This is a genomic window from Streptomyces sp. NPDC031554, assembly GCF_055580685.1.
This window is the reverse complement of sequence record NZ_JBVIKX010000011.1, coordinates 54855-112525: the sequence shown is the minus strand read 5'-3', so window position 1 is coordinate 112525 and position 57671 is coordinate 54855. Positions and strand designations below refer to the sequence as shown.

Genomic DNA, 57671 nt, shown 5'->3' with positions numbered 1-57671 from the left:
GTGAGCGCTGCGGCGTGACTGCGAGCGAGCACGTGTCGGAACTCTCGGGCATCGCGGACCGCGCGGAGAAGGCATGTCCGCGGTTCCGGCGGGACTACAAGTTCGGCATCCCGCCCACCCCTCAGCTGCACGGCTTCAACCGGCCCAGCTACCCGTTCGTCGGTATGGACGTGCCGGAACTCTGCGACCACATCGAGGTCGCCGTCGCGAAGGCGTACCCGATCACCGACGTCCAGCGGCAGGCACTGGAGGCCGCCCGCCACCCGAAGCTCGGTGACGGCGTCGACTACAAGATGCTCGACGACCAGATCCGCGTACTCGCGCGGGACTGCGAGGAACATCTGCGCACGATCGGCGGCATGACCGCCGAGAGCAAGACGGCCAGCTAGCCGCAGTTCGCTGTCCCCCGTGGAGGGTGCCCGCCCGGCGCTCCCCGCGGGGGGCACCGGCATGTCCGCACCCCCGTCGCGCCGTCGCGGCCTCCCGGCGAGGGTGGGCTTTACTGGCCCGGAGAGCGGCAACGCGCGGCATCGTACGGGGTAGCCCTGCGGTACTCGCTTCGCTCCGTTCCTCGGGTTGCCACCCGAGCTTGGCACTGCTCTCTCAGCCGGCCGTGGCTTGGGCCGGACAAGCAGTAGATAGGCGTGGCTGAGGCCGGTGGTCGCTTCCCGAAACACACGCGCGCCTGCCCGTTCGGCTCTCCCGCCGCGGTGGCTGACTTTCTGTGGTTCCGGTAGTCAAGGGGAAGGTGATTCCGCAGCTTCGCGAAGGACGCTCCCGGACCCTGATCGGGTCGACATGCCCCGCCCTCCCGTGCGTTCTCGTGTGCTGCGGCACCGTGAGCAATCGGGTCCGGGTGGGGCATTTCTGCGTTCTCGAAACGGGACCGCCGCCGGTAGCGTCCCGCGTCCACAAGCACGTTGTGCCGGATGACGGGAGGGCCAGCCGTGCAGCATCTCGGCGGTGAAATCGCAGTCGAACAACTCACGCCCGCGTACATCGGAAGCGCCTACGAGGTGGAGCGCCCGGACGGCACCCGCATCGGGTTCAGGCTCGCGGAGTACGAGGTGCTAGCCACCAAGGACGGCGCCCCTGAGTGGTCTCTGATAACCGAGCGCGGCGTGCGCATCCGGGTGGACGATCCGGCGGCCACGAAGCTGCGCTGGCCCGTGCCCGCCCCCGCCGTGCCGCGAGAGGCACCGGCGGCGGCCGCAGCCACCGCCGGGCAGGGCGGCACGGGCTGGTACCGCCCTGCGCCAGGCGCCCAGGGGTGACACTGCCCCGCACCGGCGGTGCCCCGTCCGGCGCCCTGCCGGCTCGCTGCTCGCGTGCCGGGCGGCCAGGGCGCAGTCCGGCCTACGTGCCCGCCACCACTCCCGAAGGGCGCTCCCCCAGCGGGGGCTGGCCGCCCGGGCGCGCCGGGTCCAGAGGAGGCTGGGGCGGCGCCTCCGCGTCGTTCTTGGCGCGGCTGGCCTTCGTTCCGCCCGAGGGAGTGAGCGCCTTCAGGCGGCGTATCTCGCGCGTCGGTTCGCCGACACGCTCGCCGATCTCTGGGATGCCGCAGCCGAGCGCCTCCATCTTGCCGGTGATGTCTGCCAGCTGGCGGTCGAGTTCCTCCCGGGTCTCCAGAAACCTGGTCGCGAGGTCTTGTAGCTGGGTCTCGCGTTCCGCGTACCGCGCCGACAGGTGGCGAGCCCGCGCGCGGGCATCGAGTCCGGACGCCGAGGTGCGCCTTGATGTCCCCATGGTGATCCCCTTGATGCCGGTGGCTTTCTGCCCTCGGCATGTTGCTCCCTCAGCTTCGTTTCACCAGCCGTCACTTGCTCCCCGTTCGTCTGCCTTCTTCTCCATCTGCTCCTTCCTTCCTCCCAGTTGGCCGCCGTCTCGTCGATCTCGTCGCTTCACACCTCTTGCATTCACAAGGTCACAAAGTATGGTGATCTCATGATGACCATCCACAAGCTCACGGCTGGGGATGGCTACCTGTACTACCTGCGTGAAATCGCAACCGGTGATGAACGCCGCCAGCCTGGCGTGCCGCTGGAGGAATACCAGGCGGCGCGGGGTGTGCCTGAAGGCGTATGGATGGGAGCCGGCGCGGCTGCGCTCGGGCTTGAGGGAACCGTGAGCGAGTCCCAGATGAAGTCCTTGTTCGGGGAGGGGCTCCACCCCAACGCGGACTCCCTCATCGCCGACGCGATCGCTGCCGGGTCGAGCGCCCGTGAGGCGCTGGAGCTGGCCAAGCTGGGCCGCCGCTTCTACCGGTACGACCAGGACTGCGGTCCGATGACTGCCCGCATACGAGAGGCCGTCGCGCAGCAGGAGGCAACCCTCGGACGGCCGTTGAGCGATGAAGAGCGCGCTGCGGTCCGGCTCCAGGTCGGCGCCGAAGTGTTCTTGGAGGATTTCGCCAGGGCTCCCGCCGATGACAAGGAGCTGGAGCGGTTCATCCGTGCCCGCACGGGCGGTGGACAGCAAGCCGTGGCCGGCCTGGACCTCGACTTCGAGGCACCCGAGTGGATCAGCAAGCTGCTGTTCGGTCTGGGCGACGACGAGGTCTGCGAGATTGTGATCGGTGCGCACGACCAGGCGGTGCGGGAGACACTCGCCTGGATCGAAGAGCACGCGCTGGCCACCCGTACGGGCACGAACGGGATTGCGCAGGAGGATGTGATCGGTGGGCTGATCGCAACCCGCTGGCGGCACTTCGACAACCGGCTCGGCGAGCCCGCACTTCATGATCACGTCGTGGTGTCTACGAAGGTTCAGGGCCCCGACGGGCGTTGGCTGAGTGTGGACGCGCGGTTGTTGTACGCCATGGGCGTCGCAGCCAGCGAGTTCTACAACCAGCGCGCGGTCGAACTGGTTTGCGGCGGCCTGGGAGTTCGCGCGGAGGAGCGTGAAGTCTCGCCCGGCCGCCGCCCGGTGACGACGCTGGCTGGCGTGCCGGACGTAGAGACGCTTCTGGAGTCGCGCCGCTCGCGCGAGATCCGCGACCGCACCCTCGAACTGGTCGAGGCCTACCGCGCGGAGCACCACCGGGAACCCGACATGCCTACCTTGATCCGGCTCGCGCAGCAGGCCACCCTGCGGACCCGGCCCCCGAAGAAGAAGGCGCGGTCACTGGCAGAACTGCGGGCGAGGTGGCGGGCCGAAGCCGTGGAGCTGCGTGGTGCGCAGGCGGTCGACGAACTGCTGGAAACGGCCCGGGCGGCGGCCGCCGAATCTGCCGCGGACGCCGCGGCGGCCCTGCGGTCGGCGGATGTCGCCGAACTGGCGGAGCAGGTCCTCGAGACCGTCTCCGAACACCGAGCTGTGTGGGGTTACCGCCACGTGATCGCCGAGGCGCGCCGGCTGGCAATCCGGCTCACGGGAGGCCAGGTGCCGGTGGGTGACCTGCCCGACCGGGTTGCTGCCGCCGTGCTGTCGCCCGGCCAGTCCGTGTCCATCAACCCGCCAGAGCTTCACGCTCCGTTCGCGCGCCTGCAGCGGGGCGACGGAACGAACGTCTTCCGCCGCCGCGAGCACGAGCTGTACACGTCCGAGCCGATCCTCGCGGCCGAGCAGCGCATCGTGAACGCCGCCGAGACCGCGGTCATCCCGGCCGTGACCCGGCATGCCTTCGCCCGGGTCGCCCGGGCCTTCCAGGGGCCGCCGCTGGACTCCGGCCAGCGGCGCCTGGCCGCCGAGTTCGCCTGCTCCGAACGGCTCGTGGTGGGAGCTGTCGGCCCGGCCGGAGCGGGCAAGACGACGGCGCTGATGCTCGCCGCGGACGCGGTGGTGGAAGGCGGCGGACGGCTGATCGCGCTGGCCCCGTCGTCGCGCGCCGCGAAGGTGCTCGCGGACGATGTCGGCTGCACGGCGCACACCATCCACGGGTGGCTGGACGTGCGGGCGCGGGCCGCCGCAGAGGGCGAAGAGCCTCCGGAGGCGTACACGCTCAGGCCCGGGGACGTGGTCGTCGTGGATGAGGCGGGCATGGCAGGAACCCTCCGCCTCGCACGGGTCGTCGCCGAGGCGGAAGCGGCCGGCGCGGTCGTCCGCCTGATCGGGGACCCTGCTCAGCTGGCGGCCGTGGAATCAGGGGGCGTGCTGCGCTGGCTGCACTCGACGGTCGGGGTCATCGAACTCGAACGGCTCCACCGCTTCCGTACCGACGGTGAGGCACGCGCCTCTCTGAAACTGCGCGAAGGAGATCCGGCCGAGGCCTTCGAGTGGTACCTGCAATCCGGGCGCGTGCGCGGCGGTGACTACGAGGCGATGGTCGACGAAGTCTTCGCCGCGTGGCAGCGCGACAGCGAGGCCGGGGCCAGCACGCTGATGGTCGCCGACAACGCCCGCGCCGTCGCCGATCTCAACGCCCGCGCGCAGGCCTTCCAGCTGGCGGCTGGGCGGCTCGACCACCAGCAGGAGGTCGTCGTACGAGGAGGTGTGCGCGCCTACGTGGGCGACGTGCTGGTGACCCGGCGCAACGAGCGGCGCCTGTCGGTCCTGGGTGCTCACGACTGGGTGAAGAACGGCGACCTGTGGCGGGTGGAACACCGCTTCGCCAACGGGGACATCGCCGCACGGCACACCGGGCACGGAGGGCGGGTCGTTCTGCCCGCCGACTACCTCGCCCGCGAGGCGGAACTCGGATACGCGACTACCGTGCACCGTGCGCAGGGCGTCACTGTCGAGCGGTGCCACGGCCTGCTCACCGAGCGCACCAGCCGCGGCTCCGCGTACGTCGCCGCGACCCGCGGCCGCTTCTCCAATGAGCTGTACGTGGTGTGCCCGCACGATGCCGACGTCACCGGCGTGCTGCAGTCCATCGCTTCCAGCGAGCGCCCGTCCGTCTCGGCCCACGAGGAGATCCGCAGCGCTCAGGAGCGCACCACCTCGCTGGGGCAGTTGGCCGCCGAGTACGCCGAGGCCTACCGGCGCGCGAGCGGGCAGCGACTGCAGTTCCTCGTCCGGGGCGTCCTTGGCGGCCGGGCCGAGGCAGTGCTCGGTGCCGCGGGATGGCCGCGTCTGGAAAGGGCGCTGACGGATGCCGAGGAGGCCGGGTGGCGCATCCCGGATCTGGTGCGCGCCGCGTGGCCTCGGCGTCGCACGCACGAGGAAGTACGCGATCCGGCGCGGGCGCTGCTGGAGGCGGTCTCCGGCATCGTCGAGACGGGGTCCAGGGCTCACCGTGCGGCGGGTTCGCTCGCCCGTCTGAGCGGGGTCCAGCTGGAGCAGCTGCTGGCGCTGGCCGAGCGGTCCCGCGCGGCGGCCCTGGAGGCGGTCTGCCGGGCGGACGCTGCCGCTGCCTCGCTGCCCCGGCCGGTCACGGTCGCCGGGCGGGAGGTACCGGCCTGGCCAGCCCGCCCGCATGGTTCACTGTCGCGCTCCCGCCTTGCCGCGGCCGTCACAGCCGCCCGCGTTCACTACCGTCGTTGCGCTCCCCAGGAGCGGTTCACGGCCGCCGAGGCGCTCAAGGAGATTCTCGGCGAGCAGCAGTTGAGGGCTGCCATGCGGTGGGTTGACCGCGCCCGGGAGGACTACCAGCGCGAGCCTCGGCCCGGTGTGTCACGGGCCCCTGGCTTCTTCCGTATGAGGGCCGCACAGGGACCCGCACGGCGGAGTGCGGCTCGTACCCGGCTGCGCCGGGCCGAGGCGGCGGCGGCCCGGATCCGGGCGGAGCAGCACCGCCGCACACTGCTGCCGCACGGTCCGGCCCGGGCGTGGAACGACCTCGCGCCACTGCCGGACTGGCTTGCGCCCGCGCCGCTCGTGTCGGCAAGTGACACCCCGCGCGGGTGGAGGGAGCACCTCGCGGAACGACGCCGGGTTCTCGAGGACCAACTGCGCGTGCACGGGCTCGCGCTGGCGGCCTCGCCTCCGCACTGGAGCACGCCGCTCGGCTCTCCCCCGCCGGCCGGGACCCGGCTCCGGCCGGTGTGGGAGCTCACCGCGGCTCTGGTGGCGGCGTGGCGCCTGCGGCATGCGGTTCCCGCGTCCGTGCCGGGCATCGGTACGTGCCCGCGGCCGCGGCGGGAGGCGGACGCGTGGCGCTCGCTTCGGCACCGGATCGATCTGCTGCGGCGGAGCGCGGCGATGGCTGCGCGCGCAGGGGACGACCGTCCGGGTGTCCCGCCGTCGGCCACGGGGAGCCTGTCTTCCTCGGAGTCCGCCAACCCGGGTGCGCGGCGCCTGCGGATCGCGCTTCAGCAGGCGCACCTCGCCGTCGTCGCGCTGTCCAGCGCGCTGCCGGCACTCGATGGCGAGACGTTCGCCCAGGCCGAGGTGTTCGCCGACGAGGCGCTCCGCCGCGTGCTGGAGGGCGAAGCGTCGGCGGCCCCGTGGGTCGATCATCTGCCGCCGCCCGACCCTGAGGACGGCGGCCTGCAGGAGCAGTGGAAGGCGGTCATCGCCGCGGTCGCGGTGTACCGGTGGACGCAGCACATCGAGACCGCCGAGCCGCTGGGTGGTGCCCCCGATGCCGCCGAAGCGCGGGCCCAGTGGACGGCGGCGCACAGCGCGCTGGAGGAGTTGCAGGGTGCTCACGTCGAGCGGCGACTTGCCCGCCTGCGCGAGCAGCGGTCCGCTCCCCCGGCCGACGGCACGAGCGGGCCCGCCACGACGGCAGGCAGCCGCTCCGCCGGCCGGGCACACCCGGCGGCGAACGATCCGCAGCACCGGCACCGCCCACCGCGCCCCGGCGGCCCAGGCCGCCCACGACGATAGAGGAGGACCCATGGAGAACAACCACGAGTTCGCGCTGAACGACGACCAGCTTGCCCGTCTGGAGCGGCTGCGCGCCAAGCGCGAAAGCGACCCGCTGTCACAGCAACTGGCTGCGATGGACGCCGAGTTTGAAGCGTCCTCGAACAAGGACGACACCCGCGCTCAGGAGAACCACGAGCTGCGCAGGCTCGTGACGATCTACGAGACGATCATCGCTGGAGTGATCAGCGGTGACATCACCGTGGACGTACTCAGGGGAGTGAGGACCGACGTCTGAAGCCAGCGACGGCCATCACGACACTGCCGTGGACGATGGCCGTCGCCTCAGCGCGACTTGACGTCGCAAGTCGTCCCTGCTGTCTCGTGCGTGCGGCCACCGCCAGCACAATGTTCCGCCAGTGTCAGAGGGTGATGGGAACCCTTGGAAACGACCAGCGCTACTGCTCACCCCGCTTGATCCGGCTCTCCACGGAACGGAAGCCTGCCGCAGGATCCCGCGGTTGACGCACGGCTTGCTCTTGGCCGTGGGCGAGTGTTTCAGTGAGCGTTCCGAGGAGGGGTGCGTGCGCTTCATCGTGCTGGACGCGGAGGAACGGCCACGGAGCCGGAGCAGGAAACGGGCCTGTCTTCTGGAGCCGGTTCCCCTGTCCGACGACGACTATCTGACGCTGTACCGACTGTGGTTCACCGACGGCAACGGACCAGTCGAGGAACTGGGAACAGTCAAGATCGGGTACGCGGACCTGGTGCGAGATGAGAGGCCACTCGAGAAGGGGGAGCTCCGTCAGCTGACTGGACTGGACAGGCGGCTGTACTGGTTTTCGCTGGGACAGGACGCGGCCTACTACGAGAACATCAGCAGGCTCGGTCCCTCGGTTCGGGTGGAGGTCCTTGAGGGCCTGTGCGACATCGCGTTCAGCCCGGAGATTGCCGAGGATGCCGGGCATTGGGACGTGACGCAGACGTCGCTACTGCGCAGCGTTGAACCGCAGACAGTCGAGAACCAGTTCCGGCGTATCGCCCGGGGCGGCTCCCGGCTGACGGCCTATCACTTCGAATATGTGACGCCCGTTGACGACCAGGCGGAGAAGCCGCGAGAGGCGTGGCGTCTGGCCTTCTCCGTCACCCCGCACTCCCGGCCCCCGTCCAACATCCATGTGCTGATCGGGCGCAACGGCGTGGGCAAGACAACGCTGCTGGGCAGCGTCGGCGAGGCAGTGGTGAACCCGCAAGCGGAGCCCGGTGACGTTGGCGAGGTCGTCTGGGCAGATGACGGGACAGGATCGTTCACCAACGTCGTCGCCGTCACGTTCAGCGCCTTCGACCCGGCTCAGGAAGGCAGTGAGGCAGAAGCCGGCGAAGCTGAATTCCGTGACGACGAGCGCCATCCGCAGGTGAAGGGATGGGACCAAGCCAAGGATGTGCCGGGCGATCAGACGCCACCGGTCGAGCCAGCCGAGCCGGCGGTCAAGTACACGTATGTGGGCTTGGCCAAGGTCGATGTCCACGGTCGGCCGACGCGCGAACGCAAGTCGTACGACGACCTCAGCTCAGAATTCTGCAAGAGCGTCGAGGAGATCCACGCAGCTGAGCGGGTCGGTCGCTGGATAGCCGCGCTGGACGTGCTGAGCAGCGATCCGCACTTCTACGAGTCCCCCATTCACGCCTTCGCCCGGGAGCTGTTGAACCTCTCGTACTCCAGAGACGCCAGAGAGTATGTGCAGGAGATCTTCTCCGAGCTGAGCTCAGGGCACGCCATCGTGCTGCTGACGATCACACGGCTGGTGGAAACCGTCGCCGAGGGGTCCCTGGTGCTCTTGGACGAACCTGAGGCCCATCTGCATCCGCCGCTGCTCGCGTCCTTTATCAGAGCGCTGTCCGAGCTCCTCACCGACCGCAACGGCGTGGCCCTGATCGGCACCCACTCGCCCGTAGTTCTGCAGGAGGTTCCCCGTTCCTGCGTGTGGAAGGTCAGCCGCTGGGACCGTCATCCACCGCAGCGGCCCGGTCTCGAGACCTACGGGGAGAACGTCGGAGTTCTCACCCACGAGGTCTTCGGCCTGGAGGTCAGGCAATCCGGCTTCCATGCCGAGATCGCCCAGGCTGTCGATGAGCTTGGGTCCTACGACCAGGTCATGGACCGATTCCGGGGACAGCTTGGCGGAGAGGCAAAGGGGCTGGTCCGCATTCTCCTGGCGCACCGGGATGCGGGCGGACTCCGCTGATGTGGCCTCTCGACCCGCCCCCTCTGTCCGCCAGGGACAGCTATGACGCATGTGTGCGCGGCACCAGGGATGTACAGCGGCGCAGGCAACTGCTGACGGCTGGCGACAGCGTGGAGGCTGCAGGCGAGCGACTGCGGCGGGCGGCGCGGCAAGGGGCTCTGCACGAGTTGAACAGCCGAGAGTTCACCGTGCCGGACATCACTCCGGGCGACCTGGTGCGCTGGGCCTACGACAACGGCATGGTCAATTCCAGGGACGGCCGGGCCGTCTACGAGCAGATCCTGAGCGCTGCGCCGGACGAAAGGTGTCCTCTGTGCGGGCATGGGGTGGTCCGTACCTTGGACCACTTCCTGCCCAAAAGGATGTTCCCTGCGCTGTGCGTAGACCCACTGAATCTGGTGCCGGCCTGCGCCGATTGCAACCACGCCAAGGGCGAACGCCTCCCCGCAGATGCGGAGACGACCCCACTCCATCCGTATCTGGACCGCATTGATCAAGACCCCTGGCTGGATGCCCGGGTCACCCACAGCAGTCCCGTGTGGCTGAACTTCTTCGTCAGCCCTCCATCTAGCTGGGCACGAATCCTCGTCGAGCGGACTCGCTACCACTTCACGGTGTTCGGACTGGCCACACTCTTCGCCGTCCAGGCCAACCGCACGGTGCACAGTATCCGCCGCCAGTTGACCGCGATGCTCGATGCCGGTGGCAAGGACACGGTGCGCGCCTACCTGATGGACGAAGCCGAGACGCGCCTGGCGGATCGGCTCAATGGCTGGGAAGGAGTCACCTACCGGGCCTTGGCACGCGACGACGCCTTCTGCAGTGGCGCATTCGAACTCTGACCTGGCCTGGGGAATCGAGCCGAGCCGCTCTGAGGCGGAGCCGATCACGGGGTTCCACCAGATCATGCAGCCACAGCGTCATCCCCGGCGTCTTGGCCCAGCGGCTTCAGCATCAGGGCTCTGAAGCCTCTATGGGGCATCAGGTGCCGGCGCATTGATCCATGAGGCTGACAGGGATTTCCAGGTCGGCAAGGCATCCCCTAACACTTCAAAACGACTGCTAGAACTCCAGCCATGGTCGATCCGAGGGCGCCGAGGCTCCGCCCACCCGCCGGCGGTGAATGGGTCAAGGTCATCTGGAGGGCCCGCGTCGGGGCCCCGTTGCGCCCTGTCGATCTTGCGCGCTACCTACAGGACGTCGAGATCGCGATTGGACTCGGCGAACAGTGGGGCACCACGTTCGCCCGCGCAGCAGCCCAGCAAGATCTCATGGACCACATCAGCCAAGAGGGTTTTCGCAGCTTGGAGGGTGAAGCCCTCGAACGCGGATACTCCCCCCGGGACTTCAGGGACCTCGACGAATGGATACACTTCGCGCCGATCAGGAGACCCTGGCGGGGCATGCCCTTCGGCGGTCCCGGCAGCTTGATTGAGACTCTCGCAGACGCCCGTGTGCCCAAAGTACTCGGAGCCCCAACACGCATCACCCGCGTCGAATACGGCAGTCCGCTTCTCCTGGACCTGGCGAACTCCGGATTCCTCTCCTACGGAGTCATCAAGATCGCCACGCTTGTCCGTGACTGGAGTAACAAGCGACGAGCTGACGAAGCGAGCGCCCGCCGTATCGAAGCGGAGGCGGACAGAGGAGAGGCCGAAGCCCGCCAGGAGAACGCCCGAGCGCGCCAGATGGAGGCGCAGGCTCGGCAGATGGAAGCCCACGCAGACCTTGTGCAGTGGGCCGTCGACCAGACTCGCGGCGGGCCCGTTTCTCCCGGTGAACTCTTCGCTGCCATCACCCCGGATCAGCTCCAAGCGCTCAGCCGTCTCGCCGAAACACCCACCGAGCTACAGCTGCCGCCGAACGTTTCCCAAGACGAATAGCAGAGGGATCGCCCCTCGAAGGCGCCCACTGGCCTGGTTAGGTCATCGGGTCCAGGTCACTCCGGCGGACGCTGGGAAGTCCGGGTAGCCAGAGCCTGACCATGCGGCGCCGGTCACGGTGGACCCGGGTTCGGCAAGGACCGGTTTGCATGTCTCGTACGAGGCGCCGGGCCCGAACTTCGTGGTCTTCGGGTAACTGTCGCACCTGTCGAAGGTGCCGATCACCAGAAGCTCCCGGGCTGCTGTGCCGTCCTTGAGCAGTCCAGTCGGCGGTTCGAGGAAGGAATGGGACAGGTCCGTCGTGCCGGCGTTCTTGATGGTGGCGTGTACGTAGTACGGCGTGGCCTCCAGGGCATCACCGCTCAGGCCTGACAGCTTCTCCAGATCGGCTCGGCTTCCTTTCTCGATGCGGGTGACCGTCACCTGCAAGATGCCCTTGCGGTCGCCGCTGTCGTACGTGAGCAAAGTCGGTCGACCGAGTTTCGCCTTGGTTCCGGGCGCTGCTGTGCCGTCCGCATTAGTGGTGGAAGACGGTGACGGCTTGGTGGTCGCCGGCGCGGCGGCGCGCGAGGTGAACGTCTTCGTCGCCGAGCTGGAGTCGTCGTCGGAGCCGCACGCCGCGAGCGTGAGCGCCAAGACGATGGGGAGGCTGATGGCCGCTGTTCGGGTCGCGTGAGGCATCGGTGCCACTTCCTTGGTCTAGTCGTATCAAGCGGCAGGAGGGCGTGTCGCCGCTCAGGCGCGGCGAGGTGCGCCCGCTGACGTGCGGTCGGGATTGGGTGCGGTCTTGGGACGGCTGACGGCCGGGATCGGGGCGAGGTTGGCAGCGGTTGCCCGGGTCTTGAGATGGAACCGGCGCAGAACGTCGTTCAGTAGCTGTTGCGCCCGCTCGGCCTGGCCGCGTACTTCGGCGGCAGCCTTCTTGTGCTGCTCACACTGAGCGCAGTACAGGCTCGGCGGCGAGGGGCGGCGGGTGCCGCACGAGCGGCATCGTCGTGTCGTGGGATCTTCCGTCGGCTGGGGCCAGGCCAGCGGCAGCGTGTCCTGCGGAATGTTGCGGTGTCGGGCCCGGACGCGGTTACTCATCACCGTTACTCCTGGGTGTGAGGTCGGCGACGGGGGGCGCCCGGCCGATGGTGGACGAGTTCGATCTGTGCTTGCGCGTGGCGGCCATTCAGTGGGGCGGGGCGGCGTCGAGGGGGCGCGACGGGACGGGGCCGCGTCTGGCGGCGGGCGCGGAGGACGAGCTCGATGAGCATCTGGTGGAGGCGTTCGAGCTGGTCTCGTCGGCGCTGTTCGGCGTCGTCTTCGTCGGTCCGCGGGGTACCTCTTGCGGGCGGCTCGGGTGCCGGACGGCGCCCAAAGCCGGGCCGGTTTCCGTGCAGCCACCAGCCTGGAGTAGGCAGCGGATCCGATTGTTCAGGGCTGGGCATGGTCAAGTGCCGTTCGGTGTCGGCGTCTTGTGGCATGGACGCGTCTGATTGGATGGGGGCGCCTCGCCGCCGTCGACAGGAGGATGCCGATGCCTGCACCGTCGCCCGCCGAGCTCTCGCTGGCGCGTTCCCGCTGGCGCCCACGCACGTGGGCCGCGTTCGGCCTCACAGCCGTTCTCACGGCGGGATGTAGCGGGGGCGGAGGGGATGACGCAGGCTCCGCCCCGTCCCCTTCCGGGTCGGGGCCGGTCCGGCTGGCTGCTCCGGATGGCTTTGACACCACATCTGGGTGGAGCACGACGACGGACGTCACCACCGCCGATCGCACCACTGGCCCGGCCGGACTTCCGCTGGTCGCGGTGGCCGATCACAGTGGCCTCGTCGTCACGGCTCGGGCGGACGGTTCCCAGGTCACGGCCCGACGGCTCAGCGACGGGAAGACCGAGTGGTCGTACGCGCCCACCGCTGCGGTGGCCAAGGCACGTACGGCCGTCTTCGTGCAGCACGCCGGCGAGCGCGAGCGAATCGTACTGGTACGCGCCGGGGCGCAGGCCGGTACTGAGAAGGCGGTGGTCGACGTGCTTCCGGCGGACGCGCACGGCACCGCCAAGCCCGTCTACCAGCGGGCTGTGCCCACCCCTGGCGACACCGGCGTTGCGTTCGCCGCGACGCCGGGCGGCGTCGTCATCGGCCACGGCACGAGCGGTCTGGGAGCGGGAACCTTCGCCAGCGCCACCGAAGTGACCAGCAGCAAGGTGAACACCGTCCGCCCCCAGAGCGGGCAGATATCCGATTGCTCCGACAGTTGCGAGGCCCAGTCCGCTCCGGCATTCACCACCTCCGCGGGCATGGTCACGGTGTATCGGCAGGTGACCGGTTGCGATCGGTTCGCTCAGGGATCTGGGGCGGCCTGCACGCTCGGGTTCTCGGTCGGTTCCCGGTGGCAGTCGCCGACCAAGGCGCCCGCGGGCTACGCAGCGGCCGTACCGCTGGCGGTCACCGACTCCCACCTCGTTGCCGCCTGGCAGCCCCGTACGTCGGAGGCGGAGGAACCGGCCGTCGCCAAGAACACTCCGACGCTCTTCACCGTGCATGACCTGGCCACGGGGCGGATTCTCGCCCAGGTCGAGTGCACGAGCACGAGCAGCCAGCGGCTGGTGCCGGGAGGCGCGCAGCCGACCACACACCTCTCCCCCAACGGCCGATTCCTGGCCGCGGGCCAGGTGGTGTTCAACCTCGCTTCCAAGACCGGGCAGTGCTTGACCGGGAAGGGGGCGCAGCAGGGCGTCACCGTAGGGGCCGTCGCCGACAGTGGCGTTGTCTACGGTGTACATCCCGGCAGCCCTGAGCCGGGCTCCGCCGCCGACGCGTACGGCGCGTTGCCCGACCAGGGATCCGCTCCCGTCCGGGTGCAGGTGGGGCAGGACTCCGTCCGCACGCTGTCGGAGGGCGCGGTGCTGCCGCTGTACGTGGCGCGCAGCGGCAGCGGCGTCTTCGAGGACCGGGACGTCGTCGCCGTGTACCCGGCCGGCTGAACGACCGGCGGGGCCATCGAGTCCGGTGGGAAGCCCTCGCCTCACGGTCGTGCCGCCCGTGGCCGCGTTGGGCGGGGCGCCTGCCCGGGCTGTGTCTGCTGCTGGGCGTTCGCCGCAGGCCGGGAATCACCGCCCTCAGCGGACCGGTTTGCCGCCTGAACCGACTGCACCGCAGCGGCCGCGAGGCGCTTGATGTCTGCGTGGGTGAAGCTGGCTCCGTTCTGCATCGCGCTCGCGTTCAACTCGGTCACGAAGGCCTCGCCGAGCCGCCGGGTGAACTCGCTCGTCCCGTTCGCCCCGGACGGCACGCTAACCAGACTGTCGGCTGCGGTACGCGCCCGACCAGCAACCTCTTCCATCCGTGCGCCCTGTTCGCGGGCCGACGCGCTGTCGCTGTGGCGCAGCAGCGCCGCCCGGTCGCTCAGCCGAGACGCCTGAGTGGTCAACGCACCCACGGCGGCGCCCGCCGCGGCCTGCCCGGTGGCCACCGGCCGCTCCGGGCGGCGCCCGCCGATCTGCCCGTGGGTGGATTCACGGCGCTTCGGCAGCGGAGGAGCCGCCGCCGTCGAGGGTGTCGCCGTGGGCGGCGCGGGAGTTGCCGGGGTTGCGGACGGCGAGGCTGTCTGCGGAGGTGCAGCAGCGGTGGGAGGCGTCGGCGGAACGGTCGCCGTGGGCTGCGCCGGCGGTGTGGCCGCCAGGGCCCTTTCCACTCCTGCACGGTCCAACAGCAGGGCGCATACCCCATCGGGGCCGGGTGCACCAAGGACACCGCGGTCGACGAGGTCGACGATGACCGCGTTGGCTTGCCCGGGACCTGTGCGCAGTGTGCTCTCTATCAGGGTGGCGGTGACATCGGCCCGGGTCTCGGTGGCCAGGAACGCCGCCGTCCGTACAAGGTCGGGGGCGACTTCGGGCACACGGCGGCGCTCCATGAGGATCTGACGTACCGGGACGTCGTTGTCGACCATCACATGGCCCGCGTGGCTCTCCGAGAGGCGCAGGTAGCCGACGTTCCACAGCTCGTACAGAGCGGCGGCGTTCTGCTCCTCACTCAGCAGACCCTGGTTCGCCAGGTAGGAGGGATCGAAGCTGGTGATGGTGGTCGAGAGGGCCTCCAGGGCGGTCCACAACACAGTCGGCTCAGCGGCCGGAGCGGGCGGCAGCAGTTGGCTGGCCGCCGGTCGCATGTACTGCTCTTGGGCCAGGTAGTACGCGGCCTGGCCGCCTTGTCGGAGCAGGCACTGCTCCACCGCCCACGTCAGTCGGACTCCTGCTTCCTCCAACGTCACGCGGTTGTCGAGGACGCGCCCTTCCTCAGCCTCGATCAGCGCATAGACGCGTGCGACGACTTCTCTCGGCGCATGCTGCAGGACGAGGTAGAGGTCGTCATCCCAGGCGTCGCTGAACGGCTCCAGCGGGCCCGGCTCCCACAGGCGCTGCCCGGTGACCGGCTGGTCCCACGGCGCCACGGGGCCGGGTTCGGGGCTGGCGGTCTGGGTGGGGTGGTTGTCGTAGAAGCCGAGCGGCGGTTCCTCGCCGTCATCGAGGACCCCGCGTGTGCGTTCTACCTGGACCTGGGCGGCGTGGTGCAGCAGCCGCAGAAGGTTCCAGCGGAAACCGTGCTCCTCTCCGTTCTCCGCGCGCTGCTCGAGGAGGTCTCGTGTCCGGGAGGACACCAGTTCCATGGTCCGCGTCCAGAGGGTGGCGAAGAATCCCAGTTCCCTGAAGTCCTGCGCCCAGCCCTGAACGTTTTCCTTGATGTTGTTGTAGGTCTCCACGGCCGAGCTGATCAGGGAGCTGATCTGCTGCCAGGCCGTCGTCTCCCGCAGATCCCCCAGCCGGTCCTCGGCCGTCTGCCGGATCCGGGTCAGCAGGCCGACGGACCGCTCCGCTCCCTGCATCGCGGCGGCTTCGGTGCGACCGTCGGAGGTTGGGGTGCCGTCGCGCCGAATCCAGTTGCGGACCCGCTCCAGGAGGCGGTGCCACGCGGTCTGGATGCCGGAGAAGCGGTTCAGGTCGGTGTCGGGCTCCAGTCGTCCCAGGATGCGGTCGGCGCGGGTGGCGGCGGCCCGCTGCAGGCGCCACATGACGCGGTAACCGGCGGAGGTGTGCTGGCCGTTGCCGTCCAGCCGTCGTGCGATGCGGTACGCGGCGTGAGAGATCGCCCGGGCTACCCAGGCATCCACCGTCCGCATCACACCGTGCTCGCGGATGTCGTCGAGGAATCCATCTCGTACGGCCCGTGCGGTCGTGCGCAGTTGCGCCGTGAGGTGGTCGTACGCCTGGTGCAGGGACCTGACCTGCTCCCATCCCGGATCGCCCCAGAACCAGGCGGACTGCTGCTGGGCCTCGGAGAGCGCCTCACGCAGGTCAGCCTCGTCGCGCGACTCGACCTCCGCTTCTCCCACCGGCGGAGCCGCCGCCAGCCGATCCAGGGTGCCGACCACCTGTCCCAGCTGGCCCTGCATCTGCTGGATCGCTCCCTCGAGCGGCCGCAGGTCGACCGTCGGAGCGGGGTTCTGGCCCACGCCACGCCGAGCCAGTTCGTCGGCGATGAGCGTCACCAGCTGTCCGAGGTCCACCGACAGTTCAGGGGAGGCTGGGCCACCGGCGGGTGCCGCCGTGGGAGTGGACATGGGGGTCTCCTCATCGGATTCCGTCGCGGGAGCCGGGGACTGTGTCTCGTCGACGGACGCGGGCTCGGGGGCGGCCTCGGGCACGGCGGTCTGGGCCGCTTGCCGGGTCATGACGGCGAGTTGGCGGGATACGGCGGCCCGCAGGTCGGCCAAGAGGCCTGCATCTTCGTCGCTGAGCCGAAGTGTTCCCTGCTGCATGGCGACCGCGATGTCCCGGCACCGGTCGTCGAGGAGTTGCCACGCCGCGGCGGTCTCCTCGCGAAGGGCCAACGGCCACTGGTCGTCCAGCCGTGCCACCGCGTTGGTCCCGCCCACGCCCGTCTCTTGCCGCAGCTCTTCGTCCTCGGCGAGCAGGGCTTGGACGGTGGGCGATGCGTTCCACCCGTGCCACGCTTGGAAGACGGCCTGGAGCGCCTCCCGCGGGGTGCGTGCGCTCGGCTCGGGTACGGGGGTTTCCTGTGCCGGCTCCTGGGTGGGCTGTTCATCGGCAGACGGTTCGGCCTCGCCGGAGCGGACACCTTCCGTACGGTCTGCCGTTTCCTCGGTACCTGCGCGGGTTTCGTCCGTGGCGGGTACCTGAACCGTCTCGGTCGGCTGATCGGCTGCCGTTTCCTCGCTCGGCGCGTCGGCTTCTGTGGGCGCGGTGTCGTCTTCCGGCTGGGCCGTTTCCGTCGCAGCGGTCTCTGCGATCGGCGCCGTCGGGACCGCCCCGGGCTCCAGGCCCACCATCCCGCTGAGGCTGCGCGGCGCGCTGAGGACCGTGAGTTCCGGGTGTCCGTCGCTGCCGGTGAATTCCCAGCGGAAGGCTTCGGCCCGTCCGTCGGGGTGCACCAGCGTGCCGGTGACTTCCCATCGCTCACCGCTCTCGGGATCGGAGCCGCCCACCGGGGCTGCTCCCACGAGGAAGGCGGAGAAGGGATGGTCGGCAAGCGGCAGCACCGTGCGCTGTCCGGCTGCGAGGTCACGCAGGGCGGTTTGCTGACCGGCGGACTCGGCTGTCGTGGGCAGGACGTCCTCGTACTGGGTGAGCCGCCCGCGCAGGTTGGCGGTGGCCGCCTCGAAGGCCGTCATGCCACGCGGCGCGGCGCTGGGCTGTACGTCGTCCAGCGAGAACAGTTCGCCGAGCTCGCTCGGCTCCACCTCTGGCTCGCTGGCCGGCTCCTGTTCCTCGTCCGTGATGAGGGCCGTGATGGCCTGACGGAGGATGTCGTTGAGTTCACTCAGGGCCAGCTGGTAGTGCTGCTGTTCGCCCGCGGCGAGGTAGGCGGCGTACGACCGCTGTAGCCGGTCACGTGTGTCCCAGGCCCGGTTCACGAGCCTGCGCTGCCCCATCGTTCGACGGCGGTCGATCCATGCGGACAGGTGCCTCCATGTCACCCGGCCCTCGCGCACGGTCTCGCCGTCAGGGCCGGCCACCTGGACGAGCAGGCAGTCGGCGAGGGAGTACGCGTTGCCCTGCATGCCATCGCCGTCGGTGGGGGTGAAGCGCACCTGCATGCGGCCCGGTGTGATGAGCCGTTGGCCGCTCATCGAGCGGACGAACTGGGCGAGTTGATCGACGGGCCACTGTTCCAGGATGGCGACGAGGTCCTCGTCGGTGGGGCTGGCGGGTTCGGCAGCGGGTTGCCCTTCCTCGGGGACCGCTTGCCGGCCGCTGTCGGAGGCTGTCGCCGCGTCGGGGGTCGGGGGGCTGTCGGGTGTGCCGGTCTCGGTCGCCGGTGTCGCCGGTTGCGTCTCGGCGGCCGATTCCTCCGGGCTGCTGTTCGTGGAGGGAGCCAGTTCGGCGACGGGTGCCTCTGTCTCGGGGGTCTGCTCCGCCGGTGCACCGGCCAGGCCCAGGCGCTGCTGCGCGTCCTCGAGGACGCGCAGGACCGGGTAGAGGACGGCGTGCATCTGCGGCACTGCCTCCCCGTCGACGGTGAGGGAGCCGTTGAGTCCTACGACCTGGTCCAAGGCGTCACGAACCGTGTTGACCTTGAGGCCGCGACGACGTGCTTCGGCTTCTGCCTCGTCGAGGGCGTTGCAGACCAGGTGCAGCGCCTCGTGGGTGTAGGCGTCGTTGAGCTCGGGGAAGGTGGTCGCCGCCGCCAGGCGATCGCGGAGGGCATCGGGTGACTCCGTCTCGCTCTCGCTCGCCTGCCTCCAGTGCTCGGCGGCAACGGCTGCGATCTCGTTGACGCGCTCTTGGAGGCGCAGTGCCGTGGCATTGATGAAGCGCCGGGTGCTGTCGCGCGGGAGGGTCTGCAGGACTCGTTCGAGGTTGGCGGCGTACTGGGCCAGCGGGTCCTCACGCAGCTCCGCAGCGTCGACAGGCTGCTGGCTGCCCGGAATGCTGCGGGCGCGCTGGAGTGCCGCGGCCACGCGTCGGGCTACGGTGTCGGCGTCCCAGGGCAGCGGCCGCCGGATTCCGAGCAGCGCCATCGGGTCGCTGGTCGTACCGGCGTCGGCCGGTGGCGCAACGGGTTCGGCCGGTGCCGGGACGGCGGGCCGAGCGTCCGGTGTGGGCTGGTCGGCCCCTGGCTGAGGCTCGCGATCGGTGGTGGGCGGCTGCAGTGCATCGGTCGTCGTCGGCGCCTGGGCCTCGGCGGGGGCAGTGTCCGGCTGCGGTTGCTGCTCGGGCGCAGGGATCACCGACCGTGGGTCGGCCATCAGGCCGGGAAGATCCTCGATCCACTGGAGTGAACCCAGGTCGAGGCGGTTCTTCGCTCGGGTCACTGCCACGTACATGAGCCGGAGGTTTTCCGGCGAGGGCAGCTTGGGCTGCCCCGTCTCGGGATCGATCTTCGGGCCGGGGAAGTCGCCGGCGATGAGGACGTTGTCGAACTCCAGGCCCTTGGACCGGTGGGCGGTGCTGACGACGACCTCGGCCCGCAGTTCCTCTTCCTGGATCTTGATGTCGACGAGTTGTGCGGCGATGTCCTTGAGCCCCCGGGGGCTGTGGGCGTCGACGAGGCGGACGAAGGTCTCCAGGTGCTTGGCGTCGTTGTCCTCCCGTTCAACCAGTTCGCGTACTTCGTCCCAGTCTTTGAAGCTGGCCAGTTCCGGGTGCTTGGTGCCGCGGCCCGCCATCAGGTCGGCGGCGGCGTCGGCGATGTCGACGATGTCTTTCTTCCCGCCGGCGAGGGCGACACGGCGTCCCTGTTCGAGAGCTGCAACGACGGCAGCGAGGGCGCCCGCGTTGGTTTTGGCGAGGACGGCGTCCGGTTCGGTGACGGTGCCGAGGGTGCTGCCGAGGTTGGGGTTGCCTTCGAGCATGAACGGCGAGCCGAGCAGGGTGAGGAACTCGTTGCCGATGCGGGCCACCTCGGTGCCGAACCGCCACGACTGGGTGAGGGGCAGTTCGATGTCGGCGGGCCAGTCGGTGAGGGCGTCCTCCGCTCCCCGGAACGCGTAGATGCTCTGGTTGGAGTCGCCGACCACGATGGTCTGGTGCGTCTGCTCCTGGATGACTCGCGAGAGAACGGGATTGATGTCCTGCGCCTCATCAAAGATGATCACTTCGCCGGGCAGGGTCGGCTTCGTCAGGGCCCACAGCTTCAGGTAGTCGTCGAAGTCGAAGTGGACCTTGTTGCTGACGGGGTCCTCGATGTCCTTCCACGCGGCGCGGGCGTACCGCAGGACGGTGTCCCGGATCGACCGGGGCGCCTCGGCCAGACTGCTGGGCAGGTGCGCTGCGCTGATCTTGTCGTCGGCGCTGTTGCGGTAGGCCACGTAGGTGGCTTTCACCAGACGGGCGACGTCCTCGGGTTCATACGTGCGGTCCTTGGTGCGTACCGGCACGTTGATGCCCAGGGCCTCGGTGAGTTGCCACGGCCAGCGTGCGCCCGGGTGGTTCTTGCCCGCGTTGTTGACCTTCTGCTTGAGGCCCGTCTGGCGCAGCGCCCGCGCGGCGAAGGCGTGGGAGGTGGCGGCGTCGGTGTTGGACGGGAATTTGCCGCGTGCCTCGTCGGCGATGTCACGGTTGAAGGCGACGTAGGTGACCCGCTTGGGGCTGAGTTCCCGCGCGACCATGGCCATGGTCGTCGTCTTGCCGGTGCCGGCCAGTGCCTGCACCACGACGTTCTGCCCGGCGACGCAGGCGTCGATGATGGCCTGCTGCTGGGGTGTGGGCGGGAACTGGGGCGTCTTCTCCTTCTGACCGGCGGTGCGTGCGGCCTCGTCCCGGGCGGCGAGGTAGGCCTGCACGTTGCCGATCGCCGTGGCGCGTTTGTTGAACGCGCCTTGGTAGCGCCAGCGACTCGAGTCGCGGTGGAATTTGAACCCGTTGTCGCGAAACAGCTTCCGCAGTTCGCCTTCCTGGGTGTACCAGTCGCCCTGACCGGTGCCGGTGAAGAAGACGCCGCCGTCTTCCTCGACGAGTTGGATGCGGTCGCTCCACGGTCCCCCGATGGGCGCCTCCGGGGCGGTGGTCATTGAGGTCTCCTCCTCCGGCGTCGCCTCCGCTGGTGTTTGCTCTGCCGGGGGGCTGGCGGCCGGGGCCGCGGCGGCGGGGGCCTCCTCGGCTGCGGGGCGTTCCTCCGCACCGGCGGTGGCCTCCGTGACAGACGGGGCAGGGCTGGGCGCGGCCGCGGGTAGCCGCTCGATGGTCTGCTGAAGCCCGGCCTGGACCCCTTCGGTGTCGTAGAGAAGGGCCACCAGCCGGAAGGCCAGGTGCTGCTCCCGGTCGGAGCACCGCAGCGGGGTTCCTTCCGGCGCCCCCTCGTTGAGCTGCCGGGTCTCCTCGGCGAGCCGGGCCCGCAGGGCGATCGCGGGAGTGCGCAGGCCGTCCAGCACAGTGATCAGCTCGCGGAGACCGACGGCGGTGTCCAGGTCCGCGTCGAGGTGCGTCCACTGGGCCAGCTGGTCGAAGGCCGCCTCGATCTGCTGGATCTCCGGTTGGGTCGCGTAGTCCGTGGTCCACGCGCGTGACGCGGCCTGCAGCAGGCTCTGCCGGGAGTCGCCCAGCGTGGCCAGGGTGACGCGGACGTTGGCCGGGGAGGTGTAGGAGGCCGGCTCCCGCAGGGTGATGCCGGCGTCGTAGGCCCACATCACGGTGGCGTGCTTGGCGGCGATCAGTGGATCGCTGACGAGGGTGGTTGGAACGTTTCCGACCATCCCGGCCCACTGGCTAGCGAAGCTGGACCAGAAGACGGTCGCGATCACGTCGCCGTCGGGGTTGAGGACTTCCCGGCCTGCGTGCTCGCTGGCGTCGACCGCCCGCACGGTGTAGCCCCGGAGGCCGAGGACGGGTTGTGGCGTCATGGCCAGGCTGGCGGGCGTGGTGCTGGCAGCGTGCGTGGCCGCCTCGTCGACGGTGGCGAACGTGTCGGGCAGGTAGTCGGCGGTGGTCAGTCCCCGGATGCGCCAGGTCTTGTGGAAGGGGCTGTAGCTCAGCTGCCAGTGCCCGGTGCCGGTGGCGGTTTCGTACACCTCCCAGGCCGTCGGGTCGCTCTGGCTGACAGGCGCCATGCGCCAGCCGGGGACTCCCGGCACGTCGCGGCCCCATCCGAGGTACCGGTCGGCTGCCTGCGCGAGGGACATCTCGGTCCCGTCGACGCGGTAGCGGAGCAGGCCGTTCTCCGTCGTCGTGCTGTCCACGGTGTGGCCTGCGTCGCGCAGGGCCGTGGGCACGCTCTGCCGGGTGGTGGTCGCGGACGCCTCGGATGCCGCGGGGGCGGTCTCGGGCGCCGGCGTCCGTGGGGAGAACAGCCGTGTCCACAGCTCGGTGTCGGCTGCGGTCACGGTCAGTCGGCTCATCAGGTGCTCGGCGCTGTCGGCGAGGGCCGCCAGGTTGCGCACCGTGGTGGGGTCGGCTGCGGTGTTGGCGAGGTGTTCGATGAGTGCGCGAGTCGTGCCGGTGATGGCTGCCAGACGGTCCAGTTCTACCTGGGGTTCGCCCGCGAGGTCGTCATCGTGCGGCATCAGGAATGCCCGGCGCAGTGCGACGGCCTCGGGCGGTGCGTCGTCGGAGGCGAGCAGCAGGCGCTTGCCGAGGTTGGTGACCTGGAGTGCCGCGTGGGCGTCTTGCAGGCGCCGCAGGTCGGTCAGCGCCTCGGCCGCGCTCGCGTACGGCCGAGGCAGTACGTCTCCTTCCTCGGCCGTGTCGGTGCTGGGGTCCTCCTGGGCCTGTCCGAGTTGGGTGGACAGCACCGCCCGGATTCGGTCGACGCCGCCGGAGGTCCGGGTGTTGGTCACCGCGGCAGCGTGGGAGTACGACGCGTCCAGGAAGGCGTGGAGTGCCGCCTGGTCGCCCGGGTCTGAGAAGTCGCTGGTGCGGAGGGTGAGCGCCAGTCCGTGTACGGCGTTGGCGTAGGCGGTGAGTTGGCTCCTGAAGGCATCCAGTTGCTCGTCGGGGGCTTCCCACCGCAGCAGGTCGGCGGCTGTGGTGATCCGCTGTTGGGCGACGGCGGCCGCCGGCAGCGTGCTCCCGGCGGCGACCTCGCGTTCGAGGCCCTGGAGGTCGCGGTAGGTGGCCGTTTGTTCCCAGGCATGGCGGGCGGTGCCGGCCTGCTCCTGGAACCGCTCGTAGTCAGCCGAGTCCGTGATCACGGAGCGGGGATCGGACGTGGCGGTGTGCCGCCTTGCGGACAGCCGGGCGGTGTGCCGACGGATGCTGCGGGCGAGGCGGTGCAGTTGCTGCCGCTCAACCGGGTCCTCACGCTGGCCGGCCGCCAGTACGACCTCGAGCATGGCGTTGTGCCAGTCGCTGAGGGCCGAGGTGATGCGCTGGTCGTCGGGGTTCTCGGACAGGCGTCGCATGCGGCTGCGCAACTCGCGGGCAGCGCTGTCCGCCAGGTCGCGGTTGGTGCGCCGCGAGCCGGGCCAGGCACGGAACGCCTCGAAGATCTCGGCCCGTCCGGCGGCGAGTTCCCCAGCGTCGGCGTACGGCGCGGGTTCGGTCCCGAGCGGGTCTGGGTGCTCAGCAGGGTCGACCTGACCGGAGGGCGTGGGCACCTGTGTGACCAGAGCCGACAGGTCGGGGGTGGCCAGCAGCCGAGCGCGCAGGTTGGTCATGGCGCTGGCGTAGTTGCCCGCCGCCACCCACACGGGAAGGTCTTGGTGGTGGGTGAGGTCTTGTGCGGTGCGCGCCATTGCCCAGAGCTGCTCCAGGAGGGCGTCGGCGTTGGCCGGGGAGAGGCCCTGGAGCACTTCGTGCTGGCGTCGGAGGAGATCTCGCTGCTCGCGGACCCTCACGCGGGGCCGACGGGGCAGCACAGCCATGAGGCTGGTGTACAGCGTCTCCGTGAGCGCCTGCGCGGCAGCTGCTTCGGCGGGGCCGGTGAACGGGCCGAGGACGAGGGCGATGTTCCTCAGCTCGGGGTCCTCGATGGCGTCGAGCGCCGCCGCCTCCCCGGCAGGGTCGTGCCGCGCCTCGACGACCGGCTCGTCCGCGGTTCCCGTCGGCTCTGGCTGTTCTTCTGCTGAGGGGACGGCCGTGGGGCTCGGCGAATCCTGCGTCTCGCTCTCGGGAGTCCCGGTGCTCGGCCCCCTCTCCGGCTGCACCTGTTCCTGGCGGTCCGCCTGTGCCGATTCGGTGCTGGGCGTGTCCTGTTGCACGGCCCCATCACCAAGGTTCGACAGCCGGTCGGCCATGCTGCGCGACCACGGGAATGTCGCCTCGAAACGCCCGGACAAGAACCGATCCATGTCCGACTGGTCGACTGAGGTCCTACCGAGCCAGACAAGGCCAGGGTCGGTCACCCGGTGCCGTCCCAGCCACGGCAGGAAGTGGTCGGCTGCCTCGTGGCCGTATGGGTTCAGAGCGCGACCTGCGGCGAGGAGAAGGCTTTCGATCTCCGCTCGATGCTCTTCGAGTTCATCCGGAAGCGTGCCGACATCCAGAATCTGAGGCGGCCCGTCAAGAACCGGGTCGCTGGAGGAGACCGCCAGCGCCCGAAGGAATCGATACTTGATGTCGGCCGGGTCGGTCAGGGCGTGCGCCGCCTGCTCATCGTCGAACCTGTTGCGAGGCGACTCCGGGTCGTCCGGCGCCGACTCGGGGTGCGCCCACGGAAAGACCAGCAGGAAACGCGCGCACAGCGCCTCGAGCAACGGGTCAAGCGCCCCGTCAGCGCTGGCGGCCGCGTGCAGAGCGGGGAACTCCTCTTCCAGCCGTCGGGCGAGCTCTTCCTCGACGACGGTGGCTGCCTGTTCACGCAGCGGAAAGAGATCAGCGGCGGTCCGCAGTAGCAGTTCGTCTACAACTTGCGCTCCAGGCACCGCGCTGCTCGGAAGGTCGGTACTCATCGGTGCGATGTGCGTGACCCCGTCGGTGTCCGTCACGAAGAACGCGTCGTCCGTGCGGGCAACTTCGAACTGGAATGCCCCTGCCGCTCCTTGTTCGGCCAGCCGGTTCAGCCAGGCGCCGTACGTGACGTACTCACTGCTATCGGGCGGGGTCGCGCGATACCAGCGGTCCGGGGCGAACGGGGCAGAAGGCCGTGTGGCGGCCTCAGTTGTGGCTTCGCCGGAGACCGGCGTCGCGATGGCCGCAGCGGGTGCCTGTTCTGGGCCCCGTTCGACTCGGTTCTCCGCAGCCTCGGATCCGGGTTCACCGTCAAGATCGTCGGTCTCTTCGTTGACGATGCACGGGACGGTCAGGAGGTGGTCGGCAAGATCGGCGATCGTCGCGATGCCGGTGCCGTCGAGGTGGACGTCACCGTAGCGCTGGGTACGCTCCCCCTGGCCGTCCATTTCGCGGAAGAACGCGTTGCTGACCCGCACACCGCCGTCGACGGTCTCGTGCCCGACCTGGCAGATGAAGTGTGTCTGCGGGTCGCGCATGAAGCGGAGGTACCAGGATTCGATGCCTGGCTGGCCTCCTCGCTCGCTCTCCCAGGGAAGTTCTCCGCTGGTCGGCTGCAGATTGACTACCACTCCGCGCTGGACCAGGTGGTCGGCCAGTTCTCTCAGGTGGTCAGGCAGTTCGGGCCAGCTCGCGGGGACGGGGGTCGGACGGGGGGTAACCCATCCGACGCGCGGGTCGCCGACGTTGAAGACGCCGGTCTGCGCTTCGGCGTCGAAGGCCCAGATCTCTCCGTGGTCGTCTTCCACCCAGACCTGTCCTGCGGAGAGTTCCTCGCTGGTGAGGGTCTGCTGGATGACGCGACTCACGACCGTGGCCGTGTCCGGGGACGGCGCGACGGCCCACAGCACCTTGCCGTCCAACGGGCCGTCCAAGGGAGCGCTGGCGGCGCGTGTTTGGCGATGCAGGCCGGACGTCACCGCTTCGGTGATGGCGGTGCCGGCGCGCTCGCTGTCCTCGCTTGCCTCCAGGGACGCGGCGTGCGTGTATGCCGCGGTAGTCAGCCGGTGCAGCCGGTCGAGGCTGGCGCGCGCGCTGTCGTCCGTGCCTCGCAGGGTGAGCGCCAGGCAGTGGGCGGATGCCGCTACCTCGTCCATGACGACGCGGCGCGATCGTGCTTCTGTGGTGCTCTGCCTCGCCCAGACCTCCATGGCCTGGTCAAGGCGGACGAGCATGGTGAGGGCCTCACGCTGCTCGCCGGGGGGCGGCACCTCGGGCAGTTCCCGCAGGCCGCGTACAAGCGGAGTGTCGTTCCAGACCATCCAGCGTTCACGTAGGAGTTGCTCGGCATCAGCGAAGGTCTGGGGCTGCTCGTACGGAAGGGCGTCGCGCTCGGCGCGGTCCTGGTACGCGGTGAGTTTGGCACGGTGGGTGTGGATCAGTCGGAGAAGGTGCTGGAGGACGGCTGCCGCGTGCGGCTCGGTGGTGTCCGTGGCGACGTCGATGCCCCGGGCCAGGACCCGTCCCCAAGCGTGGGGGCTGTGACGGACGTCCTCCTCGACGCTGTTCTGGAGTTCCCAGATCAGGCCGCGCAGTTCTGCGGCGTGCAGGAGTTCACCGTCGTCGGCGTAGGCCTGCGGCCATGCCTCGTAGGTGCTGAAGATTTCCTTTCGCGCGGCGGCTAGTTCGGTGCGGTCGCGGTAGTGGTCGATGACCGGCGGGAGCGGGGGCGCCTCGCGCACCGGCGTGTGGTCGAGGGCCTGCCAGAGGGCGTTGGCGTCGGGCAGCAGGTCGAACAGGTCGTCGCCGCTGCAGCGGAAGCGGGCCAGGTGGCGCTGGGTCAGGTCGGTGAGTCGGAAGGCCAGTCGCATCAGTTCCGGATCGTCGGCAACTTCGGCGTACTGGCTGGCAGCTTCCTTGAGGGTCGTGTACGCGGCCAGGTATTCCTCCACCGTGCTGGGCGGTTCGAGTTCCAGCTCGGTGTCGGCCTCGATGAGGGCGCTGCGGGCGGCGGCCGCATCTTCGGACAGGCCGCCTGGGTTCGGGGTGGTGCCCTTCTCGGCGTGGAAGAGTGCCTGGGCGGTGCGCTGTACCTGGAGGCGGTCTTCCACCAGGTCCCGCGCGTCCTGGTAGGGCTCGAGGAACACGGCCAGCCGTCGTTCTTCGAGGTCGGATGTAGCGAAGTAGGAGTCGTCCTGCGCCGCCTCATCGCTCAGCGGGATCGGCGCCGACATCGGCTGCCGGCTGATCCCTTCATCGTCGGCTGACGGCTGCTCCTCGCCCGGCGCTGGCCCACTGTTCTGAGGGTCTCGACGTCCAGACCGCTCCAGCAGGCCGGAGCCTTGCAGCCGGTCAAGATGTCTGGCGGTCGCCACCATCAGTTGCTTGGTCCGGTCAGCGAGTGGCCGAGTGCGCTCCGATGAATCCCGCACGTCGAGCTCTGCGAGGAACGTCTCCGCGCTGTCCAGCAGGGCCCGCTGCTCGAGGTACGCCCACGCCTCCAGGCCCGGGGTGCCCCCGTCGGCTCCGGCCCGCCGTTCGCGGAGGGCATTTGCCGACTCCGCAATCTGCACCTGGAGAACGCCTTGCTCCTCGCTCCGGGCACTCTCCTCAGCCCATTCCCGATACGCTGCCAGGACGTCGTCCTCGCCGGCTTCGGCAGCCTCCGCCGTCGCGTATGGGGCGATGACCGTGTCCTCACCGGGCTCCGCGCTGGTGGTCTCCTCGTTGCCCTGGGCCTCGGCAGGCACATCGGGCGGGCCCTCCAAGTTGAGCGGGTCGGGCTGTGCCCATGGGTGGGTCTCGAACAGCTGGACGCGCAGTGCGTCGAGGAACCGGGGCAGGGCCTCGTCCGTGAGATCGTCAACGAGCGCCGGGGCGTGGCGGGCAAGGTTCTCGCGGCACCATGCGTCGAGCATGAGGCCAGCCGCCGCACCCCACTGTCGCAGGGCCAAGGCGGCGGCGTCGACGAGTTCGGCGACTGCTTCGGGGTGCGCGGCGGCCGCGGTGCCGGTGAAGTCCTCGGGCAGCGGCCAGACCTCGACTTCGTCACCGTCGGGGCCTCGCATCCGCCATGCCCCGGGCCGAGCCTCGCTGGCGCGGAAGATCTGTGCTGCCGGAATGACGGTGCTCAGCCATGACCCGGCGACGTACCTCGTCCGCCCGGACGAGTCGTGATATCCGAACCAGTTGCGCGTCTCGAAGAAAAGCGCCTGGTCTGGGGCAGTCTGGGTCGGCTCCAGAAGCGGCGTCGAGTCACCGCGCCATGGCTGCTCCAGCAGACCCGAGCCCTGGAGCCGGGTCATGTGACGGGCGGTCGCCTGCTGCAGTTCTCTCGTCCGGTCCGCGAGGTTCCGGGTGCGTTCCGAGGAGTTCCAGGTGGCGAGTTCGTCGAGGAGCAAGGCCGCATGGTCCAGCAGTTGGCGCTGTTCGTAGTACGCCCACGCCTCCAGGCCTGGTGATTCGCCACTCCCCAGGGAACGGGTCTCTCGGATGGCGCGACCCATGTCCTCGATGGCGAAGTCGAAGAGGACATAGTGGGCGTTGTCCTCTTCTTGTTGCTCTGCCTCGTCGTGCCACGCCTCGAAGGCGGCGAGGACGGCTTCCTCACCGGCTTGTGCCTCGGCTGCGGACGCGTACGGGGTGAGGTCGGTGTCTTCCGCGGCGGGTGTGGCGGATGGCTCGGATTCGGGGTTGCCTCCCGCCAGCCCTTCGATGTCAGCGTCGAGCTGGGCGACCCGGGCGCGGGCCTTGGCCAGTTGGCCCGCCTTGGAGAAGGGCTTGTCGACCAGGGCGGTCGCCCGGTCGATGTCCATCTGTACCTCGTCGACCACGGCGCGGTACTTCTCCAGGAGCTTGTCCAGGCCCTCGACCTTGTTCTCCATGCGGGTGACCAGGCCGAGCGGCGCCTTGTTGCTGTTCAGCAGGGCGTCGAGGTCGTCGACGAAGAGGCTGTCGCCGGGCACGTTCCGGATGGCGAGTTCGAGGACACCCATGACGGTGTTGAGACGGGCCTGAAGGTGCAGGCCGTCGAGGACGGCAATGGGCTCCCACTGGCTGATGGTCTTCACACCGCGCCGGTTCACCGCGCGGAGCCGATCGCGGATGGCCGCGGCGAGGTCCATCCGCTTGGTGTAAATGCGGCCATCAGGCCCTTCGAGGCGTACGTCGTCACCGCGTTCTTGCCGGACGGCGTCGCGGGTGGTGACCGCGGCAGCGATCGCGTCGGCTTCGTTCCGGGCACGCTGGAGGGTGTCGGCGCCGGTGTCGACGGTGTGCCTCAGATGCTGGTGGGTGCGCCGCCAGCTGCGGTAGGCGGTCTCCAGGAGCGCGAGCTCCTTGTCCGCCTGCATCTTCTTCAGCATCAGCGGGTTGCCTGTGGCCAGCGCCTTGACCTCGCCGAACTCCAGGTAGTCCTTCTCCAGGTCGCCGTCCGCGCCGACGTCGTCGAGGTCGTCGATCGAGCGGCCGGTGCGGATCTGCTCGATGAAGCGTGCTTTGCGCTCGACGGTCTGCCACATGAAGCTGTCGAAGCTGCCCTCCTGTACGTAGCGGAAGAGCTTCACCTGCGCGTTCTGGTTGAACTGGCGGATGATGCGGCCTTCGCGCTGCTCCACGTCCGCGGGCCGCCAGGGGCAGTCGAGGTGGTGCAGGGCGATGCAGCGGTCCTGGGCGTTGACCCCTGTGCCCATCTTCTGTGTGGAGCCGATCAGGACGGCGACCTTGCCCTCGCGGGCCTCCTTGAAGAGGAGTTCCTTGGCCGCTGCGTCCTCCGCGTCGTGGATGAAGCGGATGAGATCGGCGGGCATGCCGAGTCCGATCAGCTTGTCGCGGAGGTAGTCGTAGGCGATGAAGTTGCCCCGCTTGCGGTTCAGCTCGCTGGGGGTGCCCCGGTCGGCGAAGACCATCTGCAGCGCGCCCGGCAGTTCCTGGGGCACGCCGGCTCGGTCGGTATACGGGGTGTCCTTCGCTGCCTGCCAGATGTCGAAGATCCGCTGTGCCGCGACGTCGAGCTTGCCGATGGGCGAGGCCGGCCAGCCGACCATGCGGAGGTCCATGGCGCCCATGCGGCCGTCGTTGCTGATGGAGAGCAGGTTGTCCTCGGACGCGTCGACCTCGCCGGAGCGGACGGCTTCTGCCCGGTCGGCGATGTCCTCCATGAACTCGCGGTCTTCGTCCGTGGCAGGCACCAGGACGGTCTCGGTCGTGTGGTTGGGGACCGGCAGCTTGATGTCGCGGCGGGTGCGCACGTGAGCGCCCGTTCGCCACATGCGGCTGAAGTCCAGGCTGTTGCGGAAGCCGCCGATGCGTTCCTTGATGCGCGGGATGCCCTCTGGGCCGATCTCGGCGCTGACCGTGGTGGTCATGAACTGGGCGGCGAACGCGTCGAAGTCGTCCAGGCCTGCGGCCTTCAGCAGGTCGGGGCGGAAGAGCAGGAGCATGACGTACGCCTGCGTCATGGAGTTCGGGAACGGGGTGCCGGTGGCGCCCAGTCCGACGCCGGGGCCGTAGCGGCGTTCCATCGAGCGGAGTTTGGTCAGCAGGCCGGCCGCGCGGCCCGATCCGTTCAGGGACAGCTGGCTGTTGCGGGTGGGGATGTCGAGGTTGGCGTAGTCCTGGACCTCGTCGACGGCGAGGAAGTCGATCCCGGTCTGTTCCCAGGAGATGCCGGTGCCGGACTCCTTGGTGAAGTGCTTGACCAGCTTCTGGGTGAGGCGTTTGAGCTCGCCCTGAAGGTTCTTGATCGTCTTTCGGGCCGCGAGTTTGCGTCGCCCGGTTTCCTGGCCCTCGTCCTCGGCCTGGCGGATGGGGTCGCCGGTGTCGGGGTCGTGGTCGGGGTTGGCGGGTTCGGTGACACCCTGTCCGGTCAGTTCGGTCCGGATGATGTTGCGGAAGTTCTCGGTCTCGCCGGCGACGTACTGGTTCTGTCCGTTGGCCGAGAGCGGGATCATGTCGAACACGGACTGGGTGAGGATCACCACGTCCCAGTCGCCGTTGGCGATGCGGGCGACGAACTCCTTGCGGCGGGGTTTGGCGAAGTCGGCGCCGTCGACCGCCAGGACCCTCGCGCCGGGGTAGGCCTTGAGGAATTCGTTGCGCCACTGGTCACACAGGTGGTTGGGGACGACGATGCACGGCTTGTTGCTCAGGCCCAGGCGCCGGCGCTCCATGAGGGTGGCGGCGATGGCGAGGGTCTTGCCGAAGCCGACGGTGTGGTCGAAGAAGCTGCCGCCGGGGTCGACGATGGCGCGGGCGATCGCTTGCTTCTGGTGGGGGCGCAGGGTGTAGCGGTCGGAGAGGCCCGGCAGTTGCAGGTGAGATCCGTCGCCGGGGTACTCCAGCCAGGAGTTGAAGCGCTCGTTGTAGGCGCGCAGCAGGTTGGCGGAACGCTGGGGGTCGTTCCACAGCCAGTCCGCGAAGAGACGGTTCATCTCTTCCGCTTTGGCCTGCGCCTTTTCGGTCTCGTCGGCGGCCCAGCGCTTGCCGGCCTGTACTTCGGCTCGGGTGGCGTCTGCTTCGAGGGAGGGAGGGGAGACCAGGATGGTCTTGTTGCACAGCAGTCGCTGGGCGAGGTCGATGGCGGTCCGACGCTCCGTGCCGTAGATGACGGTGGAGGCGTTGGAGTTGTTCACGGCCGTGGGTGCTTCCACGGTCCAGTCGGCCCCGGTGGTGCGGGTGACCGTGATCTGCTGGCTGTTGAGGATCTCCCGCAGGAACTGCTGGACGTAGCGGGGGTCGATCCAGGTGGCGCCGAGGCGTACGTCGTCGATGTCGCCCGGTGTCTTGTCCGGCAGATGGGTCTCTATGACCTTGCGGAGGGCGGTGACGTTGGCCTGCAGCGGGTGCGTGGGGCGCTGGTCGTCGTCGACGAACTGGAGGATCTGCTCGGCGTGCGCGAGCTTCTCGCGGACGTTGCCGGAGAGGTAGAGGTCGGCGGGCAGGAGCCGGTCGCTGATGTCGGGGTCGGTGAAGACGAGGTCGCCGAGCGCGGCGCGGGCTTCGTCGGGGTCGGCGAGGGCCAGCAGGCGTGCGATCTCGGCGAGACGGACCTCCCCGAAGGTGTCGAGGCAGATGGCCAGCGCTTCGGCCGGGGTCTCCACCTGGGTGGCCTGGTCGCGGCGGGAGACCGCGGAGCGGGTGAAGATGTCGCTCTTGGTGGCCGTGTCGGTGCTGAAGTCGTAGTCCTCGAGCGCGTAGACGCCGGCGGCGTACGGGTCGCTGCGGAAGGCTCCGTGGGCGGTGCGCCGGTCACGGCGGGCCTGGCGCCTGTTGAGGTAGCCGTGACGGGCGGTGTGGGCGCCGTAGCGTTGGTTGAGTTCTCGCCGCAGCTCCTCGGTGTCGCCGGTGGCGCCGTCGGTGGCTTCGGCGGTGAGCAGCTTGACGTAGGTGTCTCGTAGCGCCAGAAGTGAGGCCAGTTCGACCGTGGCGCTCTTGAAGATCTCGCGCGGTGCGAGTTCTCCCCCGGTGACCTGCTGGAAGGTGCCGTCGTGCATGTCGACGAGGGAGCCTTCGAAGCGGGCGAGTTCGGCGCCGAACATTTCCCAGGCGGCCTGCTGGCGGGCTGCGGCGGCATCGACGTCGGCGCGCTGCTCGGGGTCCGGCGGTCGGACCTGCCGGCCGTCGATCTGTGCTGCGGCTACGGCGGCGTCGAGGCGCAGGGTGAACTCGGTGACGAGGTCACGGTCCTGGTAGGGGCGTACGACGAGTTCCTCGTCGCTGTACTGGCCGTGGCCCAGGCTGAGTGTGCCGAGGATGTTCTCGGGGTGCTGCGCGAAGTATTCGTTGATGTGGACGACGGTGTCCTCGCCGACCTGGACGGGCGTGAGCTTGGCGAAGTCCGGGCCGCTGGGCTCCACGTCCTGGGGGCGGCGCTGCAGGATGAGCAGGTCCACGATCGCCTTGGTGCCCGCCGCTCGGAGCATGGCGCCGGAGGGCATGCGGAAGGCGGCGATGAGGTCGGCGCGGGCGGCGATCTCTCGTCGGGCGCTGAGGCCGGCCGAGTCCATCGTGTAGTGGCTGGTGAACAGGGCGACGACTCCGCCGCCGAGGTCTACCTCGACGTCGCCGTCCTCGGTGTCGCCGGTGGGTGTGGGGGCCTGTCCTCGGTCGCGTACGAGATCGAGGGTCTTGAGAATGAAGTGGTTGTGCGTGGCGAGGTGCAGCGGGTTGTGCCGGGGGTCGACGAGCGCGATCTCGTCGAAGGGCACGTTGCCGATGCCGCCGTCGAAGTAGCCGTCCGGGAAACGGGTGTCGACGTACGACTCCTGGCGGATGTCGGCGTCCGGGTAGAGGTGGGCGGCGATCTGCGCGCTGATCGGGTCGAGTTCGACCCCCGTGATCTGCACGCCGTCGGGAGCGAAGCCGATGAAGGGGCCGGAGCCGCAGCCAGGCTCGACGAAACGCACCCGTGGCTGGGTCGGCTGGCTCAGTTCATCCGCCTGCGCTTCAGTCACGCCGAGTTCCCTCAGGCCCAGTTTCATGAGGGCGTCCCAGATGGGCGGAATGAAGGCGGCGTCCGTGTAGTGCGCATTGCGGGTGGTGGCTTCGGCGGCGGACCACTCCTCATCGGTGAGCAGCTCGCGCAGTTCACGTCGCAGCGGCTCGAAGCGCTCCTGACGCGGGTCGAACATCTGGGGGATGGCTCCCCACGACGACCAGTGGGCCAGGATCTGCTGTTCGGCTTCGGTGGCGGGTCGGTCTTCATCCTGAAGGGTGCGCAGGACGCGGATGGCCGCGAGGTTGCCCTGGGCGCGCGCCACCGGACCTGACGGGGCAAGGTCGTCCTGCCCGGTGGGCCGGAAGCGCGGCGGGCGTACGGCAGGTTCGTACAGGGCGCGGCCGTCGGTGCTCAGGCTCACGTGCTCGCCGCGGTAGTCGATCAGGGTGTCATCGACGTGGAGGAGACCACGCGCCAGCAGCCGCTGGTAGACATCCCGGTCGAGTTCGTCGCCATCGGCGGTGGTCAGGCCTGCTCCGCTGACGTAGGCGCCGCCGGCGTCGACGGCACGCAGGAGCGTGATCTCCTCCGCCGTCAGGTCGGTCTGCTGCGTGGTCGACGGAGGAGGCTCGTCCGGCTGGAGGCTGCGCGCCCGGGCCACAGCCTGCTGTTCCTGTTCGCGCGCCAGGTCGTCCGTGAGCGCCTGTTCCTCGGCGTCGTACAGGTGATCCAGAGCGGCGACGCCTTGCTCGATGGTCAGATCCGAGGCCAGAACGGTGTGGACCGGCGCGGTGTCCGGCTCCTCGCCGGGGACCGTGCGGATCAGCAGATGCGTGCCGTGCTGCGGGGAGCCTTCCTCGGTCACCTCTACGAGCGTGTAGACCCAGCCCGTGCTGTCGTGGTCGACGAGTTGCAGCGGCACCCAGGTGAGTCGGCCGTCGGTGAGGGCGTCGTTATCGGGGAGTTGCTGGTCGGGTTCGTACATGTCGATACCCCCGTGGGTGTGGTGGCGGCCGGTCGGCGGGGTCAGATGGAGCGGCCCTTGGCGCGCTCGGCCTCTACCGAGGTGCCGAACAGGTGGAGGAAGGCGGGCGACATCCAGGCGATGACGCTGCCGAGGTCGTCGTCGGAGAGGTCCTCGATGCGCGCCTCGCCGTCGAGGAGCCGTTCGACGAGCGTGCTGTTGGAGTCCAGTTGCTGCTGGAAGGCGGTCACCCGCTGCTGGAAGGAGTCGTCGCTCTCCAGATCGTCGTCCGTGTCGGGTCCGGTGCCCGGCTCGGGCGGCAGGCGGACCAGATCGTCCATGACGGCGCGGACGGCTTCCTCCTTCAGGAGGGCCAGACGGCCGGCACGTTGCTCGTGGGTTTCCCCCTCGGGTGCCTGGTCTCGCCGCACCAGTTCGTCCCACAGGTCACCTGCCTGCTGCTCAACCTGCTCGCCGAGCACGGTGAAGTAGGTGTCGCGGAACGGCAGTGCCGCGTAGCGGGCGGGAAGCCAGCGCTTCCAGTACGCCTTGGCCTCGATCCCGTGCTGGTTCATCGGCATGGGTCAGCTCTCCTCGTTCGGTGCAGAAGGCGGCGTCGTCGCGGGGGGTGCTCCCGGCGGTCCGGCGCTGGTGGCCGTCTCGCGGTACTTGGGGGTCATCCACGCCTTTCGGTCCTTGTCGCGGTGGGTGCCGGTGCGGCAACTTCCCGGGATCCACAGCCGGTTGACCCGCTCGATGGCTCGGGCCAGCGCGTCCTGCCACAGGTAGGGGGCGGCGCCGCTGTCCTCTTCGCCCTGGTAGGCCGAGGCGTGGGAGGTCCACAGGGCGGTCAGCTCCTCCACTACGGCACCGTGCAGGAACCAGCAGGCCCGCGGCAGCTGGTCGTTGGCGATCTCGTAGCGGTCGGCGAGCCACAGGACCCAGTCCACGAACCGGGGCCACAGCGTGGCGCGGTCGGCCTGTTCCAGGAGGAGCCAGTTCACCGGGGCGCCGGGGGGCGGGCCCTCTCCGCCGGCTGCGCGGGGGCCGCTGGTGTTCTGCGCGATCTCGAGGAAGTCGATGCGTTCGCCCTGGGTGGTGACGAGGTTCTGCAGCGCTTCGAGTTCGGAGAGGATCGCGTCGATGGGCTGGAAGTCGCTACTCATCGTCTGCTCCCGCTTCCACGGCCATCAGGTCGGGGTCTGCGGCCATCAGGTCGGGCTGGACGCGTTCACGGGACCGCACCGTGGACTGCTTGATCAGGTCGGCGTGCGGGCCCTCGTAGGCGCGGGTGAAGCGGACGCGGACGGCCGGGGTGCGGCGGTGGATGAGCAGCCCGCCCCGTTCGGGGATCATGCGGATGTCGGCCGGTTCGAGGACCTCCCGGCGGCGGACCGAGGTGGAGACGGACAGGCTGTTGCCGTCGTCGCTGACGCTGGTGGTGTCCTCGTCGAAGTTGCCGGTGAGCTGGGAGTAGTTCTTCAGCTCGTCGGGGTCGGAGATGCCGCCGAGGAACAGCTTGACGGTGCTGCTCGCGTACAGCTTGCGGACGCCGAGCTGTCCCCACCGCTCTTCGGCCTGCGCGTAGCTCTGCAGCACGGCGCAGATGAACATGTTCTGGCTGCCGCTGACCGACATCAGGGACGGGATCTCCGGCAGGGGGCACACGTTGGCGAGCTCGTCGAGGAACCCGCCGAAGGGGCGGGGCAGTCGTCCGTTGGGGGCCCGGGCGGCGAGCCGCTTGGCGGTGTCGAAGACGGCCTTGGAGAAGGCGGCGTTGATGGGGGCGAGCGCGGAGCCTTCCTCGTCCTCGCCCAGGAGGAACAGGGTGCCGCCGTCGGTGAGCCAGCGGCGGATGTCGAAGACCTCGCCGCCTTCGGGGGCGAAGATGGCGGCCGCCGCCTCGTCGTACAGGGCCACGAGCGAGGCCGCCGCGGTGGACCAGGTGGTGGCGCGCTCCTCCGGGTCGTGGTCGTGCTGGCCAGCCAGGGCGCCGGCGAGCGCTGCGCGCCCGTGCTCGGACAGGATGTAGACGGCCTCGCGGTTTTCGGGGTCGGACGACCAGCGCAGCAGGTCCATGGCCGGGCGGCCCGCGAGTGCCGCGGCATGCAGCCAGCAGGTCAGCAACATCTTCGCGTTGAGGACGAAGTAGCCGCCGCCCTTCGTGCCCTCCTCCGTTTTGGTGGCCGCGCTGAGCGTCTCGGCCCGTCGCCGGGCGACCTGGTAGTTCTCGCATCCCTGGGTGAGCGGCCAGCGCAGTTGCTCCGGCCAGCCCGACAGGCCGGTGGGGTCCAGTACGGCGACCTTGCCGTAGCGCTCGCGGGCGTCGGCGGTGGCGTACAGGACGTCGGTCTTGCTGCTCGTGGCGAGGACGGTGCCGGGGAAGGACAGGATGCCCGGCAGGATGATCTGCTGGGTCTTGCCCTCGCGGGGCGGAGCCACCAACAGGCAGCTTTCCTCGATCGTCGCCCACAGCGGGATCTCGTGGGGCACCGCGATGCCCACCGACACCGCGACTTCGTTGATGTCGACGGTGTCTGGCTCCTGGTGGGCGAGGGCGGGGCGCAGGGAGGGGATGCGTGCCTTGGCCTGCGCCTCGCCGAGCGCGGCCTCGATCTGGCTGCTGGTCGCCAGTCCGTCCGCGCCTTCCCGGGCTCGTCGCGCCCAGGCCTGGAAGGCGGCGACGGCGCCGTAGGTCGCGGCGGCACTCAGGGCTGCGAAGGTGGACCAGAAGATGATCGGCCCGCCCACGCCGGTGCCCTCTGGCCACGCATCGGCCGGGTGCATCGGGTCGTGGAGCAGGAAGGGCAGGGCGGGGCCCACCGTGTTCCAGCCTGCGTGGGCCGGACGGCCGTACTGGAGCAGTCCGGACAGTACGGCAGTCCACCAGAGCACGGCGGTGAGCACGAACAGCGCGGCCAGCGGGTAGATCCACAGGTAGTCGCGGCCCAGGCGGAAGCGGGCGCCGGTCCTCGGTTCGGCGACCTTGATCGGGGGCATCAGTTGCCCCCCTTGGACATGCGGATCGGCACGCTGGCCGCGGGGACGGCTTCGGCGGTGGTGCGGTCGGTCATGCGCCGGTTGGTGTTGGTCAGCACGGCTTCGGTGCGCGAGCGGATGTGCTCCACGAGGTTGACCCGGCCGCCGACCTGCCACACCGCACGGCCTGGGGAGCACACGGAGGCGCCGTCCACGATCGCCTTCAGCGCCCAGCGGGGCAGGCCGAGGTAGTCGGCGGTGGCCTGCGCTTCCTCCCGGTCCTGGTGGTAGATGATCCGGGTGGCGGTGAGCTTGAGGATGGCGAGCGCCTCAGGCGCTTCATCCAGGCGCAGGTCGTGCAGGTGATGCAGGACGGCCCAGAAGCTCAGCCCCAGTCGGCGCCCGTAGCGGACGAACTCCTCGAAAAGGCGGGCAACCGGCCGATGGCTCAGGATGTGCCAGGCCTCTTCGACGATCAGGGTGCGTTTAATGTCGTCACCCGGGCGGATCCAGCCGAAGCGGAGCCACGGGCCGATCACGCTCATCAGCAGCGGCATGGACGGGCCCTCACGCGGCAGCCGCGTGAGGTCGAAGACGATGAGGCGGGCATCGAGGTCGATGCCGTCGGTCGTCGGCCCGTCGAACATGCCGGACAGGTCGCGGTCGGGGTTGCACAGTTCATCCAGGGCGAGCGCGGCGGGCTGGCCCCAGGCGAGCAGTTCCTCCGGGGTGACCTTCTGCTCACCCAGGTGCGCGGGCTGCGGGGCGGTGAGCGCGGCGAACACGTCGGACAGCGTGGCGACGCGGTGCTCGCGGGCGGCGGCCGCGACGGCGGCGATGTGGGCGACCGAGACGGCCTTCTTGGTCTGCGAGGACAGCACCCCGTCGAGGATCTCCAGCATGGAGCAGAGCACTTTGAACTGGTGCTCCACGGGGATGCGCGGATCGAGCGGGTTGATGCGTACGGCGCCGCGGGCGCTGGGGTCGCCGTAGGTGAGGCGGATGGGGGTGATGCCGAGGCGGCGGGCGATGCTGTCCCATTCGCCCACGCCGTCCTCGCCTTGGGCGTCGAGGATGGCGAAGCTGCGGTTGCGGAACCGCAGTTGCCGCAGGACGTAGGTCTTCTCCAGGGCTGACTTTCCGTAGCCCGACTTGCCGAGCACGAGGACGTGGCCGGAGGGCAAGCGGTCACGTCGGTCAGGGTCGTAGAGGATGAAGGGGTCGTAGACGTACGCACGCCCGGAGTAGGCCTCGCGGCCGATGAGGACCCCGCGGGGATCCATGGCGGCACTGCCCACGGCCGGGTAGGCGCCGCAGGCATTGGTCGTCGTGGTGTGGATCGCACGGCGGCGGGTCTGGGTCTGGGTACGGAGCAGCTCGAGCATCGGCCGTCAGCTCCTCAGCAGCCCGGTGCACAGCGGCAGGGTGTTGGCGAGGGCCCGGTGGTGTTCCTTGTCGCACCAGTCCAGGCGGATCTGGGCGCGTGCGGCCGCAGCCCGCACGGTGTCCTTGTCCTGGTCGAGTGCCTCTTTGCTGGAGGAGGTGACGGTGACCCAGCCGGCGAGGCGGATGCCTGCGGCCCCGTCAGCGATCTCCTGAACGGTGCTCAGGCTCTTGCGCTGTGCGGCCGTTTCCCGCGGGTCCTTGAGCTTGCCGGCCTTGTGGTCGGCCTGGCCGATCTCGTTAGTGGAGTCGGCCATGGCTTCGGTCAGCGCCTGGTCGCCCGGGACGAGGTCCATGGTGACGGCGACGGTGAAGACGATGTCCTTCACGTACAAGATCAAAGGGGCCATGAAGTTCACGCTGACCTGGAGTACGGGCCACTTCTTGACCCAGGCGGTGGCGGAGTACCAGGGCTTGGCACCCTCGAAGCTGCGGGCGATCACGTGGTCTTCCGGGCGGGCGTCGAGTTCGGCGGGCCAGGCCGTGGCGCGGTTCATGCCCACGGTGTCGTCCAGCCAGTGATCGGGCCCGTACGCGTGCTGGAAGTAGGAGGCAAGGGCAGGTTCGTCGAGGTTGCGGACGTGGCGCAGCTGGCCCTGGCCGAGGGAGCGGATGAAGGCCTCGATCTCCTTGCCGAGACAGACTGCGAAGCCTTCGGCGAGGCTGTTGTAGCGGCGCGCCTCGGCGACCAGGTCGGGGGTGTAGGGGATGCCGACCACGAGCACGAGGCGGCGGTCCTCGGCGAACAGGGCGACTGCCTGCTGGAGTTCGGTGTACGAGGCGTGCAGCCAGTCGGCGGCCTGCGGGTCGGCGCGCGTGTGCGCGTCGCGTGCGTGGGCGTTCGGGTCGGCCGGCACCATCCGCGCGATCCACTGCAGTCGGCGGATGCGGCCGCCGCTGTCCGCGGTGGAGCGCAGCAGATGCTCCCAGGCGCCGATGAGCGACTCCTTGTCCTCGATGTCGAGGGACCCGAAGTCCCGCTGGGCTTCGACCTCCACGGCGGCGCAGAACATCTGCTCGCTCGGCTGGAGCAGGACGGCGATCTGCCCGTAGGCGGTCGGGGCGTCGATCCAGCGGAGATCGGCCGGAATGCCCGGGGGGAGCGCGATCGCCACGGGCTGCCCCGACAGGTGGACGCCGGCCTGCGGCGCGCTGGAGGCGTACAGCAGCGACCCGTCACGCAGCGACCGCCGGTAGGTGCGGTTGATCTCCCACCAGCGCAGGTAGGTGCGGCCCTGGTAGGGAAGGAGCACGGCCGTTACGCACACGCCGAGCCACCCGACGAACGCACAGATCTTGAAAGGGATTCCGGGGACGAGCCACAGCATCAGCAGCCCGCCGCCGAACCCGGCACCGAGCACGAGTTGTTCGTCGGGTTCGAAACGGCGGCCGAGCAGTCCTCTCGGCCGGGGGGCGGCGAAGCTGAAGGTGCGGGCCATGGGGCATTCCTCGGAGTCGGCAGGACGTGGTGTGGGTGGGAATCAGCCCTCCTCGGAGGGGGGCCAGGACGGGCCCTCCGCGGGCGGAGGCTCGGGCACGGTGATCGTCGGGGAAGAGGAACTCTGGCCGCCCGGGGCGGAACCGCCGCCGGAGGACCCCGCGGACGAACGACCGCCCGGGCCTCCCCCGCCGGAGCCGCCGCCGGATGACGCGGCCGCGGGGTCGGCCGACGGCAGCGGCGGGTCGCCGCCCCCGCCGGGGTCCGGGGGTGCACCGGCGTCGGGGGGTGCCCCGCCGGGGCCGCCCGCGTCGTCGTCCCCGGCGGGGTCGTCCGGGATCGCCTCGGGTCCTGCGGCCGGCGGGCCGCCTCCGTCTCCGGGAAGACCGCCGCCGTCCGGGTCGTCGTCATCGCCCGAACCGCCGATGCCTCCCCCGCCGCCATCGGCTACACCGTCAACGGCTGCACCGTCAGCGGCAGCGGACGCGCCCCCGGTCGCGGCAGCCGCCCCGGCGCTGGACAGACGCTCCTTGAGGTCGTCGTAGCCGTCGGTCACGGCGTCCTTGGCGTTGCCGACACGGCCTTGGAAGTCGTCGCGCGCCTGGTACATCTGCTGGATGTCATCGCCGAAGCCGGGGATGAAGCGGTAGATGGTGAACGGCAGGTAGAGGGTGATGCAGAGCATCGCGATGGCGGTGAGGAGCGTGGAGATCGTCTTGCCGATGTTGGACACGCCGTCGGTGTGCGCGATCAGTCCGCTGGCCAGGGCGAGGCAGGTCAGCACGACGTACTTGCTCGCGATGACGGCGATCATGGCGCTGATCCATTTTTTGGTGTGGTCCCACAGCGCGCGGTCCACCAGACCGGCGAAGACCGTCGGCCCGAACACCAGTCCGGTGAGGATCATGGCGTTGCGCACGATGAGCTCGCACCACACGCCGACGATGAGAGCCAGGAGGAAGGACCCGACGAACCCGACGATGATGGAGCCGCCCGGGATGACGAGCAGCGCGGCAAGAGCCGTTGTGATCGTCACGACCATGCTCGCGATGTCGTCGGCCACTGGGGAGAACATCGCCTCGGCCGCCTGGTCGAACAGCTTGACGACGTAGTAGACGATGCCGGGCGCGAAGGCTGTCACCACGACGGCCATGAGGAGGAACCCGACCGACTCGCCCAGCGCCTGGACGGGCGGCACGCCCTGCGCGGCGCGTTTGGCGACGGCGATGAGCCAGTACACCATCGTGAGCACCGTCGAGGCGGCGAACGCCATGGTGTAGGTGCGTATGAAGCCCTGGTTGCCCCAGTCGATCTGGGTGGTCGAGCCGATGAGCAGTTCGGTGAGGTACTTCAGGAAGGACGCCACCGCGTCGCGGATCGCGTCGGCGATGTAGCCCATGGGGTCGGTGGCGAAGTCGACGGCCTCACCGGCACCGTCCCAGAGGTCCTTGGCTCCCACCACCGCGTCGACGGACGGCTTGACGACGTCAACAGCGAGGCCGCACAGCTTGTCGCCGAACGGCAACTTGCACGGGTCGGGTGCTGCCTGTGCCTTCGGGGCCGGGGTGAGCAGCACCTGGAAGGTGACCGCGAGGAAGACCACCCACGGCAGACGCCTGCGCCAGGTCAGGCGCGGGTCAGTCAGTGAACGGCGCTGCATCGAAGTCACGGTTTATCCGCTGGAATTCGGAGATGTCGGTGGGGTTCTCGCTGCCGCTCTGGACCGGGGTGGGCCCGGTGTCGGAACGGATCGCGCTCAGCTTCCAGTCGCCGCTTTGCCACTGAAGGCTGACGGTGACGGTGGTCCACGAGCCGGTGACCGGAAGGGGCGAGTCTTCGGACGTGACGCCGACGATGCCGGCCATCCACAGCTCGACGGACGCGGCCTCCGGCACGTAGCTGACGACCCGGGTGCCGAGGACGGAGCTGCGTGAGACGAGGCTCTGCTCGGCCTGCTGCTGGGTGAGGCCCAGATTCTTCAGGGCACTGCCCGCCGAGTCGTCGTCGCTGCTGCGCAGTTCGGAGTAGGCACTGCTGGTGGCCATCGCGCGCAGCGTCTTGGACCGGACGGTCGGGTCGGCGAGGTAGCCGGTGCTCGAGCGGGCGAGCTGGTAGTTGACGGCGGCCTTGACGGCGCCGGCCTGGCTGCGGGGATAGCCGACGGGGACGCCGTCGACCGTGCGGTGCGCGGATATCTTGGCGTTGCCGCCCACGGGGTCCTTGACGACCGGGCTCCCATCCGTGGCCTGCGGCGTGCCGCCTGCGCTGCCACCTCCGCTCTTGCCACCGCCTCCGCCTCCACCGACCAGCAGGCCGATCACGACGAGCAGGCAGAAGGCGCCGGCCAGGATGACCACGACGCGAAGGCGCCGGGTGGGTGACGGTGATGGAGCGGCCGCCGGGCCGGATCCGCTGAGCACGCGGGTGCCGCCCGACGCGGTCTTCTGCCGGGCCATCAGATTCCCATCCCGTAGACGAGCGTGAACAGCGTTCCGGCGCTCGCCACACCGAAGGCGCCGACCAGGGACCCGATGAGGTTGTTGCGCCCCTGGTTGAGCGCGACCGGATCGTTCTGGCTCTGGCCGAACTTCATGTTGCCGAAGCTGATCACCGCCCGGCCAAGCAGAAAGATCAGCACGGCGGCCATGATGATCTGAATGACGGTGCGGGCCGTGTTGCCCAGCTCGCCGAAGGGGCCCCAGTCGGGGGCCAGCCCTCCGAACAGGTCCGAGGTACCACCTCCTCCGCCTCCGCCTCCCCCACCGCCGGCCTTCTCCGGCACTTTCGGGATGAAGATTCCGTCCGCTCTGAACATCAGGCGCCCCTCCCACGGCTGACTCCACGGGGATCACTGGCGCAAACGTACCCACCACTAGCCGTGATTGACAACGTGTGTTTCTATTTTCCCACGTGACGCGCTGGCTGCGATCACCGGATACGGCCTGCGCGAGCGCCCTTGTCGCCCTCAAATCACCACCCCTGCCTGCATAAACAGCCGGGCGAGGCGGAGGGGCACACCAAGTCGGGCGTGGATTCTCGCCTCCGCACCACGGGGCGGACTCACCTCACTTAAAAACAAGCGTTGTCACCGAGGGGGGATGGTGAAGAAGGCCGTCGCAGCCGTCGCAGCGTTCATATGTGCAGTTGTGTGCGTCCTCATCGCCGCGTCCCTGCTGATCGGGGGAGGCGCCAACGAAGCGAACGCGGCCACCTGCACCGGGAAGCTCACGCCCGTCGGCAACGGCACCAGCGGGCCCGGAGACGGCGGCGCCGCACCGGAATTCGAAGGCGTCAGCCAGGACAAGACCTCGCAGATCCGTATCCCGTTGACTCCCCAGGGCCACCAGGAGCTGCCCCGCTGGTCGGCCGCTCAGGTCCGCAACGCGGCCTCCATCACCAACGTCGCGCGGACACGGAATCTCGCGCCGCGGGCCGCCGTCATCGCGGTCGCCACCGCCATGCAGGAGTCGACGCTGAACAACCTCAGCGGCGGGCACGCCGACTCGGTGGGACTGTTTCAGCAACGGCCCTCACAGGGCTGGGGCACCGTCTCCCAGCTGACCGACCCGGTCTATGCGTCGAAGAAGTTCTACGACAGTCTGGTCAAGATCCCGGACTGGCAGACCAAGCCGCTGACCAAAGTCGCCGCAGGCATACAGCGCCCGGCCGAGGCACTCCGCGGCGAGTACGCGAAGTGGGAGCAGTCAGCCGGCTCCCTCGTCGCCGAGGCATGGGGCGACCACGCCGTCACCTCCGAGTTCACCGGCTGCGACAACGACACCTCCGCCACATCACAAACGGCAGCGTCCGGCGCGGTGGATCCGGTCACCAAGCTCAAGTGGAAGGCGCCTCGCTCCCCCGCCCAGGCGATCCAAGCGGCCCGCAAAGCCAACGGCATGAGCGGCTGGTACCGGCAGTGCGAGCTGTTCGTCGAGCAGGCGTACGGCACCCGAGCCGTCCATGCGACCGCCAACGCCGGCTGGCAGGCAGCCGTCGCCGGAGGATACGCCCACGCCGGCGACTCCCGCCCGCCGCCCGGAGCCCTGCTCTATTACGACACCGGCGAGTACGCCGGGCATGTCGCGCTGTATCTGGGCCGCGACCAGGTGGCCAGCAATGACGTCATGACGAACGGCCAGATCTCGATCGTCTCGCGCAAGGAACTGACCGACGGCCGCTGGAGGCTGCGCTACCGCGGCTGGGCCGAGCCGCGGTTCGCCGCCCACCCCGGCCTCAACCGCATCTGATCCCGCAGGAGTTCTGCATGCCCACCGATGCCGTCGTAAACGTGGTCCTGGAGGCCGACGGAACCTGCGTGGTCGACGGGGACTTCCTGCCGGTGCCCGCCGGCGTCGCCCTCCCCACCGTGGTCCTGACGCACCTGCAGATGGAAGCCGCCGCCCGGGCAGCACCGGTACACGCGGTGATCCAGGACCGGGCACAGGGCGGCCCGCCGCTGCCGCTGCGGGTTCACCCCTCCGGTGCCAGCGAGCCCTGGCAGGAATACCCCGAGCTGCCCGCCCCCGAGCCTCCCACCCCGCAGACCGGCCAACGGTGGGACGACCTGCCCGACATACCGCTCGCACGCCCGTGGTCCGTCCTGCCCGATCCGTACGCCGAGGTCCTCGAGGACATCTGCCGCGGAGCTCGCCCGGACAACTTCCGAGAAGCGGCGGCCGCCACCGACCGGCTGCTTGCCGAGCTGACCGAGGTCTTCGGGGCCGACCACTGGCGCACGCTCGTGCCCGGGCACGTCCGCGGCGACCTCGCCTACCTGTGCGGTGACCTCACGCTGTGCGCACGGACGTTCATCTACACCACCCGGCAGTGGCAGCAGGCGGTCGGCCCCGAGCACCCCATGTCCCAGGCATCCCTGCGCAACGCCGTGGGCTGCTGGCGGCGCCTGCCCACCGACGAGGCGCGCGAGATCGGCGACACCATCGTCCACCTGCTGGAGACCGCCCGCCACCGTGACGCCCGCGTCGCCCGCGCCCACCTCGACCGGCTGGCGGCGGTCGCATGAGCACCACGCCGGCCCGCCGCAGCACGCCCGCAACCACGCCGAGCACCCGCCCGACCCAACCACTCCCCGCCCAGCGAAGGAGATCCACCCGCATGCCTGCCGCAACCCTGACCTCGCCGACCACCACCCTGTGGGAGCAGGCCGTCAACCGCGCCCAGAGCCACCTGGCGCCGCAGGGCCTGGACGTGACGTTCACCCTCGAGGACGCGGTCGACCTCGGCATCCCCCGGACACAGGCCGTGATCGTGCTGGCGATGCTGGTCGACATCGGATTCCTGTACCCGTCCCACCAGGACGGCGTCTACGCACGCCGGCCCGACCTTCCGGCGCTCGGCGCGCGCGGTCACGTATGGAGGGTGCTGTACACCCCGTGCGGCGACCAGGTGCAGATCTTCGGCGACCGCCCGCCGCGCCAGGTCTCCCAGCTGCGGGTCCCGGTCAAGTGGCTGTGCACCGCCTGCTCGTTCATCGCGCCGACGGGACTTCGGCTGCCGAGGACCACGGAGCGTGCCTTCTCCCACCTTCTGCACTGCCCGGCCCGGCGCCCTCTCGCGGTGACGGCCTGAGCGTGCGACCGCGTCCCGGCGGGCCTGGGCACCCGCCGGGACGCGCCTCGCCCGGCTCTGCAGATCGGAGAGCCTCATGCAGCAGCCCCTGAGTACCGCCCTGGACGACTGGCAAAGCGCGTGGAACGCGCAGCAGGACGCCGCGTTGGCCGCGTTGGCCACCGCGTTTCCCGGGCTCGAGCGGATGCCGCCTCCCACCGGCTGCTGTGATCCACGGATGCGGGTGGAACGGCCGGGCGAAGCAGCCGGCACCGTGTGCTTCGACGACCACGGCCGGGTCACGGTCGACTTCACCGGCATCCCCCAGCAGGCACTGGGCCAGGCACTCAACAAGATCTTCGGGCCGGGCTGGTTCGACGAAGGGCCTGAAGGCATCGCCGACGCTCCACCGGGCACCTATTCCTGGGACGACGACGCCACGTACGCCGAGTACGAGATCCGGGTCGAAGCCGACGCCACGGCCGCGTTCTGCATGTCGTACGTCAAGGTGGACGACGCCGTTGCCGTGCTCGACGAGCTTCAGCAGAAACTTGGGCAGACCCCGAAGACACCTGCCCCTGAGCGGAAGTAAGTTGTGTGCGCTTCCGGCCGCCGTGCCGACGGCGCCATGTCGTGTTGTGAGCGGCCGGAAGCGCCGGCCCCGTAGTGCGGCAGTCCCGTGTCCGTCGAGACTGTCTGGGCCCGATCAGGGTTCGGTTCGGTGACCGAACGGCTTGTTCAGCGCCGGTGGCGGGTGGCTGCGGCCAGCTCCGAGCACTCGCGCGGAGCCCGACCCGGCGCCTGTTCCGCGCGAGCTGGTGCCCGCACACCGTGGAACGCCTGGGCGAGCGCCGCGAGACGGGTGACCTCCTCCGCAAAGTCGGCTCCTCCGGCAGGAAGCGGCAGGACCTGCGTCTCCACCCGTCCGCGCTGGCGCGCGCGAAGGGCCGCCCGCCATTCGATCGCTGCCGCCACCGCGGCGGCCTCGTCTCCCGCGAACCCCGCTCGGCGCGCACTGGCTTTCGCCTGCTCGCGCACCGATGCGCTCAGGTGTCGACGAAGTCGCCACATCGCGTCGTTGATGTCGATGACCTGGCGGTAGAGGTAGGCCTCGCCGGTGGTTGCGGTGATGGTCCTGCCAGAGTCTCCGTCCAGCGCCGCCCGCAGGGGCTCCAGAAAGGCGAGGGCTCGGCCCGGGCGCGGTATCTGTGGAGTGATGGAGTAGCCCATCAGGGTGGCGAGTTGTTCCACGGCGGTCTCGTCGGGTTGGCCCGGCAGTTGGGGAACGGCCGCCTCCATCAGACCTTCCGGGAGGTCTGGCAGCAGTTGGTTCAGCGGGTGCTCTCTCGCCGAGTCGGCGGTGTCCGGGCCGATCCAGCGCAGTGCCCGTGCGGCCATCTCCCTGAGCACGATGTGCTGCTGGTGGGGCTTGCTGGCGTCCCGGGGGTAGAAGACGTGGTCCGCTCCCGCGATCGACAGGCACGTGACGGGTAGTTCTCCGTCCTTCGGGGCCCAGGGATGCTCCCGCAGTTGGCGCCCGGTGGCGGTGTACAGACGCTCGACGTACAGCCCCATGGACGCCTGCCGGCCGCTGCACAGTGCGGCGAACGCGGTGGAAGCAAGTGCCCATGGGGCACGCGCGTGGGGCGTCATCTGCGGCTCTCCTTGAGGTCTTTGCGTCCCCAGATCGGCGGCCGGTGCCAGCACGAGCCCATGCTGGGCTCACGCGCCCTACCGCCCCAGCGGCCGAACAGCGTGCTGTTCGGACAGTAGAACGGTGACCGGTCGGTTAGGCCTGCGGCGGCCTGTGAGTGGACTGCTGGGCGGGAGCGGAACCTGGACTCTGCGCAGGTCATGCGGGTGCGCTCGCCACGGAAAGCCGGAATCGGCCCCGGTAAGACGGCAGTTGGTGCGCCGGCGACAGCTGCGGAAGAGATCACGGATGCTCCTGTGAGGGTATGAGGCCATTCCTTCAGGCGCTTTGCGCACGGGGGTGCCGCCGTCCCTGGCGGCACCCCCGTCCAGGGGCCGAGGTTCGCCGCGCAGGGGGTTGGCGGCTGACCATGACAGGGGGGTGCACGGTCCCTCGGCTGGCCCGGTCCATGGCGTCCCGCTGAACCCTCGTCAGGCGCTGCCTGTCCCGGCAGGGAAGAAGACGCGGGCCCGAGGCGGTGCGTGCAGGGATGATCGTCATTCCGATCCCCCGTCCGCCTTCGCGCCCCCTGGCGGTCGTGCGACGTCCCCTGACGCCTGCCGTGCTCAGCACAAATCGACGCATACCAAGTCACTCCCCGTGCCGGACACGAGGCCCGGTTGGGCCGCCGTGTCACGGTGTGCAGCGTGTACGTCACGCCGCAGTGCGATCCTGCTATTCGAGCGGAACCGTGTCAACAATAGTGGGGAATCGATGGCGCGATCGTCGATTTTCGCCACGATTGTGGAATGCGTGGGGTTCGAGGACCCGGACCGGGAGTCGCAGAGTGGGCGACGTTGCGTCACGGCGTGCCGCTCCGGCCGAGAGCCACCGGGCGTCAAGTGCCGAGCGATTATGCCGATCAGAGGCAATCATGTCAACGATTGTTGAAAGGAGTGCCTATCTGGTGCCACATTGAAGGCCATCGACGGGCGCCTAGTCACAATTGTGCCCGCGGCGGGTGACGAAAGGTGCTCATGACCGGTAATCTCGGCGAGGCTGCGTGTACGCGGCCTGCACTCGCCGCCTACGACTTAGGAGAAGGCCCGGCAATGCATGCCGCCGCTGACGCGTCACAGGCGGACGATCTTACAGAGATCATCGCGTCGATCGATGAGCTGCTGTCCATGCTCGGCATGAACCGCGACGACATCGACCTGGACAGCATCTCCTACCAAACAGCGCTACCGGTTGATCGGATTCACTCGCTGCTCAATGGCGAGCAACAGGAGCCGGAAGACCTCCACGAGGCATTCAAGCAGCGGCTGGTCTTCCTACGCGAGACGCGGCTGAAGCCGGGAGGCAAGCGCTACACCCTCGACGAGATCGCGGCCGGAGCAGGCATTTCCCATGGCCAGGTCGGCTACCTCCTCAATGGTGAACGCCGGCCCGGGTTCGCCGTCCTGGCGGGTCTCGAGAAGTTCTTCGACGTCAGTCCCGGGTTCTTCACAGCCACGGAGCGCCAGGCACTGCACAGGGCTCTCCAGCCGGTGCACGAGTCACTGACTCACGTCGCCCTCCTCAAGGGCAAGGGCATCTCCCAGCTTGCCCTGCGCAGCAGCATCGCCCCTGGTGCGTCCAGCCGTCTCGGCCACGAGCTCCGCGCGGCGCTCGAAACGGCTCTGAGCCAAGCCGAGCCGGAGCCGCAGGACCCGGAAGTCCAGGAACTCACCGACAAGATGCTCTCCTTGCCGACGAGGAGCCGCCGCCGGATCCTTCCGGTGATCAAGGAGATGCTCGGCCTGGTACGGCCGGAGGGTGAGCCGTCGGACGACGCCTCCGCCAGGTAGTCCTCCACCCCGCGGGCCCGCTGACAGCGCGAGACCGGGGGCAGGGCGTCGGCCGCTCAGCGACGCGCCAGCACGCGGGCGGTCCGCATCAGGACGCGCGGGCTGGCCAGGGCGCGGGGGTGCTTGCGCATGTTCACCACGTCCATGAACTCCTTGTTCACGGCCTGGTCGATGACGGAGGCCTCCACCACCTTGTCGCCGGCCCAGCGGATCAGCCGGTACCCGGGGGGATAGGGGCCTGTGACGTGGGGCTGGGCGAGATCGGCGGTGGCCGACACCTGCCAGGCCGCGTCTGTGACGACACCGATCCTGCGGAAGTAGCCCCACGCCGGCAGTCGGGGCGAGGTACCCGAGCGCAGGTGAGCTGACAGCGAGGAGGCCCCCAGCGTTGCCAGGGTGAGGCCTTGGCCGTAGGCGGGGTTCACCGAGGCGACGGCGTCCCCGAGCACCACCAGCCCTCCTGGGAAGCGATTCAGACGGGTGAAGTTGCGCCGTTGGCTCTCCCGGAAGTGGAACGTCTCGATGTCACCGTCAAAGCTGCACCGGTCGGCTACCTCGCGTATGGGGTCGACGCACCGCCTCATCCGCCGCAGGAACTCCTCGGGGTCGCTCCCCGGCCGGTAGTCGCTGTACCCGACCAGCACGACCGACCATCGATTCCCTTCAACTGCTACCAGTGCGCCCGGCTCGCTCAGGTGCTGCTGGTAGCCGTTGGCCGGGCCCGGCGAGGAGTGGGCGACCACAGTGTCGGGGAGTTCGTCGCCGCGGTGGAACGAGGCGGTGGCGTAGCCGAGGTCGACCTGCATGCGGTCCACCGGCGCCGGGTCCCACCCGTTCTCAGCCAGCCAGGTACTCACTCGGCTGGAGCGGCCCATGGCGTCCGCGACCAGATCGGCGTCCAGCTCATCCAGGACAGGGTCCGGTCCTGCGGCATCGATGGGCGAGAAGCGCACCCCGCACACACGGCTGCCGGTGAAGATCAGGCCGCGGGCCCGTGCTGCCAGCACCGTGACGTTGTCGAGGGCAAGCACGCGACGGCGCACGTGCTCCTCAAGGAACGGCCGGGTGGCGCCGACCATCGCGTTGTCGGGAATGCATGCCTTCAGCACTCCGTCGACGTAGTACTGCACGGCGGGCCCTGTTCCCAGGTGAGCGCCGTCCTCGACGAGTGCATCGGTTATGCCGCGGAACCAGCGGTCCAGCTGCGTGTGGCCCATGGAGAGCAGAGCGTGCAGCTGCTGGCGATGAGGTGCGCCACGCCCTAGACCGGTTTCACCGTCTGGCTCGATGATGACCACCTCGTCCGCATGGTCAGCGAGCACACGCGCCGCGAGCAGTCCGGCCCAGCTTCCGCCCATCACAACTGCTCGTCGCACTGAAAGTCCCCCCGTGATGGGCCTGTTGACCCATTCAGTCTCGGTCGCGTCGCACTCAACGGATGTTGCGACCTTAATGGTCGACGGCTTGCCCTGACACCTCAGGGCAAGCCGTCGTGGGGCAAGAACGTCATCTACCGGCTCGCGGCCCCTGGCGGGCCGCTTGACCTCGAGCCGATGCGGCCCGTGAGGCTGAGATCCCAGAGGCAACTTCACACCAAGGACCTCCGTGCCTGGCCTCTTGGTTGAACGCCTCAGCCAGGGCGCGGCGGCGGTCAGCGCCCCATCGGTCGCTGTCCTCGAAGCACCTGCTTCCGGTAGCGGGCACCGGGCGTTCAGCCAACTCAACCGCCGGCCAGGCGTGACGCCGGCGGGTTCAGCCCCTCGTGGGGCTCGTGGCCTCCGACTCCACCAATGCGGCGGCGACTATGGGGTGCCCGAGCGCCTTGGAGACGCGGAGCAGGCGGTCTCGTTCCTGGCCGGCTGGTGTGTCGTCACCGGGCAGCGGTACCACCGGGCCCTCAGGGGGCTGAGGCCGGCTTGTACGGTCGCTCTGCTGTTGCGTGGCCGCGTCGAGGTTGCGGACGGCATCGCGCAGGGAGGCGGCGGTGGCGGCCGCCTCCAGGTCCCGGTCTGACAGGGGCGCCCAAGTGGCTGGCTGAACCGCCAGCCGCTGGTTCAGGTGGCGCACGGCTTCCATGGGGGCGGCGGACACCCAGGGCCGCAGCGCCCGTACTCCGTCGAGGATTTCAATGACGCGGCGGTGCAGCTGGAAGGTCACATTCAAGGAGAGGCGCTGGCCACGGGAGGCGCTGACGCTGAAGGCGAGGTCCTGATCGACCCGGGCGACGACGAGGTCCCACAACGGCTGCAGCGCCCTGAAGTCGCGCCGCTCGCGCCGCCAGGCGTCGACCGCGGCCCCGGAGAGCCCGTAGTACAAGCCGAGCGTGCCGATGCAGCCACAGGTGGATCCGAGCACCCCCACGGTATCGAGGCTGTGGTTGCCCAGCGAAGCCAGCACGATGGCCGGGGCGGAGCAGACCACGTAGCCGAAAACACCCAGACTGGCGATGGCGAAGGACCGCAGTGCGTGCTGAATCTGCGGGTCTTCCAGTTTCACGGTGCGGCACTGGCGCCAGGTGTTCAACGTGCCACTCGCCAGCGTGGCCAGGAAGACCGCCAGGAACAGCAGCACCATGGGGTCGTCGGCGAAGGTCGTGTTGAAACGCAGCGGATCGGCTGGTCCCGAGAGGTCGGCGAGCGAGAAGAAGAGGATCATCAGGCTCGCTCCGGCCGCGTAACCCGCGGTCCACGCGATCACGGTGTGCCGAAGTCCGGACGGCTTCTGACGCAGCCGCGGATTCCACAGCAGGGTGAGGATGTGCGCCATCGAGAAGCAGACCAGGATCCCGACGTAGACCGGCAGGGTCGCAAAGCTGGGCCGGCCGGTGGCCTCCCCCAGGGCTCGGTATCCGGCGGGCGACGCCATGACGTAGACCACCCCTCCCAACCACTGCATGGACACCGTCAGGGCCAATGCGGGAGTCGCGTCTCGGAGGAGGGCCAAGGTCTTCCAGAAGCCCATCGTGAAGGCCACGACCGCGATGAAGAGGTAGACGACGTTGGACAGACCCTCAGACACCAGTCCTCCGGTGCGCTAGTGCCGAAGTCACATAATCGGTGCGGCTCTGGTGCGTCCTGAGCTCAAGGTGCCGCTGCAGCATGACCGTGGCGAAGGTCTCCGCGCGCCGCTCGTGGGACTTGCGGTAGTGCGACCTGCCCAAGACCTTCTGGATGGGTTCGGGTCTGAGCCCGGGTAGCAGCTGACGCACCACGTCGGGAGAGATCGGCTGGGGCGTGCCGTCATCATCCGAGGGGTGCTCTTCCCAGAGGTGGAACAGCTCGTGAAGGCTGACGTGAAGCCGTGTGAGCTCGCTGGCGTTGGCGTCCGCCACGATGTAGTCGCGATCTCGTCCGCGAGCGCAGAACCCGGAGACTTCCGGGGGCAGCGGGACCTCGGTGAGAGTGATGGGCTTGCCTCGCTTCGTCGCCACGGCGTCGACGAGGTCCTGAAGGCTGCGCACGCCGGACAGACCGATGTCCCGGCGGATGAGCCGCGTGGTGGACCAGGTGGCGGTGAAGATGGCCAGTTGCTCGCGGGCCGAGGCACACAGCGAGGAACGCTTGCGACGCGTGCGGTCACTCTCCCCCGCGCTGGTGGGTGGCTCTCCAATGCTGCTCGGCTTCTTTCTGCGGCTCTCGCTCATAGCTCAGTAGATGCCTATCCTCGCGCGCTGCTGACCGACCTTCCGGAGTCGAGTCCGGGCTCCGCCGTCCGGTGTCTGGGCACCCGTCGCGGCGGCCGAGCGGCCTGAGGCGTCCGCCGACACGGCCGTTCGTAAAACCTTTGTTCGAACTCTTGGCGTGTACGTAAGTTGAGCGCCTGTCAGGGCTACGGTCACGTCCCGTGTCCGGCTCTGAACCACCGCAACACACGCACCAGGTTCAGGCACCGCGCGGACAGACCCGTTCTCAAGGCATGGTGACCAGGGCTCTACGGCTGAGGAGGAGAGCAGCAGGATGTGGTCCGCCGCAGTCACGCCTCTGCCAGACGTCATGCCCCTGCGTGCGCCCATCGGGCCGCGGCACCCCCTGCCCCGTCCACGGAACGGCGGTCTCCGCTCCGGCTTAGATCTTTACCGAACGATCGGGTTTCGATCTACGGGAAAGATTTTGCACCTAATCGCGTCTCACAGACCACTGCGGTCACGAGTACCACACAACGGGGAGGGATAGTGGGCGCCAACAACGCGCACCCGCTGACATGGCTGTTGGGGCCGAAGCGGGCCGCGATCCGACCACAGGAGTTGGGTCTTCCAGCTCGCCCGGCGGATACTCCAGGGCCCAAACAGGACGGCTTGACCCAAAGTCAAATGGATCAGCTGATGAACCGGGCCGAAAAAACGTATGGACGCTTCGAGCGCGGGAAACTCCCCAACCCTCCCGACGACTTCCTGAGCGAGGTCGGCCAGCTGCTGCGCCTGACCGAGGACGAGTACACCACGATGTGGCTGTACGCCCGCGGACACCGGCCGCCGGCGCCGCTGGACCCGCAGGCCGGCTTGTCGGTGTCGAGCCTGTGGCAGGAGGCCTGCGACGGCCAGCGGCACATGATGTACGTGACCGACCTGGCCTGGAACACCCTCGCCTACAACAGCGCCTTCGCGGACATGTTCCACAACCGCCAGGTCCCGGCCAATACCGCGCGGTGGATGCTGCTTTCCGAGGAGGCCCGGCACACCCTGAAGGGCTGGCATCGGATCTGGGCGCCGTCGGTCTCCGCGCAGTTGCGAGCCGCGCTCGCCGAGCACTGGGACAACGACGTGCTGCGGCACCTCGACAAGGAGGTGCGGGCGGACCCTGTCGCCGGCCCGATCTACAGTCAGCCCGGTTTGGCCTCGATAGCGCCGGACGGAGTGGTGCGTCCCTTCCAGCATCCGCTGTACGGGCCGGGCACGGCGAAGTTGGTGGCATCGGCTCCGTTCGCCTCCCCCGGAGCCCGGGCGATCGTCGTCATCTTCGCGCCGGACTCCGCGTAGCCGACCGGGTTCCGCTACGCCAACAGGCGGGCTTCGATTGCTGTTTGGCCACGATGTGTCCTTCTTCACAGGTTTCACACAGAGGAAAGTCCGCAGAATGCGGGCATGCGGATTCCTTCACACCTGGCCGAAATTGATCCCCGAGTTTATGCGTGGCTACCTGACTTTCCCGGCACATGGGGCATGGCGAACTGCACCCTCATCACATCCGGTTCGGCCGCGCTCCTTGTGGATACTCCCTATACCGCTCAGCTGACACATTCGCTGAAGACGGCCGCGTACCAGGTGCTCTCCCCGTCGACGGATATATCCACCGTGGTCAACACACATGCCAATGGCGACCACAGCTACGGCAACGGGGAGTTCCCCGGCGCCGAAATCATCAGCACCGACGCCAACCTTCGTCACCTCTGCGTCGAGCCAGGACCTGATCAGCTTGAGGCCCTGCTCAACGGGTGCCGCCCGGACGACCCGATCGGGCGCTACCTGTTGGCTCATTTCGGCCGGTACGACTTCCGCGGCCTTCGCCTCACTCCTCCGACCCGGACGTTCACCGGCCGCTTGGAAGTCCCTGTGGGCAACCTGACCGTCGAGCTGATCGAGGTGGGCCCGGCGCACACCGTCGGCGATCTCATCGTGCACGTCCCGGACAGCGGGCTGGTGTGCGCGGGCGATGTGCTGTTCATCGGTGATGTGCCGGTCCACTGGGCTGGCCCACTCGACGGCGTCATCACGGCCTGCCAGCAGATCCTCGATCTCAACCCGGGCGTGGTCGTCCCCGGCCACGGGCCGCTGGTCGGGCCGAAGGAGGTCCGCGCCTACATGGACTACGTCGCCGGAGTACGCGACCGCATCCATGACCTGCACGCGCAAGGCCTTGACGTCGACGAGGCCTCCCGGGTACTCCTGCGTGAACGCCGCCCCGACCTGGGCCTGTGGGAACGCCTGGCCGTCCTCACCGCCACCGAGTACCGCCATCTCAACACCCACACCGAGCCGCCCCAGCTCCTGCAGGTGCTGAGCACCGCAGTACGGCTGGCCCCCGAATCCGTCCCCGGAACCGCCCTTCCGCGGTACACGTTTCCCCCGCAGCGCGACCTGCGCAACTGACCGCTCGCCACCCCGCCCCACCAGCATCGGAGTTGCCTGTGCCCGCCGCACACGTCACCCGTCCCACCATCGCGTTGCCGCCGCACTACGTCACCACGGATGAGATCTGCACGGACATCGCCGAAGCCCATCCCGACCTTCCACATCTCGCCGTAGGGCTTCGCATCGCCCGCAGCACCCAGGTCGCCGTCCGCCGATTCAGCCGGCCGCTACGGGATCCGTCCATCGGCGGCGACGCCTCCCTCACCGAACGCAACCAGATCGCCTTCACCGAGGCATCCGTCCTCGCCGTCAAAGCCGCACGGCAGACGCTGGCCGAGACGGGCACCGATCCGCAGGACATCGACTGCATCGTCACATCGCACACGACGTCATGGACAGTGCCCGGCCTGGACGTTCACCTCGTCGAGACGCTCGGGCTACGGCCGGATGTGCGGCGCATACCCATGAGCACCCTGGGGTGCGCCGGAGGCGCCCAGGCCCTGGTGAAGGCCGCCGACCATGTCGCCGCCCATCCCGGCAGCACCGTGCTCGTGGTCGTCGCGGAGATGCTCAGCACGGTCTACAGCCACCGTGACACCACCAAGGAGTCGATGATCTACAAAACGCTGTTCGGGGACTCCGCCGGGGCCTGTCTGGTCACGGACGCCCCGCTCGGCCCGGGACTGCGCATCGAGAGCACTTGGGAGTACCTCCTGCCGGACAGCCGCAGACGCTACGCCGGCCGCCTCGATGCGGCCGGGCTCCACTTCGACTCTGAACGGTCGGCTACGGCCGCGATCAACGATGTGATGCCGGCGCTTCGCCGCTACCTGACCCAGCAGAACCTCGGGGAGGTGGAGTTCACGGTGCTCCACCCCGGCGGGCCGCGCATCATCCGCGACGCCGAGCGAGGCCTGGGCGTCGATCAGGATCCCGAACTCGACGACAAGGCGAAGGTGACCCGGCACAGCTGGGCGAGTCTGCGCGAAGAGGGAAATCTCGGTGGCGTCGCCGTCCTGGCGGTCCTGGCGCGCACCCATGATGATCCCCCGCCCCAGGGGGCGCGGGGGCTCGTGCTCGGATTCGGCCCCGGCTTCGCGGTCGCCGCCGCCACGGTCCGGTGGGAGACGGCCTCGGCGCCAGTGCTGGTCGGCTAGGCCGCAACTCCGGTGAGATCCGGCGGACGACGCCGCCGGACCTCTACTACTGGTCCCGCTCCACCGCGTCGAGCATCCTGCGCAGCGTCTCGCGGTCCTCGGGCCCCAGCGCCGCCAGCGGCTTCGCCGCGCGCATGCCGATGTCTTCCAGCCCCACCCGGCGCAGACGCTCAAGCAGGTCCGCCTGGTCACGTGTCGGCGCTGCCAGGTCATCGAGGGTGCATCCGAAGTACTCGGCAAGGGCGACCAGGATGCTCCGGCGGGGATCGTCACGCTCACCCCGAAGGAGCATCCCCAGATACGCAGCGCTGACGAACTCCTGTTTCTTCGGGGTGGGCTCCCACCGGCCTGCGCGCCGCTCCTGCTCCTCCAGCGCGGCAGCGAGCTTGTAGGTACTGGCGGGTTTCGTTCCCTCCCGCGCGGCCCGCTGGTCGAGGAGCAGCTTGAGCCTCTCAGAGAGCGGCAGCGGGTCGCCGTGTGCCTGCGCCGGCGCCTCGTCGGTCATCTGCTCTCTCCTCGCTCTGTGACAGTCTCTTGGTACACCACCCGACGGCCGTGCGCGGACGCCGGAGTGGGGGCGTCGGGCGCAGTCGATGCCACTGCGCGACGACTGTAGATCATCCGTGGAGGGCCGGAAACCGGCTGGTCGGCCGACTCTGCTGTCGAAAAACAACGGGTGTTGCCCCTGGCAACTGCCTCGATACTCGCCGTCACTATCGCTGCTTTCGGGTGGGGTCCGCCTGCTTCCAGACCAGCAGGTCGTCGTCGGCGGCGAACACGACAGTAAACGAAATAGAGTTGTCTCTGCAACTTGCAATCGGGCTCGGACTCCGAATGCAGGAGGAGCACTGGCGGCCAGCCAGCCGCGATCGGCAGCCTGAGGACTCACACCGCACCTGGGCGATGCCCGGCCGGTGAGAGCAGCCTTCAGCGTCGCTCCCCCGACGCGGTGCCCGCGGCGGCGTGAACGCTCCCCAGCGGGAACATCGCGGCGGTGGAGTCGCCGGCCGGTTCCGCCCAGGCCGACTCGGCGTCCAGGGCGTCCTGGTCGTGGCCGGGCAGGTTCAGTGCCCGGACGAATGCGTGAAGGTCCTCGTGGCGGGCGTCGTACCGGCCCGAGTTGCACCCGCAGGCGGCATCGCAGTCCTGCCAGTCTGTCTGCTTCCAGTACGCGAGGGTGACGGGAACCGCGCCGGGAGTCTGGGAGGACACCAGGCGCGGGAACGTGTCGTCACCCGTGTGCTCGCCGATGTCCCTCTGGCACGAGCACTCCTCCGGGACGAGCTCGCCGACCGGATTCTGCGGCGGACCGTCGGCGGGGTCGTACGCGGTGCCGTCGTCGTCGACGAGTACGCCGTCGCAAGCGGCGGTGTGCCGGTCGAACACGGCCCAGCGCAGCGTGAGGGCGCAGGGTCGTGCCCAGGACCGGGAGAACCGGGGGTCGCCGGCTACCCGCTGGCTGGCCGTGTGCGCGTCGATGTGACCGCC

The 57671-nt window shown here is 69.3% G+C and carries 34 protein-coding genes (2 of these 34 cut by a window edge); 16 read left to right on the top strand and 18 right to left on the bottom strand.

From position 1 onward, the window contains the following. Positions 1-389, top strand: partial view of a hypothetical protein gene (locus ACZ5FU_RS26130; RefSeq protein ID WP_469046873.1) — the 3' portion only. Its footprint begins 427 nt before the window's first position; only the last 389 of its 816 coding nucleotides appear in the window; its start codon lies beyond the left edge, outside the window; the stop codon is at positions 387-389. Between the two features lie 558 nt (positions 390-947). After that, on the top strand, positions 948-1274 hold the full coding sequence (locus ACZ5FU_RS26125; protein ID WP_469046871.1) for a hypothetical protein: 327 nt from the start codon (positions 948-950) through the stop codon (positions 1272-1274). Between the two features lie 82 nt (positions 1275-1356). On the opposite strand, the gene ACZ5FU_RS26120 is transcribed toward ACZ5FU_RS26125, so the two are convergent. Continuing rightward, on the bottom strand, positions 1357-1746 hold the full coding sequence (locus tag ACZ5FU_RS26120; RefSeq protein ID WP_469046870.1) for a hypothetical protein: 390 nt from the start codon (positions 1744-1746) through the stop codon (positions 1357-1359). Between the two features lie 198 nt (positions 1747-1944). On the opposite strand from ACZ5FU_RS26120, the gene mobF reads away from it, so the two are divergent. The 5 genes from mobF (at position 1945) to ACZ5FU_RS26095 (ending at position 10819) form a co-directional block, all read left to right on the top strand. Beyond that, a complete protein-coding gene (mobF, locus tag ACZ5FU_RS26115) occupies positions 1945-6711 on the top strand; it encodes a MobF family relaxase (RefSeq protein ID WP_469046869.1) in 4767 nt (1588 codons plus the stop codon). 10 nt (positions 6712-6721) lie between these two features. Then, positions 6722-6988 (top strand): hypothetical protein, encoded by a 267-nt coding sequence (locus tag ACZ5FU_RS26110; protein ID WP_469046868.1) that lies wholly within the window; start codon positions 6722-6724, stop codon positions 6986-6988. Positions 6989-7274: 286 nt separating this feature from the next. After that, positions 7275-8936: an AAA family ATPase gene (locus ACZ5FU_RS26105; protein ID WP_469046866.1), complete on the top strand. Its 1662-nt coding sequence runs from the start codon at positions 7275-7277 to the stop codon at positions 8934-8936. A gap of 53 nt (positions 8937-8989) precedes the next feature. After that, positions 8990-9778: an HNH endonuclease gene (locus tag ACZ5FU_RS26100; RefSeq protein ID WP_469046864.1), complete on the top strand. Its 789-nt coding sequence runs from the start codon at positions 8990-8992 to the stop codon at positions 9776-9778. Positions 9779-10012: 234 nt separating this feature from the next. Further along, a complete protein-coding gene (locus ACZ5FU_RS26095) occupies positions 10013-10819 on the top strand; it encodes a hypothetical protein (RefSeq protein WP_469046863.1) in 807 nt (268 codons plus the stop codon). Positions 10820-10861: 42 nt separating this feature from the next. On the opposite strand, the gene ACZ5FU_RS26090 is transcribed toward ACZ5FU_RS26095, so the two are convergent. Both ACZ5FU_RS26090 and ACZ5FU_RS26085 read right to left on the bottom strand, forming a co-directional pair. Continuing rightward, positions 10862-11500 (bottom strand): hypothetical protein, encoded by a 639-nt coding sequence (locus ACZ5FU_RS26090; RefSeq protein ID WP_469046861.1) that lies wholly within the window; start codon positions 11498-11500, stop codon positions 10862-10864. A 54-nt stretch (positions 11501-11554) separates the two neighbouring features. Next, positions 11555-11905 (bottom strand): hypothetical protein, encoded by a 351-nt coding sequence (locus ACZ5FU_RS26085; RefSeq protein WP_469046859.1) that lies wholly within the window; start codon positions 11903-11905, stop codon positions 11555-11557. Positions 11906-12611: 706 nt separating this feature from the next. Between ACZ5FU_RS26085 and ACZ5FU_RS26080 the strand changes: the two genes are divergently transcribed. After that, positions 12612-13787: a hypothetical protein gene (locus tag ACZ5FU_RS26080; protein ID WP_469046858.1), complete on the top strand. Its 1176-nt coding sequence runs from the start codon at positions 12612-12614 to the stop codon at positions 13785-13787. Between the two features lie 41 nt (positions 13788-13828). Here the strand turns inward: ACZ5FU_RS26080 and ACZ5FU_RS26075 are convergent, their stop codons facing one another. From ACZ5FU_RS26075 to ACZ5FU_RS26035, 9 genes are read right to left on the bottom strand one after another with little or no spacing between them, the layout of a single operon-like run. Further along, entirely contained in the window at positions 13829-34069 is a 20241-nt protein-coding gene (locus tag ACZ5FU_RS26075; RefSeq protein ID WP_469046857.1) for a UvrD-helicase domain-containing protein, read from the bottom strand. A 41-nt stretch (positions 34070-34110) separates the two neighbouring features. Continuing rightward, positions 34111-34629: a hypothetical protein gene (locus tag ACZ5FU_RS26070; RefSeq protein WP_469046855.1), complete on the bottom strand. Its 519-nt coding sequence runs from the start codon at positions 34627-34629 to the stop codon at positions 34111-34113. A gap of 3 nt (positions 34630-34632) precedes the next feature. Then, positions 34633-35214: a hypothetical protein gene (locus ACZ5FU_RS26065; RefSeq protein WP_469046854.1), complete on the bottom strand. Its 582-nt coding sequence runs from the start codon at positions 35212-35214 to the stop codon at positions 34633-34635. Further along, a complete protein-coding gene (locus ACZ5FU_RS26060; RefSeq protein WP_469046852.1) occupies positions 35207-37048 on the bottom strand; it encodes a type IV secretory system conjugative DNA transfer family protein in 1842 nt (613 codons plus the stop codon). Before ACZ5FU_RS26060 ends, ACZ5FU_RS26065 begins: the two co-directional genes overlap by 8 nt. Next, on the bottom strand, positions 37048-38412 hold the full coding sequence (locus tag ACZ5FU_RS26055; protein ID WP_469046851.1) for an ATP/GTP-binding protein: 1365 nt from the start codon (positions 38410-38412) through the stop codon (positions 37048-37050). The genes ACZ5FU_RS26060 and ACZ5FU_RS26055 overlap by 1 nt, the downstream gene beginning before the upstream one ends. A gap of 6 nt (positions 38413-38418) precedes the next feature. Then, positions 38419-39909, bottom strand: a complete 1491-nt coding sequence (locus tag ACZ5FU_RS26050; RefSeq protein WP_469046850.1) for an SCO6880 family protein — start codon at positions 39907-39909, stop codon at positions 38419-38421. Between the two features lie 42 nt (positions 39910-39951). Continuing rightward, positions 39952-41568, bottom strand: coding sequence for a hypothetical protein (locus ACZ5FU_RS26045; RefSeq protein ID WP_469046849.1), 1617 nt, complete (start codon positions 41566-41568; stop codon positions 39952-39954). Next, positions 41546-42364 (bottom strand): DUF8175 domain-containg protein, encoded by an 819-nt coding sequence (locus ACZ5FU_RS26040; RefSeq protein ID WP_469046847.1) that lies wholly within the window; start codon positions 42362-42364, stop codon positions 41546-41548. Before ACZ5FU_RS26040 ends, ACZ5FU_RS26045 begins: the two co-directional genes overlap by 23 nt. Then, on the bottom strand, positions 42364-42723 hold the full coding sequence (locus ACZ5FU_RS26035; protein ID WP_469046845.1) for a hypothetical protein: 360 nt from the start codon (positions 42721-42723) through the stop codon (positions 42364-42366). The genes ACZ5FU_RS26040 and ACZ5FU_RS26035 overlap by 1 nt, the downstream gene beginning before the upstream one ends. 283 nt (positions 42724-43006) lie before the next feature. Here ACZ5FU_RS26035 and ACZ5FU_RS26030 point away from each other — a divergent pair, with 283 nt between their 5' ends. The 4 genes from ACZ5FU_RS26030 to ACZ5FU_RS26015 all read left to right on the top strand — a co-directional run bounded on the left by ACZ5FU_RS26030 (position 43007) and on the right by ACZ5FU_RS26015 (position 46068). After that, positions 43007-44155 (top strand): NlpC/P60 family protein, encoded by a 1149-nt coding sequence (locus ACZ5FU_RS26030; RefSeq protein WP_469046843.1) that lies wholly within the window; start codon positions 43007-43009, stop codon positions 44153-44155. 17 nt (positions 44156-44172) lie between these two features. Next, positions 44173-44931 carry a hypothetical protein gene (locus ACZ5FU_RS26025; protein ID WP_469046842.1) on the top strand — a complete coding sequence of 253 codons (759 nt, stop codon included), beginning with the start codon at positions 44173-44175 and terminating at the stop codon, positions 44929-44931. A gap of 92 nt (positions 44932-45023) precedes the next feature. After that, positions 45024-45497, top strand: coding sequence for a hypothetical protein (locus ACZ5FU_RS26020; protein ID WP_469046840.1), 474 nt, complete (start codon positions 45024-45026; stop codon positions 45495-45497). Between the two features lie 76 nt (positions 45498-45573). Further along, entirely contained in the window at positions 45574-46068 is a 495-nt protein-coding gene (locus ACZ5FU_RS26015) for a hypothetical protein (protein ID WP_469046838.1), read from the top strand. 146 nt (positions 46069-46214) lie between these two features. Here ACZ5FU_RS26015 and ACZ5FU_RS26010 read toward each other — a convergent pair whose 3' ends face one another. After that, complete coding sequence (locus ACZ5FU_RS26010) at positions 46215-47129, bottom strand: DUF6545 domain-containing protein (RefSeq protein ID WP_469046836.1); 915 nt, start codon at positions 47127-47129, stop codon at positions 46215-46217. Positions 47130-48146: 1017 nt separating this feature from the next. Here ACZ5FU_RS26010 and ACZ5FU_RS26005 point away from each other — a divergent pair. Then, positions 48147-48959: a helix-turn-helix domain-containing protein gene (locus tag ACZ5FU_RS26005; RefSeq protein ID WP_469046834.1), complete on the top strand. Its 813-nt coding sequence runs from the start codon at positions 48147-48149 to the stop codon at positions 48957-48959. A 56-nt stretch (positions 48960-49015) separates the two neighbouring features. Here ACZ5FU_RS26005 and ACZ5FU_RS26000 read toward each other — a convergent pair whose 3' ends face one another. The 3 genes from ACZ5FU_RS26000 to ACZ5FU_RS25990 form a co-directional block, all read right to left on the bottom strand. Further along, positions 49016-50176: an NAD(P)/FAD-dependent oxidoreductase gene (locus tag ACZ5FU_RS26000; RefSeq protein ID WP_469046832.1), complete on the bottom strand. Its 1161-nt coding sequence runs from the start codon at positions 50174-50176 to the stop codon at positions 49016-49018. Between the two features lie 535 nt (positions 50177-50711). After that, on the bottom strand, positions 50712-51977 hold the full coding sequence (locus ACZ5FU_RS25995) for an MAB_1171c family putative transporter (RefSeq protein ID WP_469046831.1): 1266 nt from the start codon (positions 51975-51977) through the stop codon (positions 50712-50714). Next, complete coding sequence (locus ACZ5FU_RS25990; RefSeq protein WP_469046829.1) at positions 51970-52602, bottom strand: ImmA/IrrE family metallo-endopeptidase; 633 nt, start codon at positions 52600-52602, stop codon at positions 51970-51972. The genes ACZ5FU_RS25995 and ACZ5FU_RS25990 overlap by 8 nt, the downstream gene beginning before the upstream one ends. Before the next feature lie 666 nt (positions 52603-53268). Between ACZ5FU_RS25990 and ACZ5FU_RS25985 the strand changes: the two genes are divergently transcribed. From ACZ5FU_RS25985 to ACZ5FU_RS25975, 3 genes are all read left to right on the top strand, one after another. Continuing rightward, positions 53269-53934 carry an MmyB family transcriptional regulator gene (locus tag ACZ5FU_RS25985; protein ID WP_469046827.1) on the top strand — a complete coding sequence of 222 codons (666 nt, stop codon included), beginning with the start codon at positions 53269-53271 and terminating at the stop codon, positions 53932-53934. Between the two features lie 105 nt (positions 53935-54039). After that, on the top strand, positions 54040-55044 hold the full coding sequence (locus tag ACZ5FU_RS25980) for an MBL fold metallo-hydrolase (protein WP_469046825.1): 1005 nt from the start codon (positions 54040-54042) through the stop codon (positions 55042-55044). A 38-nt stretch (positions 55045-55082) separates the two neighbouring features. After that, positions 55083-56183 (top strand): PhlD, encoded by a 1101-nt coding sequence (locus ACZ5FU_RS25975; protein WP_469046823.1) that lies wholly within the window; start codon positions 55083-55085, stop codon positions 56181-56183. A gap of 46 nt (positions 56184-56229) precedes the next feature. On the opposite strand, the gene ACZ5FU_RS25970 is transcribed toward ACZ5FU_RS25975, so the two are convergent. Together ACZ5FU_RS25970 and ACZ5FU_RS25965 are read right to left on the bottom strand one after the other, a co-directional pair. Continuing rightward, positions 56230-56688 carry a hypothetical protein gene (locus ACZ5FU_RS25970; protein ID WP_469046821.1) on the bottom strand — a complete coding sequence of 153 codons (459 nt, stop codon included), beginning with the start codon at positions 56686-56688 and terminating at the stop codon, positions 56230-56232. A gap of 422 nt (positions 56689-57110) precedes the next feature. Next, positions 57111-57671: the 3' portion of a hypothetical protein gene (locus ACZ5FU_RS25965; RefSeq protein ID WP_469046820.1), read on the bottom strand. 99 nt of this gene lie beyond the right edge of the window; the window shows 561 of its 660 coding nt (coding positions 100-660); its start codon lies off the right edge, out of view; the stop codon is at positions 57111-57113.

What these genes read in the sequence shown, in the direction of transcription:
- ACZ5FU_RS26070 (WP_469046855.1), bottom strand. Translation starts at nt 34,629, where the DNA reads ATGCCGATGAACCAGCACGGGATCGAGGCCAAGGCGTACTGGAAGCGC.
- ACZ5FU_RS26045 (WP_469046849.1), bottom strand. Translation starts at nt 41,568, where the DNA reads ATGCAGCGCCGTTCACTGACTGACCCGCGCCTGACCTGGCGCAGGCGT.
- ACZ5FU_RS26040 (WP_469046847.1), bottom strand. Translation starts at nt 42,364, where the DNA reads ATGGCCCGGCAGAAGACCGCGTCGGGCGGCACCCGCGTGCTCAGCGGA.
- mobF (WP_469046869.1), top strand. Translation starts at nt 1,945, where the DNA reads ATGATGACCATCCACAAGCTCACGGCTGGGGATGGCTACCTGTACTAC.
- ACZ5FU_RS26110 (WP_469046868.1), top strand. Translation starts at nt 6,722, where the DNA reads ATGGAGAACAACCACGAGTTCGCGCTGAACGACGACCAGCTTGCCCGT.
- ACZ5FU_RS26035 (WP_469046845.1), bottom strand. Translation starts at nt 42,723, where the DNA reads ATGTTCAGAGCGGACGGAATCTTCATCCCGAAAGTGCCGGAGAAGGCC.
- ACZ5FU_RS26005 (WP_469046834.1), top strand. Translation starts at nt 48,147, where the DNA reads ATGACCGGTAATCTCGGCGAGGCTGCGTGTACGCGGCCTGCACTCGCC.
- ACZ5FU_RS26020 (WP_469046840.1), top strand. Translation starts at nt 45,024, where the DNA reads ATGCCTGCCGCAACCCTGACCTCGCCGACCACCACCCTGTGGGAGCAG.
- ACZ5FU_RS26010 (WP_469046836.1), bottom strand. Translation starts at nt 47,129, where the DNA reads ATGACGCCCCACGCGCGTGCCCCATGGGCACTTGCTTCCACCGCGTTC.
- ACZ5FU_RS26065 (WP_469046854.1), bottom strand. Translation starts at nt 35,214, where the DNA reads ATGAGTAGCGACTTCCAGCCCATCGACGCGATCCTCTCCGAACTCGAA.
- ACZ5FU_RS26055 (WP_469046851.1), bottom strand. Translation starts at nt 38,412, where the DNA reads ATGCTCGAGCTGCTCCGTACCCAGACCCAGACCCGCCGCCGTGCGATC.
- ACZ5FU_RS26095 (WP_469046863.1), top strand. Translation starts at nt 10,013, where the DNA reads ATGGTCGATCCGAGGGCGCCGAGGCTCCGCCCACCCGCCGGCGGTGAA.
- ACZ5FU_RS25985 (WP_469046827.1), top strand. Translation starts at nt 53,269, where the DNA reads ATGGATCAGCTGATGAACCGGGCCGAAAAAACGTATGGACGCTTCGAG.
- ACZ5FU_RS26000 (WP_469046832.1), bottom strand. Translation starts at nt 50,176, where the DNA reads ATGGGCCACACGCAGCTGGACCGCTGGTTCCGCGGCATAACCGATGCA.
- ACZ5FU_RS25990 (WP_469046829.1), bottom strand. Translation starts at nt 52,602, where the DNA reads ATGAGCGAGAGCCGCAGAAAGAAGCCGAGCAGCATTGGAGAGCCACCC.
- ACZ5FU_RS26060 (WP_469046852.1), bottom strand. Translation starts at nt 37,048, where the DNA reads ATGCCCCCGATCAAGGTCGCCGAACCGAGGACCGGCGCCCGCTTCCGC.
- ACZ5FU_RS26085 (WP_469046859.1), bottom strand. Translation starts at nt 11,905, where the DNA reads ATGAGTAACCGCGTCCGGGCCCGACACCGCAACATTCCGCAGGACACG.
- ACZ5FU_RS26050 (WP_469046850.1), bottom strand. Translation starts at nt 39,909, where the DNA reads ATGGCCCGCACCTTCAGCTTCGCCGCCCCCCGGCCGAGAGGACTGCTC.
- ACZ5FU_RS26015 (WP_469046838.1), top strand. Translation starts at nt 45,574, where the DNA reads ATGCAGCAGCCCCTGAGTACCGCCCTGGACGACTGGCAAAGCGCGTGG.
- ACZ5FU_RS26120 (WP_469046870.1), bottom strand. Translation starts at nt 1,746, where the DNA reads ATGGGGACATCAAGGCGCACCTCGGCGTCCGGACTCGATGCCCGCGCG.
- ACZ5FU_RS25980 (WP_469046825.1), top strand. Translation starts at nt 54,040, where the DNA reads ATGCGGATTCCTTCACACCTGGCCGAAATTGATCCCCGAGTTTATGCG.
- ACZ5FU_RS26075 (WP_469046857.1), bottom strand. Translation starts at nt 34,069, where the DNA reads ATGTACGAACCCGACCAGCAACTCCCCGATAACGACGCCCTCACCGAC.
- ACZ5FU_RS26030 (WP_469046843.1), top strand. Translation starts at nt 43,007, where the DNA reads ATGGTGAAGAAGGCCGTCGCAGCCGTCGCAGCGTTCATATGTGCAGTT.
- ACZ5FU_RS26025 (WP_469046842.1), top strand. Translation starts at nt 44,173, where the DNA reads ATGCCCACCGATGCCGTCGTAAACGTGGTCCTGGAGGCCGACGGAACC.
- ACZ5FU_RS25970 (WP_469046821.1), bottom strand. Translation starts at nt 56,688, where the DNA reads ATGACCGACGAGGCGCCGGCGCAGGCACACGGCGACCCGCTGCCGCTC.
- ACZ5FU_RS26090 (WP_469046861.1), bottom strand. Translation starts at nt 11,500, where the DNA reads ATGCCTCACGCGACCCGAACAGCGGCCATCAGCCTCCCCATCGTCTTG.